At 33.2% G+C, this 57,671-nt stretch carries 52 protein-coding genes (2 of these 52 cut by a window edge); 12 read left to right on the top strand and 40 right to left on the bottom strand.

All coding sequences use genetic code 11. The features are described 5' to 3' along the window. The 7 genes from Z054_RS0117835 to Z054_RS0117805 all read right to left on the bottom strand — a co-directional run. Window positions 1–1,330: the 5' portion of a hypothetical protein gene (locus Z054_RS0117835; protein ID WP_024771403.1), read on the bottom strand. Its footprint begins 914 nt before the window's first position; the window shows 1,330 of its 2,244 coding nt (coding positions 1–1,330); it begins with the start codon at window positions 1,328–1,330; its stop codon lies beyond the left edge, outside the window. After that, window positions 1,327–2,625 carry a BatA domain-containing protein gene (locus Z054_RS0117830; RefSeq protein ID WP_024771402.1) on the bottom strand — a complete coding sequence of 433 codons (1,299 nt, stop codon included), beginning with the start codon at window positions 2,623–2,625 and terminating at the stop codon, window positions 1,327–1,329. Before Z054_RS0117830 ends, Z054_RS0117835 begins: the two co-directional genes overlap by 4 nt. Before the next feature lies 1 nt (window position 2,626). Continuing rightward, window positions 2,627–3,523: a DUF58 domain-containing protein gene (locus Z054_RS0117825; RefSeq protein WP_024771401.1), complete on the bottom strand. Its 897-nt coding sequence runs from the start codon at window positions 3,521–3,523 to the stop codon at window positions 2,627–2,629. A gap of 146 nt (window positions 3,524–3,669) precedes the next feature. Next, a complete protein-coding gene (locus tag Z054_RS0117820) occupies window positions 3,670–4,686 on the bottom strand; it encodes an AAA family ATPase (RefSeq protein WP_024771400.1) in 1,017 nt (338 codons plus the stop codon). 10 nt (window positions 4,687–4,696) lie between these two features. After that, window positions 4,697–5,317 (bottom strand): DUF4159 domain-containing protein, encoded by a 621-nt coding sequence (locus Z054_RS0117815; protein ID WP_024771399.1) that lies wholly within the window; start codon window positions 5,315–5,317, stop codon window positions 4,697–4,699. Between the two features lie 140 nt (window positions 5,318–5,457). Next, window positions 5,458–6,774 carry a TldD/PmbA family protein gene (locus tag Z054_RS0117810; RefSeq protein WP_024771398.1) on the bottom strand — a complete coding sequence of 439 codons (1,317 nt, stop codon included), beginning with the start codon at window positions 6,772–6,774 and terminating at the stop codon, window positions 5,458–5,460. Between the two features lie 32 nt (window positions 6,775–6,806). Then, window positions 6,807–8,447 carry a TldD/PmbA family protein gene (locus Z054_RS0117805; protein ID WP_024771397.1) on the bottom strand — a complete coding sequence of 547 codons (1,641 nt, stop codon included), beginning with the start codon at window positions 8,445–8,447 and terminating at the stop codon, window positions 6,807–6,809. Between the two features lie 699 nt (window positions 8,448–9,146). On the opposite strand from Z054_RS0117805, the gene Z054_RS0117800 reads away from it, so the two are divergent. The 6 genes from Z054_RS0117800 (at window position 9,147) to Z054_RS0117775 (ending at window position 15,331) form a co-directional block, all read left to right on the top strand. Then, window positions 9,147–9,545 (top strand): DUF983 domain-containing protein, encoded by a 399-nt coding sequence (locus Z054_RS0117800; protein ID WP_024771396.1) that lies wholly within the window; start codon window positions 9,147–9,149, stop codon window positions 9,543–9,545. Beyond that, window positions 9,542–10,177: a Crp/Fnr family transcriptional regulator gene (locus Z054_RS0117795; protein ID WP_024771395.1), complete on the top strand. Its 636-nt coding sequence runs from the start codon at window positions 9,542–9,544 to the stop codon at window positions 10,175–10,177. The genes Z054_RS0117800 and Z054_RS0117795 overlap by 4 nt, the downstream gene beginning before the upstream one ends. Window positions 10,178–10,244: 67 nt before the next feature. Next, window positions 10,245–11,984 (top strand): SulP family inorganic anion transporter, encoded by a 1,740-nt coding sequence (locus tag Z054_RS0117790; protein ID WP_024771394.1) that lies wholly within the window; start codon window positions 10,245–10,247, stop codon window positions 11,982–11,984. Between the two features lie 65 nt (window positions 11,985–12,049). Further along, entirely contained in the window at window positions 12,050–13,465 is a 1,416-nt protein-coding gene (locus tag Z054_RS0117785) for an MBL fold metallo-hydrolase (protein ID WP_024771393.1), read from the top strand. A gap of 142 nt (window positions 13,466–13,607) precedes the next feature. Further along, complete coding sequence (locus Z054_RS0117780) at window positions 13,608–13,970, top strand: rhodanese-like domain-containing protein (RefSeq protein ID WP_084050444.1); 363 nt, start codon at window positions 13,608–13,610, stop codon at window positions 13,968–13,970. A gap of 98 nt (window positions 13,971–14,068) precedes the next feature. Next, window positions 14,069–15,331: an NAD(P)/FAD-dependent oxidoreductase gene (locus Z054_RS0117775; RefSeq protein ID WP_024771391.1), complete on the top strand. Its 1,263-nt coding sequence runs from the start codon at window positions 14,069–14,071 to the stop codon at window positions 15,329–15,331. A gap of 6 nt (window positions 15,332–15,337) precedes the next feature. On the opposite strand, the gene Z054_RS0117770 is transcribed toward Z054_RS0117775, so the two are convergent. From Z054_RS0117770 to Z054_RS0117735, 8 genes are all read right to left on the bottom strand, one after another. Next, the gene (locus tag Z054_RS0117770; RefSeq protein ID WP_024771390.1) at window positions 15,338–16,015 is read right to left on the bottom strand and encodes a potassium channel family protein; all 678 of its coding nucleotides are present in this window, start codon (window positions 16,013–16,015) and stop codon (window positions 15,338–15,340) included. Between the two features lie 3 nt (window positions 16,016–16,018). Beyond that, complete coding sequence (locus tag Z054_RS0117765) at window positions 16,019–16,456, bottom strand: phosphate-starvation-inducible PsiE family protein (RefSeq protein ID WP_024771389.1); 438 nt, start codon at window positions 16,454–16,456, stop codon at window positions 16,019–16,021. A 63-nt stretch (window positions 16,457–16,519) separates the two neighbouring features. Beyond that, window positions 16,520–19,630 (bottom strand): efflux RND transporter permease subunit, encoded by a 3,111-nt coding sequence (locus tag Z054_RS0117760; RefSeq protein ID WP_024771388.1) that lies wholly within the window; start codon window positions 19,628–19,630, stop codon window positions 16,520–16,522. Window positions 19,631–19,651: 21 nt separating this feature from the next. After that, complete coding sequence (locus Z054_RS0117755) at window positions 19,652–20,743, bottom strand: efflux RND transporter periplasmic adaptor subunit (protein ID WP_024771387.1); 1,092 nt, start codon at window positions 20,741–20,743, stop codon at window positions 19,652–19,654. A 35-nt stretch (window positions 20,744–20,778) separates the two neighbouring features. Then, a complete protein-coding gene (locus Z054_RS0117750; protein WP_152538596.1) occupies window positions 20,779–23,121 on the bottom strand; it encodes a TolC family protein in 2,343 nt (780 codons plus the stop codon). A gap of 202 nt (window positions 23,122–23,323) precedes the next feature. Then, window positions 23,324–23,722, bottom strand: a complete 399-nt coding sequence (locus Z054_RS0117745; protein WP_024771385.1) for a hypothetical protein — start codon at window positions 23,720–23,722, stop codon at window positions 23,324–23,326. 205 nt (window positions 23,723–23,927) lie between these two features. Next, the gene (locus Z054_RS0117740; protein ID WP_152538595.1) at window positions 23,928–24,662 is read right to left on the bottom strand and encodes a hypothetical protein; all 735 of its coding nucleotides are present in this window, start codon (window positions 24,660–24,662) and stop codon (window positions 23,928–23,930) included. A gap of 28 nt (window positions 24,663–24,690) precedes the next feature. After that, complete coding sequence (locus tag Z054_RS0117735) at window positions 24,691–25,344, bottom strand: DUF6515 family protein (RefSeq protein WP_024771383.1); 654 nt, start codon at window positions 25,342–25,344, stop codon at window positions 24,691–24,693. A gap of 295 nt (window positions 25,345–25,639) precedes the next feature. Here Z054_RS0117735 and Z054_RS0117730 point away from each other — a divergent pair, with 295 nt between their 5' ends. Continuing rightward, on the top strand, window positions 25,640–26,656 hold the full coding sequence (locus Z054_RS0117730; protein WP_024771382.1) for a S1C family serine protease: 1,017 nt from the start codon (window positions 25,640–25,642) through the stop codon (window positions 26,654–26,656). A gap of 74 nt (window positions 26,657–26,730) precedes the next feature. On the opposite strand, the gene Z054_RS0117725 is transcribed toward Z054_RS0117730, so the two are convergent. From Z054_RS0117725 to Z054_RS28810, 15 genes are all read right to left on the bottom strand, one after another. Then, window positions 26,731–27,966, bottom strand: a complete 1,236-nt coding sequence (locus Z054_RS0117725) for a phospholipase effector Tle1 domain-containing protein (RefSeq protein ID WP_024771381.1) — start codon at window positions 27,964–27,966, stop codon at window positions 26,731–26,733. Window positions 27,967–28,014: 48 nt separating this feature from the next. Then, window positions 28,015–28,677, bottom strand: coding sequence for a hypothetical protein (locus Z054_RS0117720; protein WP_024771380.1), 663 nt, complete (start codon window positions 28,675–28,677; stop codon window positions 28,015–28,017). Window positions 28,678–28,792: 115 nt separating this feature from the next. Then, window positions 28,793–29,554 carry a LytR/AlgR family response regulator transcription factor gene (locus Z054_RS0117715; protein WP_024771379.1) on the bottom strand — a complete coding sequence of 254 codons (762 nt, stop codon included), beginning with the start codon at window positions 29,552–29,554 and terminating at the stop codon, window positions 28,793–28,795. A 248-nt stretch (window positions 29,555–29,802) separates the two neighbouring features. Beyond that, the gene (locus Z054_RS0117710; RefSeq protein WP_161635305.1) at window positions 29,803–30,558 is read right to left on the bottom strand and encodes a sensor histidine kinase; all 756 of its coding nucleotides are present in this window, start codon (window positions 30,556–30,558) and stop codon (window positions 29,803–29,805) included. Between the two features lie 346 nt (window positions 30,559–30,904). Continuing rightward, window positions 30,905–31,558, bottom strand: a complete 654-nt coding sequence (locus Z054_RS0117700) for a hypothetical protein (protein ID WP_152538594.1) — start codon at window positions 31,556–31,558, stop codon at window positions 30,905–30,907. Between the two features lie 191 nt (window positions 31,559–31,749). Beyond that, window positions 31,750–31,923: a hypothetical protein gene (locus Z054_RS31785; RefSeq protein ID WP_161635304.1), complete on the bottom strand. Its 174-nt coding sequence runs from the start codon at window positions 31,921–31,923 to the stop codon at window positions 31,750–31,752. A 310-nt stretch (window positions 31,924–32,233) separates the two neighbouring features. Further along, the gene (locus Z054_RS0117685) at window positions 32,234–33,391 is read right to left on the bottom strand and encodes a porin (protein WP_024771375.1); all 1,158 of its coding nucleotides are present in this window, start codon (window positions 33,389–33,391) and stop codon (window positions 32,234–32,236) included. 35 nt (window positions 33,392–33,426) lie between these two features. After that, entirely contained in the window at window positions 33,427–34,170 is a 744-nt protein-coding gene (locus Z054_RS0117680) for a succinate dehydrogenase/fumarate reductase iron-sulfur subunit (RefSeq protein WP_024771374.1), read from the bottom strand. Between the two features lie 97 nt (window positions 34,171–34,267). Then, the gene (locus Z054_RS0117675) at window positions 34,268–36,178 is read right to left on the bottom strand and encodes a fumarate reductase/succinate dehydrogenase flavoprotein subunit (protein WP_024771373.1); all 1,911 of its coding nucleotides are present in this window, start codon (window positions 36,176–36,178) and stop codon (window positions 34,268–34,270) included. A gap of 9 nt (window positions 36,179–36,187) precedes the next feature. Beyond that, window positions 36,188–36,856 carry a succinate dehydrogenase cytochrome b subunit gene (locus Z054_RS0117670; RefSeq protein ID WP_024771372.1) on the bottom strand — a complete coding sequence of 223 codons (669 nt, stop codon included), beginning with the start codon at window positions 36,854–36,856 and terminating at the stop codon, window positions 36,188–36,190. 18 nt (window positions 36,857–36,874) lie between these two features. Further along, complete coding sequence (locus Z054_RS0117665) at window positions 36,875–37,945, bottom strand: type II asparaginase (RefSeq protein ID WP_035092510.1); 1,071 nt, start codon at window positions 37,943–37,945, stop codon at window positions 36,875–36,877. 39 nt (window positions 37,946–37,984) lie between these two features. Continuing rightward, on the bottom strand, window positions 37,985–39,409 hold the full coding sequence (gene aspA, locus Z054_RS0117660; RefSeq protein ID WP_024771370.1) for an aspartate ammonia-lyase: 1,425 nt from the start codon (window positions 39,407–39,409) through the stop codon (window positions 37,985–37,987). Window positions 39,410–39,437: 28 nt separating this feature from the next. Beyond that, window positions 39,438–40,739 (bottom strand): anaerobic C4-dicarboxylate transporter, encoded by a 1,302-nt coding sequence (locus Z054_RS0117655; RefSeq protein WP_024771369.1) that lies wholly within the window; start codon window positions 40,737–40,739, stop codon window positions 39,438–39,440. A gap of 345 nt (window positions 40,740–41,084) precedes the next feature. Then, window positions 41,085–41,849, bottom strand: coding sequence for a LytR/AlgR family response regulator transcription factor (locus Z054_RS0117650; protein WP_024771368.1), 765 nt, complete (start codon window positions 41,847–41,849; stop codon window positions 41,085–41,087). Between the two features lie 98 nt (window positions 41,850–41,947). Next, complete coding sequence (locus Z054_RS28810) at window positions 41,948–42,958, bottom strand: sensor histidine kinase (protein ID WP_084050442.1); 1,011 nt, start codon at window positions 42,956–42,958, stop codon at window positions 41,948–41,950. 617 nt (window positions 42,959–43,575) lie between these two features. Between Z054_RS28810 and Z054_RS0117640 the strand changes: the two genes are divergently transcribed. The 3 genes from Z054_RS0117640 to Z054_RS0117625 all read left to right on the top strand — a co-directional run bounded on the left by Z054_RS0117640 (window position 43,576) and on the right by Z054_RS0117625 (window position 46,560). Next, window positions 43,576–44,844: a serine hydrolase domain-containing protein gene (locus tag Z054_RS0117640; protein ID WP_024771366.1), complete on the top strand. Its 1,269-nt coding sequence runs from the start codon at window positions 43,576–43,578 to the stop codon at window positions 44,842–44,844. Window positions 44,845–45,255: 411 nt separating this feature from the next. Further along, window positions 45,256–46,011 (top strand): DJ-1/PfpI family protein, encoded by a 756-nt coding sequence (locus tag Z054_RS0117630; RefSeq protein ID WP_024771365.1) that lies wholly within the window; start codon window positions 45,256–45,258, stop codon window positions 46,009–46,011. A gap of 24 nt (window positions 46,012–46,035) precedes the next feature. Continuing rightward, a complete protein-coding gene (locus Z054_RS0117625) occupies window positions 46,036–46,560 on the top strand; it encodes a GNAT family N-acetyltransferase (RefSeq protein WP_024771364.1) in 525 nt (174 codons plus the stop codon). A 23-nt stretch (window positions 46,561–46,583) separates the two neighbouring features. On the opposite strand, the gene Z054_RS0117620 is transcribed toward Z054_RS0117625, so the two are convergent. Together Z054_RS0117620 and Z054_RS0117615 are read right to left on the bottom strand one after the other, a co-directional pair. Next, the gene (locus Z054_RS0117620; protein ID WP_035092507.1) at window positions 46,584–46,895 is read right to left on the bottom strand and encodes a monooxygenase; all 312 of its coding nucleotides are present in this window, start codon (window positions 46,893–46,895) and stop codon (window positions 46,584–46,586) included. 30 nt (window positions 46,896–46,925) lie between these two features. Then, window positions 46,926–47,303 (bottom strand): cation-translocating P-type ATPase, encoded by a 378-nt coding sequence (locus Z054_RS0117615; RefSeq protein ID WP_024771362.1) that lies wholly within the window; start codon window positions 47,301–47,303, stop codon window positions 46,926–46,928. A gap of 105 nt (window positions 47,304–47,408) precedes the next feature. Between Z054_RS0117615 and Z054_RS0117610 the strand changes: the two genes are divergently transcribed. Next, the gene (locus tag Z054_RS0117610) at window positions 47,409–47,762 is read left to right on the top strand and encodes a winged helix-turn-helix transcriptional regulator (RefSeq protein WP_024771361.1); all 354 of its coding nucleotides are present in this window, start codon (window positions 47,409–47,411) and stop codon (window positions 47,760–47,762) included. A gap of 32 nt (window positions 47,763–47,794) precedes the next feature. Here Z054_RS0117610 and Z054_RS28805 read toward each other — a convergent pair whose 3' ends face one another. The 5 genes from Z054_RS28805 to Z054_RS0117585 form a co-directional block, all read right to left on the bottom strand. Next, entirely contained in the window at window positions 47,795–49,132 is a 1,338-nt protein-coding gene (locus Z054_RS28805; protein WP_051473796.1) for an HTTM domain-containing protein, read from the bottom strand. Next, window positions 49,113–50,231 (bottom strand): imelysin family protein, encoded by a 1,119-nt coding sequence (locus Z054_RS0117600; protein WP_024771360.1) that lies wholly within the window; start codon window positions 50,229–50,231, stop codon window positions 49,113–49,115. Before Z054_RS0117600 ends, Z054_RS28805 begins: the two co-directional genes overlap by 20 nt. Further along, window positions 50,232–51,641, bottom strand: coding sequence for a di-heme oxidoreductase family protein (locus Z054_RS0117595; protein ID WP_024771359.1), 1,410 nt, complete (start codon window positions 51,639–51,641; stop codon window positions 50,232–50,234). Between the two features lie 79 nt (window positions 51,642–51,720). Continuing rightward, entirely contained in the window at window positions 51,721–52,902 is a 1,182-nt protein-coding gene (locus Z054_RS0117590) for an imelysin family protein (RefSeq protein WP_024771358.1), read from the bottom strand. 232 nt (window positions 52,903–53,134) lie between these two features. After that, on the bottom strand, window positions 53,135–53,545 hold the full coding sequence (locus Z054_RS0117585; protein WP_024771357.1) for a hypothetical protein: 411 nt from the start codon (window positions 53,543–53,545) through the stop codon (window positions 53,135–53,137). Between the two features lie 252 nt (window positions 53,546–53,797). Here Z054_RS0117585 and Z054_RS0117580 point away from each other — a divergent pair, with 252 nt between their 5' ends. Next, window positions 53,798–54,301: a hypothetical protein gene (locus Z054_RS0117580; protein WP_024771356.1), complete on the top strand. Its 504-nt coding sequence runs from the start codon at window positions 53,798–53,800 to the stop codon at window positions 54,299–54,301. Between the two features lie 111 nt (window positions 54,302–54,412). Here the strand turns inward: Z054_RS0117580 and Z054_RS0117575 are convergent, their stop codons facing one another. From Z054_RS0117575 to Z054_RS30420, 3 genes are all read right to left on the bottom strand, one after another. Then, the gene (locus Z054_RS0117575) at window positions 54,413–55,240 is read right to left on the bottom strand and encodes an ATP-binding cassette domain-containing protein (protein WP_024771355.1); all 828 of its coding nucleotides are present in this window, start codon (window positions 55,238–55,240) and stop codon (window positions 54,413–54,415) included. A 5-nt stretch (window positions 55,241–55,245) separates the two neighbouring features. Then, complete coding sequence (locus Z054_RS0117570) at window positions 55,246–56,016, bottom strand: ABC transporter permease (RefSeq protein WP_084050440.1); 771 nt, start codon at window positions 56,014–56,016, stop codon at window positions 55,246–55,248. A 90-nt stretch (window positions 56,017–56,106) separates the two neighbouring features. Then, window positions 56,107–57,671, bottom strand: partial view of an OmpA family protein gene (locus Z054_RS30420; protein ID WP_024771353.1) — the 3' portion only. 250 nt of this gene lie beyond the right edge of the window; the window shows 1,565 of its 1,815 coding nt (coding positions 251–1,815); its start codon lies off the right edge, out of view; the stop codon is at window positions 56,107–56,109.

The following is a 57,671-nucleotide window of genomic DNA, read 5'->3' as shown; positions in this document are numbered from 1 at the left end:
ACTCTTTTTTCGACAGTTTTGACTTGTCTTTAATGAGTTTTTCTGTGTCTATAATCAATTGACGTTGACTTCTAAAATAATCCGGCATTTGATCAACTCCCATAGTTCCTTCTACGGCAAACTCATCAGAAATTGTATCTTTTATTACCGCAAAAAAGGTTTCACTTCTAGAAATATTGGGTTTAGGTCGTTTAAGGTCCAGTGCTTCAATATAAAAATAAAGCTCATCTCCCGGTTCCATATTCATCTGATCCAGATCTATATTTTTTGATAAGTTAAGATTTTTACGACCTCTAAGTACTCTGCTATCAAAGTTTAATTTTTCCTCTCTAAACTTAACAGACTCACCAGATCCTTTACTAACTGTTGCTATGATATATGCTTCTGCAATACCAAAATCATCGGTAACAGAGGTTGTAAATGCTAATTTTTTACTTTCATCATAAGAAAAGGTAGTAAACTGTTTTAAATCAGTAACTTTTATATCAGGGCTCTTATCTTTTACAACTTCAATCGAATATAAATCAGACGCATATGAAGTACCCTGCATGTCTGTAAATTTGAAATTATAAAACCCCGATGCATTTAAATTTGAAGTTCTTACATATCCATTATTAGTCAACTTCATAGGATAGCTATTTCCCATACTTTCCATAGTTGCACTTTTAATTTTGGTATCAAACTTTATTTTCCATGACAATCGTGATCCCTCAACTGCTTTTACTTCCATTTTAGAAGTCTTAAGTGAAGTTTTGTTTGTATAAGCAGGATATTGTATGGTTAATAGCTGACTTTCTAACTTAGGTCGTTGGGTTGTAGTTGTTGAATCTTCGGATTTAAAAATGATCTTCTCTGGTTGTACTTCTGGATGTTGGGACCATTGTATATAATCAACAATATGAAACTGATGTATTAGAAAACCAATACTTATAAATAGCATCATTATAACACTTCCTCTTAGTAAATGACTTGGAGGCTTTATAGTATTTATCTTTTCAACAAGCTGTTTTGTTACCTTGTGCTGTTGCAGTTTTGCCAAACCAGAAAGCTGATTTTCGGGTAATAACAAAAGACCCGTACTATACTCAGCTACATCAAGATGTTGATCGATATAACTGCTTACTTTTTTCAAACCCGGTTTCCATGGTTTAATAAAAACGGTAAGTAGTACTACCCCTAATATCAAAGTAATAATTGAAAATATTAACTTGAAAAACAGGAAATAAATAAAAATAGCGAGTCCTAATGCGTACAACAAAATCTCTATCCATAACATTAATTGCCAACGCTTTTTAAACCGAACTAATATTTTCCCTCCCGACTCTATCATTGCTTTCTATATTTTGCTACGATACGCTCAGTTATCAGTAATAGTATCAATAAAATCCATAACCATCTAGAAATATCTAAAATAGTAGAATTCTCTTTATTTTGCTTAAAATCTGCAGCTATCGGAAGTAATTCTCCTGTATGTAAAACTCGTTTATCATACCGTCTTATTTTTTCTTCCAGATTTTCATTAAGATTTAGCATCGCCAGTAAATGTTCTGCAAAATACTCATTTACAACATGTTCTGCATTAAGAGATTTTGTAAGATAAAAAATTTCTTTTGAAGGTCCTTTTTCTATGATGTTATGGGATAAATCATCTGGTTTATATAGAAGTACTGTTGAAGAAGTTTTCGGAATTACGTCTTTGCTTAGCCATATTACTGTCTTGAAAGAGTCAAGATTTATAGTATCAATATTCTGTACTGTACGTACATCAATAGGTCTGTCAAGGTATTTTGATATTGCGCTATAGGTAGCTTCAATATATGTCTTTTCATTAGACAAGTTATCTTCATAAAATACTAATATTGTAAGAGGTGATTCTGTAATAAGCGGATGTTGTTCTTGTTTTCCGTTTACCGGAAAAATTACACTATCCATCTCCTTATTAAACTCGAGTTGATTACTATTCATAGCAACAAGCTCTTTCACAAAAGATAAATGTTGATCATCACTTGATACAGAAAGCAACTGTATTGTATTCTCTTTTTTAACAGCACTAAGGATATTCTTAATTGGTTTTCCAGGATCCAGAATTACCCATGATATATTTTTATGAACCTGTGGCCTCTTCCCTTTTATACCCGATGCAAATGCATTGGTAAAAACTACAATACTATCGGTTTCTAATGCTTCCATTTCCTTGGCTAATTGCCAATACTTAGGAGTCATGGTAGCGATTTTATGTAATGGATCGTTTTGATACTCTGGAAAACCAGATTGCAAAAGCCGTACTGATTCTTCTGCTTGTATGGTATCTAAAATCGAATTTATCTCTTTATATTGTAGTAGAGAAGGTTCTACAATATATGTAATAGGTGCTTTAGTAATTTTTCTTCTTATCTGTGGCTCTGCAATAAGAACTACGAGTAGACTAATCAATACTATTCGTAGTAATAAAAGCCAAAGTTCATTGATTTGAATACTACTTGTTTGTTTAGAATCTGATTCATCAAGTAGTTGAATACTTCCTATTTTAATTGTTTTTCCTTCTTTTTTACTCCACAGATGTATGACTATCGGTACAATAAGTCCCAATAAAGCCCATAGATATGTCGGGTTAAGAAAAAACATATCAAATTAGTTTATTTCGTTTCTTCAGAAATACCTGTAAAGCCTCTCCTATATTCTCATTCAACTTAAATAAATGATAACCTATATCATTAGCTAACAGAGTGTTTTTTGTGTTTTTCATCATTTCTTCTAATGCAATAAGGTATTGTTTTTTTGCTGTCTTGGCATCTACTTTACGCCTTGCTCCTGTCTCCAGATCTTCAAATGTGACCGTACCTTTATAGTCAAACTCCAATTCATTTTTACCCATTACGTGTAATACTGCCACTTCATTTTTAGGTGTTTTTAAGCGTTTGATAAAAGAGGTTAATTCTTCACTATGTTCATATAAATCAGTAATAAAAAAGATCAACTCTTTGTGACTTCGATCATGAAGTTTTTTTGATGTATTGGGATCTTCTGGCCATTTTCCTTCGTTCTCAATGTTAATCAACTCTAGCATTAAGCGATTAAAATGTTGTTTTTGAACCTTAGGGTAAAGACTGTATAAACGATGATCATTAAGTGCAAAAAGCCCTACAGCGTCTCCCTGGTTTTGAGACAGATATGCTAATGAAGCTACTAAAACTTTGGCATACTCCATTTTAGTTAGTCCTTCTTCCTTATGAAGCATAGATGTACTGGCGTCTAAAATAAATTTTACGGCAATATTACTTTTTATCTCTGATTGTCTAATATAGTATCTTCCTGATCTGGCTAACATTTTCCAATCCAGCAATCGCAAATCATCACCTGGTTCATAATTACGAAATTGACTAAACTCCATTCCCGGACCTACACTTCTACTATGATTATGTCCAGACAGATATCCATCAACTATTACACGAGCAATGAGTGCCAGCCCAGATACACTTTTTATAAGTTCTGGTTTTAATAATTGATGATAATCCTGTTTCATACCAATTTAACTTTAAAATATCGCATATCGGCTCCTTTTTTTAGCTCTAAATTTCTTGTTCATATATCTCGTAGAAGGCTATGTAATGTATTCACAGTGTCTTTATAAGAAAAAACAACTATACCTTTGATACGATTAAATTGGTATCACTTATTTTTTCCATTTGTAGCTACCGGAATAGCTTTTAATAGTTGATGAGTAACCTCATCTGATGTTATCCCTTCAGATTCTGCTCTAAAATTTACAATAACTCTATGGCGTAATACTGGTATGGCTACATGCTCTATATCCTCTAGCGTAACCGATAAGCGTCTCTTTATCAAAGCTCTAGCTTTGGCTGTTAATATCATTGCCTGACCTGCTCTCGGCCCTGCTCCCCAATTTACCCACTCTTTTACATATGCATTTGTAGTGGTTTCTGGTCTTGTTGCCCGTATTAGCTTACTTACAAATGTGATTAGATCATCACTAATGGGTACTTCTCTTACCAGGTCTTGTAATCTTAATATATCCTCTCCTGTAATTACTTTATTAAGTGTTTCCTTTTTGGTGCCTGTAGTATTTTTTAAAATAGTAGTTTCTTCTAACTCACTGGGGTATCCAATTTTTATATATAACAGAAAACGATCTTGTTGTGCTTCTGGAAGCATAAATGTCCCTGATTGTTCTATAGGATTTTGAGTAGCGAGAATAAAAAATGGCTTGTCCAGAGCATAGGTTTTACCAGAGTAGGTAACCTCAAATTCCTGCATCGCTTCTAATAGAGCTGCCTGGGTTTTTGGTGGTGTTCGGTTAATTTCATCCGCCAATATAATATTGGCAAAGATGGGCCCCTTATTAAATTTAAAAAATTTCTTTCCTGTACTATAGTCTTCTTCGAGTATTTCTGTACCTATGATATCAGATGGCATTAAATCCGGAGTGAATTGTATTCTTTTAAATTTTAAATCAATAGCCTGCGCCAATGTTCTAATCATCAAGGTTTTTGCCAATCCAGGAACTCCTTCTAATAGTGCGTGTCCTCCTGCCAGAAAAGTAATAAGTAATTGTTCTACGGTTTCCTCCTGCCCAGTGATCACCTTACCAATTTCTTTTTTTAAATTAGTAAGTTTTTCTGTAAGTACATTCACCTCTTGTTCAATACTTGCTAAATTTTTATCCATACATCTTCTTTTATGATGTTAATGCATACATCACTATATTTACTCCAAAACGGGTATTATCAATTTTATACCACCGTTTATTTCTAAAATCATAATCCCATTCGCAACCATAATCTTTATTGCTGAACAGGACCCCTATCCTACCATTAATTTCAATGGCTTTTAAATAATCATGTACAATATCATCTCCCCATCCGTTAAGTTCCTGTGAAGTAGTCGGCGGACCATCTTCAAATTCGAAGAATACGTTATATATTTCATGATCATTAGGGATTTTTTTTAATTGCTGAGGGCCAAAAATATCTTCCATTTGACGTTCAAATGATTTAGAAAATAAACCATCGATATCGTGATTACAATCATCTGCAAATACGAATCCCCCATTATTCACATACTTCTTAAAGTTCTCTCTTTCTTTCTTAGTAAACTGTACAAGTTTATGCCCTGATATATAGCAAAATGGGCTCTTGAATATCTCATCACTGCTTAAAGTGATTATTCTCTCTTGTGTATCTACTTTCAGGGTAGTATACTCCACCAGGGAGTTTAAAAGGTTAGAAGGCATTCTTTGATCTACATCCCAATCTCCTGACTCATATTGTAATCTTGTAAAGAAAAACTTGTTACTCAATGCAGTTTATTGTTTTAACTTTCAGAAATATGTTAATCCTTTGTGATACAAATTACAATTAAAGATTAAGATCGTTAAGAAAGAAAAAACTGGTCAAAATGAAGCTAATCAAAATGACCAGTTTATGTTATGAATTAAATTTATACTGCATCAGACAAGCTGGTAAATGTGAAATCTCTTATCTTCATATAAGGTACTAAATTACCATCTATTCTAACTTGCTTACCGAGTGTCTCAAGATTATTAAGCATAATGATCGGACTCTCATTAAATCTAAAATTCTTTATCGGATGCTTTATTTTTCCATTCTCGATATAGAACGTTCCGTCTCGTGTAAGACCAGTATATAAAAGAGTTTGAGGATCTACATTTCTAATATACCACAATCTGGTAACCAAAATTCCTTTTTTGGTATTCTTGATAAGATCTTCTAGAGAAGCATCACCTCCCTGCATAATGAAATTAGAAGGAAAAGGCACAGGTTTTACTTTTTTTTGTTCTGCCCAATATCGACTATATGCAAGGTTTTTTACTGCTCCTTTTTCTATCCAGCTAGTTTTTTTCAATGGCTGCCCTTGCCCATTCCAGGTACTGGTAGGAACTTCAGGATCTAAAGGATTTGACCATATATTTACTCGTTCGTCTACTATTTTTTCTCCTAATTTAGTTCCTCCACCTTCTTTAGACATAAAACTTCGTCCTTCATCTGCTCTACGGGCATTTAAAGATCTTCCCATATTACCCAATAGGCCAATTGATGCTGCTGGCTCAAGTATTACAGTGTATTTACCTGGTTCTATTGCTTTAGCTTCTCTAGACATCAACGCTTTATCTATCGCTATTTTTGAAGCTTCACCAGCGTTAAATTTACTGATATCATTGTAATCTCTGGATACCCAACCCGATCCGGTACCATCATTACTTCTCATAGTAACGGTAAAATTAGAATCTGTAGATTTATTATAAGCAAACAATCCTTTAGAGTTTAGCATTGCACTAAATCTTGAGGAGTCATCAAAAAATCCGGCAGCTGTAACATCCTTAGCTGCAGCAGGTTCAATACTACTGTTTGCTACATTAGCACGATACTCTGGTGTAATGTTTGCGGTTGCTTCACTAAAAGTAATAGACTCATCATAGGTTTGCGGGCCTAGAGGTTCCATAAACTCTGGATTTTCTGGAGAAAGTTTCGCCAGTTCTTCAGCTCTTTTTACTACTTTTTTTAAAGATTCATCATCAAATTCGTCAATCGTAGCTGTGCCCGATTTTTTACCAAAATTTGATTGTACTACCAAGGTTTGATTAGATCTGTGACCAGCGGTAGATACAGTATTTCGCGCATAGCGGATATTACCACTTTCGCTTCCGTTTAAATTAATTTCGCAAGCATCTGCTGTAGAAAAGCTTAATGCCTTTTCCATAATTTGCTTTGCTTCTTCTTTTGTATATATTGCCATGATGTTTTTTGTATTTATTGTAAAACAATGTTTTAAATAGTTCTACCCGTATTGATCACATTTACATTATTAAACCTGGTAGTAGAGCTACCATGTGATACAGCACTTATCTGAGAAGGCTGGCCCTTACCATCAAAAAATGAACCGAACATGCGATAATCACTCTTATCACATATTTTAGCACAAGAATTCCAAAACTCCTGCGTATTAGATTGATAGGCAACGTCATCTAACATCCCTACAATCTCTCCATTCTTAATTTCGTAAAATGCAGTTCCTCCAAATTGAAAGTTATATCGTTGCTGATCAATAGAGTATGATCCTCTACCAGCAATATAAATACCTTTTTCTACATCTTTAATCATATCAGAAACACCATATTTCTCTTTGCCTGCTTCTAATGAGACATTAGGCATACGCTGAAATTGTACATCATTCCAGCTCTGAGAATAACAGCAACCATGCGATTCGTTCTGATCAATCATATGTACTTGATCACGAATAGCTTGATAATTGGTTAATATACCGTTACGTACAAGATCCCACTGCTTAGTTTTCACTCCTTCATCATCATATCCAACAGCTCCAAGAGATCCTACTTGTGTTTTATCTGCTACCAGATTTACAATATCACTTCCATATTTAAAGTTCTTTGATTTCCATTTATCCAGTGTAGCAAAACTTGTACCTGCATAATTGGCTTCGTATCCAAGAACACGATCCAATTCTAATGGGTGACCTACAGACTCATGAATTGTTAACCCTAAATGATTAGGTTCTAAAACAAGATCATATTTACCAGCTTCAACAGATTTGGCAGTAAGTCTTTCTTTTGCTTGCTTGGCTGCCAGAGTAGCATCCTCTATCATATCATAGCTACCTCTATACAGTCTTAGTCCAGCAGGGCCTTCTAATTTTTCAGAATCCAAACCATCCATATATTCATACCCCATTCCCATAGGTGCACTCATTGCCTGACGTGATTTAAATTTATTAGATGCTCGATCTATAGCTGTTACTGTAAAAGTTGGCCATATACGGTGTACGTCCTGATCGATATAAGATCCTTCTGTAGAAGCAAAATACTTCTGTTCATTTACCATAAAAAGACCCGAATTAACAAAGTTTGCTCCATTTTTCAACGCTGCTGCATTAGCACTAAGTAAGAGATCTACTTTTTCTGAAACTGGTACATTTTTAAAGTCTTTTTTAATTGGAGTTTTCCAGGATACTTCTCCATATGACTGTACCGGTGCTAATTTTACAGGAACTTTCTGAATCTTTGAATTAGCTTTAGCAATAGCAATAGCTTGTTCGGTTGCTTTTTTAATACCTGCATCCGAAACATTATTCGTAGAAGCAAAACCCCATGTACCATTTGCTACCACTCGAATTCCTATACCAAAAGATTCTGTATTTACCACATTCTGTACTTTATCTTCTCTGGTAAACACATATTGATTTAAATACCTTCCTATTCTGGCATCGGCATATGATGCTCCCATAGATTTTGCGGTGTTTAACGCTACATCCGCTAATTTCTTTTTGATTGCTACGTCCATACCTGGATTTAGCAATGCTTCTACCGGAATATTATTCCCCATCATCAGGGAAGGCATCATTAAAGCGCCTGATCCTATTCCTGCATATTTAACAAAGTCTCTTCGTTTCATATATAAACCTCCTTTTTTGATTGAATGAATATTTAATTAATTATTAGTTGTGATTTTTTCTTTTTTAATTAATTCAATAGGTACTAATCTAAATTTATAGACATAAATCATTAAAGCAATGTCTATCATTATGAGGAAATACACTTTTTATTTTTTTTAGAAATAGTCAAAAACTAATACTAGTTTCTTTACTCTTGAATATTACCCCCCATATTAAAAACCATATCATACTAAAAAGAAGTCAATAAGGTCAGTTTTTTATTTTTAGCACAGCATTAAAAGTAGAAAAATTATGTCAAATAACAATAGTACCCTAAAATGTTAAAAAAGGAGTAAGAATTTTCGTATCCTAAAACCGCCTTATTCACCAAAAACACTTAATCATCTGATTATCAATATAATAAATCAAATAAAATCATTTAATACATTATCAAAAAATCCCAAACAAAATACCCGAATCACTGAATCTGAGTATATTTAAAATTTTGTTAAACTTTTACATTTTTAACTTAATAGTTATCAAAATCTTAAATCGTATCCATGATGATTACCTAATTTATAACACTAAGTATCATTTACATGAATGAACTGAAAGCATTGTAACACCCTTACCTAAAATTAAAAACATCTTTTTTATATGTAACCTTTGTTACTGATATTATTTTTGTGAAGCTTTACTTTTATCCAAAATTCATCAACATGTTTGGTAAAGGTTCAAAGTTATATAGCATATTGTCTTTAAAATGCCCACGATGCCATAATGGGGCATTTCTAGAAGCTAACCCATATCATTTGGGACGTTTTAATAAGGTAAAAAAAAGATGTCCTTCCTGTCAGTTAAAATATAGTATAGAGCCAAGTTTTTATTATGGTTCTATGTATGTTTCTTATGCCGTTGGTATAGCCATTAGCGTTGCTGTTTTCATACTTATACAACTGTTTGGATTAGATCTGACTCCAATCCATATTTTTATCACCATTGTTGTAGCCCTTATACTTTTAATGCCATACATCGGAGCGGTTTCAAAATTAATTTGGGCTAATTTTTTCTTTACCTATGATGCCTCTATAGCCAAAGCCAAACAAGATTCAAAATGATTCAAGAATTAAAAAACAGCTACGGACGCCAGTTTGAAAATGCTTTGATAAATGACATACTACAAGTCGGGACTTTTAGAGAAGTTCCTGAAGGATATAAATTGATCGAGATTGGGGATTACATTAAAGGAATGCCATTACTTGTGTCTGGTGTAGTAAAAGTACTTAGAGAAGACAAAGAAGGAGATGAGTTGTTATTATATTACCTGGAACAAGGTGATACCTGTTCGATGACAATGACTTGTTGCATTGGCCAAACCCAAAGTGAAATAAGGGCAATAGCAGAAGTAGACACCAAACTAATTATGATTCCTATTAGAAAAATGGAAGAATGGACAGCCAAATACAAATCCTGGAGGAATTTTGTTTTTGAAAGTTATCATAATCGATTAAACGAACTCCTTATCACTTTGGATAGTATTGCATTTGATAGAATGGATGAACGTCTGGTTAATTATCTTAAGGAAAAATCACGAGTTAATAAAGAGTATATTATTCGTAATACACATCAGGAAATTGCACAGGAGCTACATAGTTCGAGGGTGGTAATATCTCGTTTATTAAAAAAACTAGAACAAATAGATAAAATAGAACTACATAGAAATTATATCAAAATTCTTGATTTATCATAGCTATGTAACCAATGTTACTGATCATATATTAATGTTCAATTACTTTTAGTTATAAATCTGCACATACATGTTAAAACGATATCTTCCTGTTTTTCAATGGCTTCCTGATTATAAAAAAAAGTTTTTATCAGGAGATATTGCGGCAGGTGTAACTGTTGGTATAATGCTTATCCCACAAGGAATGGCTTATGCCATGATTGCAGGTCTACCTCCTGTATTTGGATTATACGCTGCACTAATTCCGCAAGTGGTTTATGCTATAATGGGTACCTCTCGACAATTGGCAGTAGGGCCCGTAGCAATGGATTCCCTTCTTGTAGCGTCTGGATTGGGTGCACTCTCACTTTCGGGTATTGAAGAATACATCACTATGGCTATTTTTCTCTCTCTTTTTATGGGTAGTATTCAGTTTATCCTGGGAGTATTAAAAATGGGTTTTTTGGTAAACTTTTTATCCAAACCAGTCATAAGTGGTTTTACCTCTGCTGCTGCAATTATTATTGGACTTAGCCAATTAAAACATATACTAGGAACAGAAATTGAGCGTAGCAACCAAGTGCATATTTTATTACATAATGCATTCAAAACATTAGATCAAACTAATTTTTTGACCTTGGGCATTGGTATTCTTGCAATTGTACTCATCAAAATTATAAAAAAAATAAACCAAAAAATCCCTGCAGCATTAATTGTAGTTATTTTTGGAATCGTTAGTGTCTATACCTCGGGTATAGATGATCTGGGTGTAAAAATCGTTGGTACAATACCAAAAGGGTTACCAGAATTTGGAATACCTTCTGTTGATTATTCCAGAATTTCGGAACTTGTACCCATAGCTTTTACTTTGGCTCTTATTGCTTTTATGGAAGCTATTTCTGTAGCCAAAGCCGTAGAAGAAAAACATACAGAATATGAAATCGATCCAAATCAGGAGCTAATTGCTCTGGGAACGTCTAATATTATCGGCTCCTTATTTCAATCTTATCCAACAACAGGTGGTTTTTCCAGAACAGCAGTTAATGATCAAGCTGGCGCAAAAACAGGTATAGCACCAATTATAAGTGCTGTTGTAGTTGGATTAACTTTATTATTCCTAACTCCTCTTTTTTATTTTTTACCCAACGCGATTCTCGCAGCTATAATTATGGTAGCAGTATTTGGGTTAATCGATCTAAAATATCCTATTGTACTTTTTAAAAACAGAAAAGATGAATTTGGTCTTCTCCTTCTTACCTTTTTAATTACTCTTATCATTGGCATTAAAGAAGGAATACTATCTGGTGTACTATTCTCTTTGTTGATATTAGTCTACCGAACTTCAAAACCTCACATCGCAGTTTTGGGGAAAATAAAAGGAACCAATTACTTCAAAAACATTAATCGTTTTAGTAATGATATTGAAACGCAACAGTATATTCTGATTATTCGTTTTGATGCTCAGTTGTATTTCGGAAATAAAGACTATTTCAAAAAAGAACTCTATAAACAGGTTGATTTAAAAGGAAAAGAGCTTAACACCATTATTCTTAATGCAGAAGCTATAAATTATATCGACAGCAGCGCTGTACATGTACTCAAACAGATTGTCAAAGATCTCAAAAGTAAAGGTATTCAGTTTATCATTGCTGGAGCAATAGGACCAACAAGGGATATTATATTTAGCAGTGGTCTTATTGATACTATTGGTAAAAACAATCTTTTTGTAAAAGTTTATGAAGCATATGATTACTGCAATAATGCAAGTAAAAAGACTGCCATGCAAGAAAAAATTTCTCTCCAAACAAAAAAAGCTCCTTCTGTAACATAAGTAACTGTATAAGAATAGTATCCATACTACCTTTATACTATTAAACCTTTTAAAAGTAAATACTCATGAAAATAGAACAGATTTATACGGGCTGCTTAGCCCACGCTGCTTACTATATAGAGAATAATGGAGAAGCTGCAGTTTTTGATCCCCTTAGAGAAGTACAACCTTATATTGATCGCGCAAAAGAAGATAATGCAAAAATAAAATATGTATTCGAAACTCATTTTCATGCAGATTTTGTGAGTGGGCATCTTGATTTAAGAAAAAAAGCAGGGGCAGAAATTGTTTTTGGCCCCAGTGCTAAACCTGGATATAATGCTACAATTGCAGAAGATGGTCAGGTTTTTAAAATTGGAGAGTATAAGATAAAAGTAATTCATACTCCAGGTCATACCATGGAGAGTACCACATACTTACTCATAGATGATAAAGGAAAAGAACATGGAATTATTACCGGAGACACATTATTTATAGGTGATGTAGGACGCCCAGATCTCGCTCAACATGTCGTATCTGAGTTAACTGAAGAAAAACTGGCAGGTCATTTATACGACTCTCTTCGCAATAAAATAATGCCTCTAAGTGACGATCTGATAGTATATCCTAATCATGGGGCTGGTTCTGCTTGTGGTAAAATGATGAGCAAAGAAACTACTGATACTCTTGGACATCAGAAAAAAGTAAATTATGCTTTACGCGAAGACATGACAAAAGAAGAATTTGTCGATGCACTACTTACTGGATTAACTGCTCCTCCAGGATATTTCCCTCAAAATGTCTTAATGAATATCAAAGGATACGATAGTCTTGATGAAGTAATGGATCGAGCAATAAAACCATTACTTCCAGACGCTTTTGAAGTGGTAGCCGCTGAAACGGATGCATTAATGCTTGATACCCGAAATGCTGAAGATTTTACTAAAGGATTCATTCCTAACAGTATTAATATTGGTCTGGAAGGAAGTTTTGCTCAATGGGTGGGGGAAATGATTCCCGATGTGAAGCAAAAAATATTACTTATCACCTACCCTGGAAAGGAAAAAGAAGCAATTACCAGGTTATCAAGAGTAGGATATGATTATACTATAGGATATCTTAACAATGGTTTTGATTCGTGGAAAGAAGCCAAAAAAGAATTCGAAATTTCTGAAAGAATCACCGCAGAAGAATTTAAAAACTCCTATATCAAAGAAAAACCTTTAGTTTTTGATATCCGTAAAAAAAGTGAGTACGATTCAGAACACATCATTGATGCTATAAATACTCCATTAAATGAGATTAATAAACATTTAGCAAAGTTTCCTAAAGACAAACCCTTTGTATTATACTGTGCAGGGGGATACAGAAGCATGATAGCTTCTTCTATTTTAAAACAAAGAGGGTGGAATCAGTTTGTTGATGTAATTGGTGGATTTGTAGAAATTGCAAAGACTAATATTCCGAAATCAGAATATATCTGTCCGACTACACTATTATAATGTATAGAAATTAGAAGTAAAACACCTGAATTTAAAATGAACAGATTCGGGTGTTTATTTTTAAATGTATTGTCCGAATTTAATTTACTACTCTTATAAAACAAAAGGTATTGCAAAATAACCACTATAATACAATCCAGTCATGATCTCAATTTTTAAGACTCTTTTTAGAATACAAAATCGACAAACCGATGCCATTACCAAAATTGATGTTCCTGCATTCAAAGAAGCCATTTCAGGGAAAAAAGATCTACAATTAGTAGATGTAAGAACACCATATGAATATAATACCGGTCATATTGATAATGCTTTAAATATCGATTTTTTTAAACAAACAGCATTTAAGTCTTCGTTCAATGAATTTGATAAAAATGAGCCTTTGTATGTATACTGTAGAAGTGGAAATCGAAGTAAGAAAGCAGCAGTAGTATTAGCAGAAATAGGATTTAAAAATATTATAGATCTAAAAGGCGGATATATTGCTTGGAAAAAGTATAAAGACTAACACTCCAGAACATTGATTTTTTATTTTGTGTAACCAAAGTTACCGTAATAATAAATTATTGAAAGTACTTTTAATACTCTAACACAAAGAAGGCATAAATGAAATCACATTATCAAATTCTCATTATAGGAGGCGGTACTGCAGGAATTATGACAGCTGCTCGTTTACTTAAAAAAGATAGTCGTTTAGATATTGCAATTATAGAACCCGCAGACACACATTACTATCAACCAGCCTGGACTTTGGTAGGTGCCGGAGCGTACAAGTATAAAAAAACTGCAAAGTCTATGGCATCTGTAATGCCTAAAAAAGTAAACTGGATTAAGGATTTCGCTTCTTCTTTTGATCCAGAAAACAATTCTGTATCTACAAAATCCAACGGAAATATAACATATGACTATTTGGTAGTTGCTCCTGGATTAGTAATGGAGCCATCGATGATAGAAGGGCTTCAGGAAGCATTAGACAAAGGTGTTGTTTGTAGTAATTATACAAACCCTAAACATACATGGGAGGTTCTTAAAAATTTTAAAGGAGGTAACGCCATTTTTACACAACCAACTACTCCTATTAAGTGTGGAGGGGCTCCTCAAAAAATTGCTTACCTGGCCGCAGATTATTTCAAGAAAAAAGGTATTGAAACTACATCTAACGTTATTTTTGCAACTCCTGGTTCTGTTATTTTTGGAGTTAAGCCTATTCGAGAGACCTTGATGAAGGTCATTGGTAGATATGGTATTCATTTTAAACCTTTCTATGCTCCTCATAAAATAGATGCTGAAAATAAGCTTATATATTTTAGACATGTAGCTCCCGAAGAAAACAAATGTGTTATTAATGAAGATGCTACAATCGGTGAGGTTTCTACAGAAGATAATATTATTAAACTTCCGTTTGATATGTTACACATTGCTCCACCACAGGCTGCACCTAAATTTATAAGAACCTCTTCTTTGGTTAATGATGCTGGTTGGCTTAATGTAAATCACCATTCACTACAACATAATAAATACCCCAACATATTTGGATTAGGAGATGTTGCTGCACTTCCTACAGCAAAAACTGGTGCTGCAATACGAAAACAAGCACCAGTTGTAGCTGATAATATTTTAAAATTAATTAAAAATCAAGAAGCTAGCAATAAAGAGTATAACGGATATTCCTCTTGTCCTCTGGTTACCGGATATGGAAAAATGACACTAGCAGAATTTGATTACAAAGGAAATTTCACTCCAGACCCAAAACTAAAACGAATGTTAGTCTTTACTAGTGCTAAAGAACATTGGAGGTTATACATGTTTAAAAAATTCATGTTACCTTATCTATATTGGAATAAAATGCTAAAAGGAAAAGATGTATAATCTGTATCAACTATTTTTTTCATTGTGTAACTGATTGATATATTTTCCAACAACAATAGCGGTAACAATCACCAAGTAAAACTGCCCAATTAACCCAATAAGTATAGCGGCTTTTTTAGATAAAACCGTTACCGGAACTATATCTCCGTAACCAATAGTTAACATTGTGATATAACTGTAATACATTAGTTCTTCTGTTATCATCTCGGGGTTAGAGCTACTAACAATCAAACCTTTAAACGAACCATGATCTGCCATTTCTATACTTATGCAAATAAAAAAACCTATAAGCCCCAATGAGACATAACCGCTTATCAGGCCTAAGATTACATTTTTATTGACAAATTCGGCTTTCCAAACTTGTTTTATAATTTCAAAAGTAACCACCACATAAAACAAAAAATAGGTAATCATTCTTATAAAATTAAAAAACCTCTCATTTCTATTTTCTAACAAGCTTGAACCAAAAACAACACCAGAAACAAGGAGTAATACAATAAAAAACCACATTAGGTTTTTCTTTTTCGACAGTAGTAAAATCCCTGCCAAAAGATTAATTTGAAATAAAATAGGTGATACAATATTCTCGAATATAACCGATGGAACGATTAATGATCCAAAAAGAATTGTGACTTGACTAAAAAAGAAAATCTCGAAACGATATGGATATAGTTTTTCTATCATACTTTAATTACTCTTGATTCCCATTCCTTTTTTTATTAAATAATATCCAACAGACAAAACTAAAATAAGGGTGCTTATTCCTATTATAGTTAAAGGTTCTAAATGTTTAAAATCTAGATCAATCACATGTCTTGAAATTCCTATTAATGCAACTAATAAAACAATTTCTACATGCACCACATCTTCTTTTAGATACATTTTTACAGTATGTACTAGCTCTATCCCAATAAGAACCAGCATAAAACCTCCAAATATTTTATGTAGATGAATGAGAATATTATTCTCAGAAAATGAATTCTGAATATCAGACAATATCCCATTAAACAATAATCCCAAAAATACTATTGTAGAGTACAATACCACCAATAATAGAGAAAACAGCAATACTAAAATAATAACTCGTTCTATTTTCTCTACTATATTTAAAACTTTAGAATTCATAGTGCATTTTGTTTTTAGGCTATTTAAAAATGAAATAGTCTTTTGAAAATTTTATGCTGAAATTTATTTTAGTAATTCTTCGTTAAACGTATATTCCTTATAATCGATTTTATACAAAACACTATAAAACGCAGGAATAAATAACAGTGTAATTATTGTCCCAAATAACAATCCTATCATAATAGTAACTACCATGGGCTCCCACATCTCTCCTCCCCCCAGGTATAATGGTATTAGTCCTAACACTGTTGTAAATGTTGCCAGTAAAATAGGCCTAAAACGCTGTAAACATGCTGCTATGATAGCATCTTGTGGTTTCCGTCGAAGTTCACTTTCCTCAATCTCTATTCTATCAATCAATACAATTGCATTATTAATTACAATCCCAGCCAATGATATTACACCCAGGAATGCCATAAATCCAAAAGGAACTCCGAATATCAATAACCCTATTACCATACCAATCACCCCTAAAGGAATTGTTGTAACAACCATTGTCATTTTTCTAAAGGAATTGAATTGTATAATTAACAGCATTACAATAATGAATGCAGATAGTGGTAAATAATTGGCAACAGCCCCCATATTCTCGGCACTATTCTCGGCATCACCACCAAGTTTATAGGTATACTCCTCTCCCCACTTTGATTTTTGGGTGGTAAGCCAGGGCTTAATTACTTTAGTAATTTCAGAAGCATTTCCATCTTCTGTTAATTCACTAGATACATTAATAGTACGGGTGAGATCTAATCTCTTGATTTTAGAATATTGCCACTGCGGAATAATATTAGCTACCTGTAATAACGGAACACTTTTTCCCGAGTTTTGACCATATATATTTAACGTTTCTAAAGAAGCCAGTGATTGCTGTTTTCCTTGATTGCTGGTCATTACTATTGGAATCGATTTGTCTTTCTCTCTAAACTCTCCTGCCCTAAAACCATCTAAAACAGTTTGTAAAGATACTGCGACATCCTGGTTTGTAATCCCTGCCGATTGTGCCTTATTTTGATCGATATCAATTACAAATTTCTTTCCTTTTGGGCCCCAATCGTCTTTGATGTTTTTGGTTCCTGTGACACTAAACAGTTTAGCTTTTATTTCTTCTGCTATACTTGCCAGTTTATCCGGGTTATCACCAGATACTTTTATTTCAATTGGAGTACCTCCTCCTCCTGATCCTAGAAATCCTACTTTAATATCGGCATTAGGAAAGGTATCGAAACAAAATGCATCTATTTGTTTTACCATATCAGAATTTACTAAAAAAGATGAGGTGTTAACCAGAATATGAGCATAATTAGAATTAGGTTCGTCTGCATTATATCCAAGATCATAGGATGATGGTCCTTCGCCAATATAAGATGACCAATCAACGATTCCGTTTGGCCTTTCAGAAGTTACTTTTAATGCTTTGGTTATATAATTCTCGATTGCCAATACTGTTGCTGTTGTACTTTCGATTTTAGTTCCTTGAGGTAAATTGATATCAATAGTGATCATATTACGATCACTATCAGGAAAAAATACAAATGCTAGTTTTGTAAACCCATAGATCGATAAAAAGAATAAGGCTACTATACCTATTAAAACAGATCTTTTCCAGGATAACGCTAATAAAATAAGATCTTTATATTTAGATTTCAAACTATTGATCATTCTATCCAAAAACCCAACTTTTCCATCTTCTCTCTTTTTGATTTTAAGAAAGAACACACAAAATAAAGTAATGATGCTTAAGGAAATTATCCACGAGGACAATAGTGCGATGGTAATGACTACAAAAATAGGCCCCATAATATCTCCCATTACAGATTCTGCCATAAAGAAAGCAAGGAATGCAGCTGATGTTGTTAATGTAGAAATTAATAGTGGCATAAATAACTCTGAACAAGAATCAATAGCCGCCTTTTTTACATCAATACCATCTTCCATTTTTACCATAATAGATTCTGCAACTACAATTGCATTATCGACCATCATCCCTAATGCCATAATCAAGGCAGCCAGAGTGATTTGATTTAACCCTACATCTATAAGCCCCATAACCATTAAAGTGGTAATGGTCACAATAGGAATCAAACTGGCAATCACCATCCCAGTACGGAAACCTAAAAAGATTAACATTACTGCAAGTACAATAGCAATAGATTGTAGCAAATTACCCAGAAAATCACTGATCTTAAGATCAATGTACTGGTCTATAGATGCTAATCTGGCTACTTCTAATCCTACAGGAAGTTTTTCTTGCCATTTGATCAATAGCGTATCTATTTCCTCTCCCAGTTTGATGATATTTCTTCCTTCTTTTAAAGATATATGAAGAGAAACTGCATCTTTACCATTAATACGCACCTTTTGTTTTGGTGGATTGATATATCCTTTTTCTATAGTAGTAATATCTCCTAGAGCAACAACCTGGCCATTTTGCCCAATTGGGATCAACATATTTTTGATATCAGCAATATCATTAAAATTACCTGTGGGTTCTAATATGATGCGTTCTTCTTCAATATTAACTTCTCCTCCAGAATTCAAAATATTAGTACTTCCAATAATTCCTTGTAAACTACTTGAAGTTAGCCCATATGCTTTTAGTTTTGCATTATCAAATTTCACAAAAACACGTTCTTCCTGGGCTCCATTAATTTCTACTTTTGCAGCATCTTCGAGTTTGATCAAATCATCCCGCAAATCATCAGCTTTTTCTTTCATTGCTGCATATGAATACCCATCACTGGTAATCCCAACTGCAATCCCAAATACTTCTCCTATTCCATCATCATTGAGTTGTGGAGTTACATTATTAGGTAATCCCTCGATGGAGTTTAATTTTCGCCGCAGTCTATCCCAAACGGGTTGTAGCTCTTCTGGAGTAACTTCCATTTTTAATTCTACATTCACTACAGATAATCCTGTACGAGAAGTACTTGTCACCTTTTTTAGTTCTGGTAATTCCTGAGCTATTTTTTCAACTTTATCAGTGACCAGCTCTTCTACTCGCTCGGGACTCGCTCCTGGAAATGAGGAAACAATAGAGGCTACTCGTATGGTATAGGGAGGCATACTATCTCTAGAAAGAGAAGCATAAAATACCATTCCCATAATCATCACTACCGCAAGAATACTTAGCGCAACCCGGTTTTTCTCTATAGAAAATTTAGCAAAATTCATAGTTGATTCTTTTGATATCGATTATTGTAATTTTACTTTTTGACCATCCAACAAGGTTTGTAGTCCTGCTGTAGCAATTTTTTGGCCTTCGGTAAGTCCGCTCTTGATTTTAAAGCCACCAGTTATAAGCTCTCCTATTTCTATACGATGTTTCTTTACAATTCCTGTGGTTCCATCTTCAGATTCGATAAGAAATACAAAATTACCATCACCATCTTCACCTACAGATTTTACAGGAATAACAAGTGCTGTATCATTTTTAGTTTGAGTATCTACAAAATTAAAAGTCACATTTGCTGTCATCCCGGGTTTAATATCTTCTGTTACATCAGCAATATCTATTTTCACAGGATATGTTGCAGAACCCTCATTTACAATAGGTGAAATTTCGATAATATTTCCTTTAAATTTTTTTCCTGTTAAAGCAGAGAAAGAAATTTCTGGATTCATTCCCAATTGCACCTTATTAATTACATTTTCGGGTAACCCAACTTCTATATTGGTTTGATCTCCCGCATTTAATATCGCAATTACCTGTCCTGCACTTACATTTTCATTAAGTTGGCTATTCTTTGCTGCAATAATACCTGCTTTAGGAGCTTTGATATATCCGTAACTGATCTGTGATTGCTGTATACTTTTATTACGTTTTGCAGACTCATATTGATCCAATGCGTTTTGATATGAATTTTTTGCTGCTTCATAATCACTCAAGGAATTACTTCCTTTTTCATATAGAGATTTAATACGATCCAAACTAGATTTTGCCGTATTCATAGCAGACTTAGCACTGTTTAGTGCAGAAACTGATTGCTCATATGCCAGATTAGCCTGTACATTGTCTAGTTTAGCAATAAGGTCTCCTTTATTTACCTTCTGTCCAACTTTGATATTTAGCGCGGTAATTATCCCGTTACTTCTAAAACTTAATTCAATCTCATCACCGGCTTTGGCAATGCCACTAAAAGTTCTAATTTTTTGAGCATCAGAGCTTCCTACGACTTGAAATTGTACAGGACGTAGTATCTCTTTTTTTATTACTTCTTTCTCTTTACAAGCATTTAGCACCAAAGATGTAAGTACCGTTAGTATTATGTATTTAGTGAGTTTCATTCTTATTGGTGTATTAGTCAGTTATCGTTTTATAATTAATCCTTACTTAATATAAATTCATTTACTCTTCGAATAAAATCCTGATTACTCGCCTCTGTATTCATTAAAAAGAAATAACCAATGGCTCTTTCTAACTGCATAGAAGTTAATAAATAATTATAATTGGCTGTTGCGCTAGCCAATTGTGTTTGTAAGTAATTAGTTTGTGCATCAATCAATTGAATAAGTGGTACGGCACCTTCTGCATATGCATTTTGTGTGAGATCTAAACTCTCTCTTGCAGTTTCTTCTGACACTTTAGATATTTCGATATTGGCAATTTGATTGATCATATCTAATAAAATATCATTTACATTTTTTTCAATAATCAACTCTACATTTCCTTTTTGTATCATTAATTGATCTTCCTGGATTCTTGCAGTTTGCCTATTAATATTTCGTTGGTTTTGCTTAAAAATAGGCAACGATACATTTACCCCTACATTGTATGTTCCATCTGGTACAGTAGGGATTCCTGCAGGCACTGTAGAACCTTTACCTGATTCTGAAATAGCAAGGCTATATTTACCTTGCAATGCCACTGTAGGAATAAATCGTCCTGTATTGTTAAGTCTATAGTTTCTTTGTGTGGCTTCAACATTATAGTTGATGTTTTTTAATTCGGGAGCGTTCTTCTTTGCTTCTTCAACCAAAAAATCAATCAACGCAGGCCTTAATTTTGGATCATCAAGAATCTCTAAAAAGTCCTCATACTTGTAATTCTTAAATAATCCTTGTGAAATTTCTGCGTCATCAATATCAATTTCTGTTGAAATGGAATTATTCATTAATTGGTTGATCGTATTAAACCCTTGTTGCATTTGATTACCTGCATCAATTAAACTCTGAGTGTTTTGTGCCAACTGACTTCTAAAACGTAATACATCAGATTTTCCGGATTCTCCGGCAGTAAAATTTTGATCTGCCAGCTCCAGGTTCTTTTTGGTGACTTGTAAGTTTTGATTCTGAATCTGTAAATTAGTTTTCAGAATTAAGGCATTAAAATATGCTACCGAAGCATTCAATATCGCATCTAATTCGGCTGCATTATATGTTTCTTGTTGTGCTTTTTGTAAATTTTCCTGAATAGTAATATTCGCTCCTGCACTTTCAGAATAAATCACTTGCTCCAGAGCTATATTTCCAGAGGTTGAAAATTCTGGGTTCGAACCATTAGAAATTTCTGCTACTTTAGGATCGAGATATACACCAGTAGCATTGGCTGTTACATTTGGTAAATAGCTACTTTTTGCCGTTTTTACATCCTGCGTACTCAACTCTATATTTTTTCGTTCTGCATCAAGTGAAAGGTTTTTCTCTACCACCCCATTCATGATATCAAGAATAGAATAGGAAATATCTGATGTTATTCCGTTTTCTTCTCCAATAAAATCTGCTTTTGCTATAAGGCTATAACGCAATGGAAATCCAATCTGTTTTGCGGTATTTGTATTTATAGAAAGTTTATTTTTGTACTCTACATACATTGGTAGTTTAGACGGGTTTGTACCATTAATTATTGCTTCTACATTAAGGGCAATACGTCTAAAAAATTGATCTATATTCGTTTCTGGTTGGTTAGAGGCTAGAATTCCTTTCTCTACATCTTCTTTACTATAAGCAGAAAATGATGGTATTTTTTTTGAATTAATAGTAGTAACCAGCCTCGAAAACTCATCATCACTTAAATAAAACCCTGCTGCTATATACACAGCATCTACACCATTTAAATCTGTTTCTATATTCCCTTTATCTTTAAGCGGAATCAATGTATAAGATGATTCTTTTTTAGAAAAATAATCATCAAATAATGCTTTAACCGGCAATACATTAGTGATAACATCATCGATTACAATACCCACTTTTTTATACTCATAAAGGGATTGAAAGGTCTCTAAATCTTTAGTATAAGAAAAAGGAGTAATGAGATAGGTAATATTATCGATCTCAGAAGTTTGCTGCCCTTCGGGTAAGTCATAAAAATCACCATTTACAGATCCGAAAACAATGGTAGGTTTTGGATAGTTTTTTTCTTGATATAGCACAATAGTATTAACAACTCCAAAAGCCAGAATAATATCGGTATCAGTGTCCAGGAGTGTTTGATAATTTGTTTTTGCAGTAGCAACATTAAATCCATTTTCTAACACCTCTTTAAAAATAACAGTTGCATCACGCCCCACTACTGATTTAATTTCACTCTGTAGTTTTGCTAATAAAGGTTGGGTTTCTTCTGATGATTTATCGGCAAGAATACCAATAGTTACTGTTTTCGAAGTTTGTGAATACCCCAATATGTTTATGAAAACAAGTAGAAATACTAGCTTTAGTTTTTTCACACGTTTAAATTTTAGTAATTATTTAATAATAAATTAATTATAAAACTGAGAACGTGTGTAACCACTACGTTCTCTCATTAAAAATTTTAAATATATCCCTTTATGAAAATATTTTTAATTTTTTTTAATGTTCGTTTCATATAAATAAGATGATGTGTAATTATAATTGATGTGAGCTCATATTCACAAGCTCGGTTTATTCTTATTTCCAGCCTTTTCTGTTATATACACTAGTTACGATTTTACCGAAGCTTTCTTTATGTATTTGGTATTGCTCTTTGGTCAGAATTTCTTTAGCCTCATCATTTAGCTGGATTACCATAGCATCGAGTTTTGTTTTTTTCTCTGCTTCGGTATATCCTTTATCTTTATTTCCTATACGCCCCATTTTATTGGTGTAATACAAGATAATACCGTAATAGTCATCTCTTAGATCTTCAGAAAGCTTCATTTTATCTACCTGTTCTTTAAAAAAGAATTGTAGATTATCTTTTTCTCCCGAAGTAAATATTTTCACCTTTTCTTTTACTTTTTCTTCTTGTGCCTGTGCAGATACAGATATAAACATTAATAAAAGTATTGCGGTGATAGTAATTCTCATGATTTGTGCTTTAGTGGTTAGTGTGTTATATTCTAAATAAAGGTTTCTGATTCATAAATTTAGGTTTTTTTAAGAACTATTCTAGTGCATATCACTATGTATTAATTATAATAGGCTATAATATATGTTTTATTTCTGATAGCGATTGCTTTAACCTTATAGTAATGCTACTTTAAATAAAATATTAATATTACTAATAATCACGCTACTTCAATCGTCTTTTCTTACCAAAATCATATTCGTTACGTTCGTTTCTATCATCATAACGTTCTCTTCTATCTTCACGTCTTTCTCGATTATCTTCTACCAGTTCTCTTTTTGTAGACATAATATCCTCATTAAGAGATTGTACAAATTCCTGAATCAACTTTTTATTAGCAATTGATTTCTCTATCATGTCAGGGTCAAATGAAAAGTTAAATGATTTTAGTTCTTTCAGTAATGATGCCTGGTATTCTGCCCGTGTTATTTGCGCTCTAAAATCACGAATATCGTCCCTCCTATCTCTTTTATCATCTCGTTTATTGGCTTGATCCCTAACCAAATCTTTTTGATCATCACGTCGATCATATCTACCTCTATTGCTATCATCTCTATCTTTTCTAATCTCTCTTCTGTCTGATCTAATTTCTGCAGAGCTTTGAGCAATCTCCATTCTTGCTTGTTTTGCTTTGGCCTCACTCTGCTTTACTTCTCTTATCATATCGGTAATAATATCTTGTTTCAGCATATTAGTTTTTGATGGATCATGAATATCAAAAGCCTTTTTAAACGCTACTATTTTTAATTGTAAAGCTTTCAATTCTTTAATATCTCTTTCCAGGTTTCTTTTTCCCTCAACAATTTGTCTTGTATTTTGGATAGCTTCTTTTGCGTTCTGTGCGTTCACACCACTACTTATAAGTAATAGAGCTAGTATTAGATTGTTAATCATTTTCATAGATTGTATAAGGTTTAAAAAGTTATATTTATTTATTTTCTTTATGTACATGAACTACCTCATAAGCAGTATTACCATCAAAAGTGGATACTTTTTTGTATAGGACATTATTGTAGTCATAGAATATTTTACCATCAATTACTACTTCTTCTGCATCGTCATGAATAGTTTTCAAAAGTGTTCCTACCGGAGGATGGGTTACTTCATATTTTTGTTCATCAGAATAAGGTTCACTAGTATTTGCATAATATACTCCAGAGTGATAGTAATATATCGATGGTCCTACTACCAATCTTGTATACCCCGCAGGTAAAACAGTTATTCTAAACCCAACCGGAGGTAATACTGTTACATATGCATTATTATACACTGTATAGTAGATACCTGCATAATAGAAATATGGCAAACCACCATATACAACACGAACATGATGCCTAGGTAATGTTCTGATTACTCTATGGCGTCTTGGATACCTGTAATGTGGATTCCTGTGAATGGGTTGTGTTCTGTATCGATCTCCTCTGTAATGATTTGTTCCTACAGATTGTTTGGTATTATAATTACGATGTGTATTAGTTCCTCTGCTTCTTTTGTCTTCACTTCTTTGTGCCTGAATCGTATTGGTGCCTAAAAATGAAACGAGAATTAAAATAATTCCTGTAATTCTATATATCGTTTTCATATGATTTGTTTTTATAGCAAATAATTTAAATTTCCTGAATTTCTTTGTACAAATGTATATGCAATTCATACGATTTTATACCAATTATATACTGAAACGGATAAATATGAAGGTGAAGTGAACTAATCCTGAAGTGAACTTTATAGACATCAAAAATAATACTTAATGTTTGCAGATCTAAAATAACCTACATCTATTGTCCCAAATTTAGGTTACATAAAATACAACAGGTTTTATAGCTTTGATTGCTATCTCAGGCCCTTCGTTTTTGTTATATTTACTTATAAAAAATATTATGAAGCCTATTATAACCATCATTACACTCTTCTTTACAATCATAAGTACTGCACAAGATCTTTCTAAGCTCTATGAAAAAGTAAACCCCGCTGTAGTAGTAATTTTTACTCAAGAAGCAAAATTAGAGTCAACCGGCAGTATTACTAAAACTGTTACTTCAGAAGGATTAGGTTCTGGTTTTATGATTTCTGATACCGATATCATTACTGCAGCACATGTAGTAGCTGCTGCAGAACAATTAAGAGTTAGATTTTTGGATGGTGAAATTAGATCTGCAAAAGTGATTTCTACTTTTAAATCAGCAGATGTGGCTTTAATTAAATTGGATATCCCCAAAAAAAATGCTGTTACTGTTACTTTTGGAGATTCTGATCTAATAAAAATAGGAGAACAAGTATTCATCGTAGGAGCTCCATTTGGATACAGTCACTCTCTCTCTTCGGGATATATTAGTGGGATTATTAAAAATAAGTTAGGAACCAACCCTTTTACGAATACAGAATTTATTCAAACTGATGCCGCTATTAACACTGGTAATTCTGGTGGTCCTATGTTTAATATGAAAGGTGAAGTCATTGGTGTTGTAAGTCAGATTCTCACCAAATCTGGCGGTTTCGAGGGAATTGGATTTGCATCCACCGCCAACATCACCAAAAACCTGATGATGAATAACAGGGCTCCCTGGTTAGGGTTAGGGTTAGACGCATACCCACTAACAGGAAAGACAAAGAGATTATTAAATGTTCCTCAAAATAGTGGATTACTTGTACAACGGGTTGTCTTTGGATCTATCTTATACAAAATGGGATTACAGGGTGGTGACACTGAAGTTATTGTAGATGGTCAAAAATTAATTATTGGTGGAGATATTATTTTAGCATTCGATGCTATTGAATTTGACCTTACCGATCAAGCCTTGGTTAAGCTTGGAGAGTTTGCCAAAAATCTAAAGCCTGATAGCTCTTTTACACTAAAAATACTACGAAAAGGAAAGATTATAGAATTAAAAAGGTAATCATCCATCTATCGAAAAAACAAGTTTATTAGAGAAATAGAAAGGTCTTTTTGACACAAAAGATTTAGATTATATTACTCTACAACTGTAAAACAATCTATGCCTTCTATATAATCATATCCTCCCGTGGTATTTTTCTTAAAACATTCACCAAAAAACTTGATCAGATTAATTTCATAGGCTTGTATAGATACTTTTAGTCGATCCAAAACAGATTGATGAATCTTTAACCTATCTGTTTTATATCCATCTCTCGAAACTAAAAAAGATAGTTTACGACTATTTTTAGGGTAAAACAGTCTTATAAAACCTTTTGAAGGGTTATTTGTTTTATCAAAACGATTCTCATATACTCTTGTATGTTTAGGTAATAACTTATAATCTGCAAGCTGATCAATCATCCAATTTAAGGAGACTCCACTAATATTAGTGTTTCTATATCCTCCTCCTACATCAGAATGTGCTCCAAAAAACCAAACTTCATTGGCAACATCTTCTGGTACTATATTGATACAGTTAGATACTAAACGCTGTTGGGTAAGTAACACAGGTGTAAAAATCGAGCTTCGGTTATCATTTAAGGATAACGCATGAGCAGCTTTTTTCACATTACATAATTGATCTAAATAATTGTTTTTGGGTGCGTAGTATTCTTCATTATATTTAGGAATTCCCAAAGCTTCTACAGTATCCCAAAGCCCCATGAATTCTATCTTATATATATCGGGATCAATCTGCTGTTGTGTCACTTTATATACATCTTCTCTACGCTCCTGCAATGATTTTTTACTCTTATGGGCTTCATAAATTTTTTTGATGAATTGCAGTCGTTTATTTTTCGGAATATGGTTTACATCTACAATCCCCGCGACATAAATTAACCCTGCCAAAATTCTTGAAGCATACGCTCCCCGACTAAAACCAAAAAGATAAATTTCGTCTCCCCTCTGGTGGTTATAATGCTCTGCCAAATATAAATATCCATTACAAACTTCTCTTTTAATACCAGATCCGGTAACCATACCAAGAAGATCCCCTCCGTTTCCTACACCTCTTAGATATACTGCACTTATGCTCGGGTTATTTTGTAATATGGTAAGATTATATAATTTAGAAACATTGGTATAACTACTTTCATTATTGGTAGTTCCATCCAAAAAAACAGCTAGTTTTCTAGGTGCATTCTTCAACTGTAAAGGACTATGAATGATTGGGCCTTTAATGCCACATTCTGAAAATAGAAATAAAAAAAACAAAGCAAATACGTTTATATACTTCTTAAAAATAAATGTACAATTACCAAAAATCATATACAGTAAGGTTTAACGCTAAATAGAGCTAATACATTTTTAAAACTACTATTTTTTAAACTGATCAGAAACAATTTTAGAAAACTTACTAAGAATTTGAGAGCCTGAATCCGGGTCAGTTACATCAATCAGGCATACATTTACGAGCTGTTTTTCTTTTGCCAAAGAAAGATCATAGGTTACTGTTTCTAGCACATACGTTGTAGATTTTATAGCTACCTCTGGGGGGTCATCAAAATCTATGGAGTCCAGATTTGGTAATGCGCTAATATCATCGACTTTACTATATGAAAAGAAGTATTTATCGCGATATTCTCTAGGAATATTTGCACCTTTAGGCGTTTCGAAATTATTTGTTTCTATAGTATTCTTTAAGGATGCAACCATTACTCCTGTGATCCCTTCGTTGGTAAACAATTGTATAATCTCTGTTTCTTCTTCTTTTGTGAGTGTTTCTTTTTCTTCAAAATCAGGAAATTTCTTATGAATTTCTATGGCATCAATTCCCTGGTTTCTTAACTTATTTGCAATAGCAATTTCATACGTCTTTCTAATTTTCAGATCCGGGTTTTTTGCCGCAACCAAAATTTTCTTCTTTTTTATTGCCTGAAAATCTTTTGAACTCCAGGAATCCATTAATTTAATGGTAGAGCAACTTGAAATTAATATGGTAAGTATAAAAAACCTAATAAGCTGCCACATTCTTGCCATAAACCCTTTTTAATTATAATAATGATTCATTTTGCACTAAAATAAGCATTGTGCTTATTTTAAAAAACTTTTTAGATGAAATATAAATATGCCAACAATAACAGCTACTTCATTGTTATAAATCTATCCATTTTTTAAAACTTGTAGCTTTTGCTTTACTTACAACTATGCGTTCTTTTGATACCGGGTTTATATTCACAATCAATTTTCCATTAAAATATTGCTTAATATTTTCAATTGCATTTTTATGAATTATGAATTGTCGGTTAACTCTATTAAAAATTTCAGGGTTTAATTCCTCTTCAATATCCTCTAATTTCTTATCCACGATGTAAGTTTTGTTTTCGGTAGTGACAGCTTTAACCACTCCTGTATCAATGTAAAAATAAGCAATACCCTCTGTTTTAACAGGTATTAATTCATCTCTATGATGTATCAAGTAGGTCGTCTTGTATGATTTGGTTTTGGACTGAAGCAATTGTAACATTCCATGAATTTGATTGTTTAAAGCACCTTCTTCATTAGGCTTGTTTTTAAATTTTTGAACTGCTCCAAACAATTCATCTTCGTCAATTGGTTTTAATAAATAATCTATACTGTTTACCTTAAATGCCTTAATAGCATATTGGTCATAGGCTGTTGTAAAAATAATAGGAGTTTCTATCTGCACCCGCTCAAAGATTTCAAAAGAAATTCCATCTGCCAGATGGATATCCATAAAAATAAGTTCTGCTTCTTGAGAGGTAGAAAAATATTCAATAGCCGATTTTACAGAATCTAAAACTCTTAAAATTTTAATATCAGGATTGATAGAATTCAATAAAAACGTAAGATGTTCACTTGCAGCAATTTCATCTTCTACTAATACTACTTTCATATGGTTTAATTTAAAGGTAGTTTTACTCTAAATATATTATTAATATTACTAATATTAATATGTTGTTTTTTTAGCAAAAAATATCGCTTATCCAAATTCATTAGTCCATTACCTGTACTATCCACAAAAGAGGTTCTCGGTCTTATTTTATTTTCGACACAAATAGATCCTTCTTCATTAAAAACACTAATTTTTAATGGATTATCTTCTGAAATCTCATTATGTTTTACCGCATTTTCAACTAATAATTACAGTGCTAATGGAGGCACCTCTCGTTGTAAACACATATCATCTATGGCAATATCAATCATAAATCGATCCCTATATCTGGCTTTTATCAAATGAATATAGCTATCCAAAAATTTAAGTTCTTCTTGTAAAGAAACCAAATCTCTTTCTCCACTTTGTAAAATATATCGATACATAAAGGATAGCTCCTTAATGAATGTAGTTGCCTCTTTATTATCTCGGACCAGAGAATTTAAAGAGTTTAAAGAATTAAACAGAAAATGGGGATTGATTTGGTTTTTTAGTGCTGTTAATTCTTTTTGAAGGTTTTGCTGCTTTAGTCTTTCATTTTCTATAAGATCTTCTTGATGTACAGTTTGGTATCTAAGAATTCGGGCAATAAAAACATTAATTATCAGGATTATAAAATAGACAAAATACATAAATCCAATTTCGGATTCTGATAACAGCTGACCAGTAGCTATAGGATACATCAAAACAAACAACTTTACTATACCTAAAAACCATATTGCATTAAGTGCAATAGTAATACATGTTCTCCAGAAAATGGTGTACTGAGAGTATATGTTTTTCCAATTGGTATTAAGCTCCAGTGTTACTAATGACATCATGAAAAGAAATAAAAAGCGTATTATAATATCTCGAATAGAAACTTCAGAAAATGAATCCACTAACTTCGTATTGATATCAAAAAAGGTTAATGTTCTTGGTAGATTGATAAGCACTGCTATAAGTAATGCTATCTTTAAAATCACAGTCTGTTTTATTTTTCTAGAACTCAATGTAAATAGTATCTGCTTTGATTCGTACTCGTTAAAATTACGGAAAATTGTATGGATTATATGATTTTTACTAGTGTTCATATTTTTATAATTCGTTCTTCTATAAAACGAAGCCTCCGTTTGGGAATTGGAGGCTTCAGTACAGAGGTGAAGGTATGGGGAGACTCTTCACCTCTTTTGAATTTCAAACACAATACTCTTGTTATATTTTCAAGTATGGTTTTCATTAATTTTCTATGTATAACTTTAAAAAAGGCAGCCGAAAAAAACATCTACGAAATCCCCGGCTGCCAACAATCAATCTAACCAATCATGAAAATTATTTATCTAATTCTTTTACTATCTTTTTAGAGAAATCTGTAGATATAGTACCGAGTACTTTTGGATCATCTATCTCTGTAGTAATTACAGATAACACTTGTTTTTCTTCCGATTGTGTAAGATCAAATATTACAGTTTCGAGAGTATATTTTTTTGCATTCGTTGTTATCATTGTAACAGGGTTTGATTCAAGATAAATGGTTCTGTAGTATCCATAAAAACCTCTGTAATACCCAAGTCCATAATAAGAAGGATATGCCTCATAGTAGGAATTATTTATTGTTGTTGTTTTTGTATATTCTTCACAATCTTTTAGGGTGGTCATTATTACAACCTTGATACCTCTATTTTTTAGAATTGATTTGATTTCAGTCATTTCCTGTTCACTCAATTCTTTTGTAGATGATGATTTTGGGAACATGATATAACTTTCAACAGATTGATATCCTTTCTTGTTTAAATGCTGTACCAAATCCTTTTCAAATCTTATTCTGGCAGTTTTATCATCGGTTTTACTAACTATCATCATTTTCTTATCCTTTAAATCAGATACTTCTAGATTTTTCCACGAATCTATCATCTTCACAGACGAACAACTGGATAAGAGTATCAATATCACCGTACTTCCAAATATTTTTTTAATAGTCTTCATGATTTATGATGTTTTTAGATAAACAAAAAAGTTTCGTAGTCTTCTTTATATTGGGATAAAAATTCTTCTTGATCTTTATATCCCTCTTTTTGTATTATGCTTTTCGATATATTTTTTGAAAGATTCATTAGAACCGACTGTATCGTTTTCATCTTTTTATATTTTTTATTTATTACTAATTCTTCGATCGTTTAGTTTCTAATTGCTGCACCTGCTCCTATACCCAACTGCTCTAATTTTAGATACCAATTTCGTATCTGCATCTCTAATCTCTTTATAAGCAGAAGGTTTTTATTTTGATTTATTATATTCATTTCCTTCTGGTTTTTGTGATTATACACTATCTTCAAATTTGCTGTTTCCATGATTCCCAATAGTATTATTTAATTAAGTTTTTATCTTGATTTCTTATACAAATGTACTTTGAGATTAGGGGATAATTATTCTGTTTTTGGGTGAAACGTCTTAAAATGAAAGTGAAACTTCCCTATCATAAACTGAAGTATTTATTTATGAAAATTAAGTGGAAAGAAATCTTAATTTGGGTGAGTATGAAGCATAAAAAAACCTCTCTGTTTTTGTAGTATTGAGAGGTTTATTAAGTTTGAAGCGCTCTATTTTGATTACAACATTTAGTTATAAAACGATATTCTAAATTATCAGTGAAATTATAATTTAAAACCCGAATCGAATTCCAATACCAAAGACACTTTGATTACGTCTGTTTCCTATACTATTTTCACTTAGTTCTATCTTTGTTGCAGCAAAAATGTGACTAGATTTTTTAAAGTTGTATCCTACCTCAGCAATTCCAAATTTGGTGTCAAAATCACCTAAATTTTGATCATCATCTGGTTTTAAGTAATTGAAACCGGTAGCAAAATGCCATCTTTTATTAGTAGAAAATTTATATCGAGCATAGAACTCAACACCTTTAGCGTCATAAAAAACATCTCCCAATCGCTGATGTTGTTTTAAAATAGAATAGGATACTGCTACAGTAAATCGACCTTTTTCAAAAGAAGCGGAAGTAACAAAAGCTTCATCCCCATCCTTGGCCTGATTAGGTAAAGGATCCTCGACACCATCATTTACTTTATTATAACCGACTCCTATACCAAACCCTCCTATCTTATAATTTGCTCCAAATCCATAAGTATCAATACTCTCACTATTCTCAGAGATATTTCTTGCTTCTGCTTGCACTCCAAGGCTTAATCCATTCTTTTGATATTTTAGAATAAATACCTGATTAGCACGACCTGTACCGGATACTCCACCATCTGAAATATTCCATACTCCAATAGCCGCCCCTCCAAGTGCAAGAAAGCGATCTATTTCTGTAGCTCCCATGGTATAATAAACAGAGTTTTGTTTCCCGAAAGTGAATTCAAAATCTCGATATGATACCCCTGCGAATCCCAATCTGGTAAACACGGCATCACCAACTTGTGCAATTCCTGCTCCGGGATCTACCGCAAACTCTACTGTATCGTCTCTAGACACCAGATTTAAACCAAACTCAATACCACCAATGATATTAAAATTTTCTGCTTCGTCATTAGATAATGCGTGTTTAAATTTTAACCCTACACGTGGTGCATTATTCGAAATTCCTATTTCACCTTCTTCGGTAAAACCAGCTCCAATTCGTATACTGCCGTAAGGTGTCACTCTAGAAGTGATTTCATCTATCCAATTAGATTCTTTTTTTTGAGTTTCTGAAGTTTTGGTTTCTTCAGCAGCAGTAGTTTGTGTATAAACTCTATTCATTTGCAATAGAGCCAAAACAAGAACCATTGCTTTTATCAAAGGAAATTTAGCATTTTTCATACGTTTACATATTTTTAATCTTGTAAAAGATTGATTTAACCAAATAATTTCGATTTCATAAATCGGGCATTCATTTCTGCAATATTTACTATTGAAATTCCCTCGGGACACTCTACCTCGCAAGCACCAGTAAAAGTGCAACTACCAAATCCTTCAATTTCCATTTGGTATGTCATTTCTTGTACACGTTTATGTTCTTCTGCTTTTCCTTGTGGTAGCTTATTTAAATGATTAATTTTTGCCGAAGTAAATAAAGCTGCAGACGAATTCTTACACGTCGCCACGCAAGCACCACACCCTATACAAGCTGCAGCATCCATCGCCAGACCCGAAACCTCTTTTGGAATAGGAATAGCATTTGCTTCTGGTGCAGTTCCGGTTTTTGCAGAGATGTAGGCTCCATGCTCTATAATTCTGTCTAAAGAAGAACGGTCCACAATTAAATCTTTAATTATCGAAAAAGAAGCTGCTCTCCAGGGTTCTACAACAATAGTATCTCCGTCCTTAAAACTACGCATATGCAATTGGCAAGTAGTAATATTATCATGTGGACCATGTGCCCGACCATTTATAAAAACACCACATTGCCCACAAATTCCTTCACGACAATCATACTCATAGGCAATAACCTTTTCGTTTTTAAGAACTAGTAATTCGTTAAGGTGATCCAGTGCTTCCAGAAAAGACATATCCTCTGTTAACCCATCCACCTTGTAGTCTCTAATCGCTCCTTTATCGTTAGGACCTTCCTGTCTCCAAATTTTGAATGTTACTTTCATCTATTCCTATTTATTGTTTTTCAACAGTTAGATAGAATTCACCAATAATTATTTCGATTGGTATCAACCTAATTGTTATGGTTCATTTCATATTGTATCACTTATAACTTCTTACCGAAGGTTTCACAAATTCAAACTCTAGTATTTCTTTGTGCAACTTAAAATCACCATCATTATATTCCCAGGCAGACACATAAGAGTACTTATCATCTACACGCACCGCCTCGCCATCTTCGGTCTGGAATTCTTCTCTAAAATGTGCTCCACAGGATTCATCCCGCTCTAATGCATCTGTACACATCAAAATACCCAGTTCTATAAAGTCGGCTAATCGTAAAGCTTTTTCCAATTCTGTATTGAGTTCATTACTACTTCCGGTAACCTTCACATCACTCCAGAATTTATATCGTATCATTTTTATTTGTTCTATTGCTTTTTCTAACCCTTTCTTATTTCTACTCATAGCACATTCTTGCCACATCACTTTCCCTAATTCTCTGTGGAAATGATCTACTGTTTTTGTACCGTTTATCTTTAAAACTTTATCTATGTTAGCTTTCACCTCCTTCTCGGCCTTTTCAAACTCAGGATGATTTGTGGCTGTATGCTCTTCTTTTATAGCACCTGCTAGGTAATCATTAATTGTATTTGGTAATATAAAATAGCCATCAATACTAGCTTGAAGTAGTGAATTTGCCCCAAGTCTATTCGCCCCATGATCCGAGAAATTGCATTCTCCTATAGCATACAATCCGGGTATGGTCGTCATTAATTCATAATCTACCCATAATCCCCCCATAGAAAAATGTGCTGCAGGTGAAATCTGCATGGGTTCTTTATATGCATCAATCCCAGTAATCTTTTTATACATCTTGAAGAGATTCCCATAACGATCTTGGATAGTCTGGATTCCGAATTTGTTAATTGCTTGTCTAAAATCAAGATAAACCGCATTCTTTAATTTTCCGACACCATACCCCGAATCTATTCGCTCTTTTGCTGCTCGAGATGCAATGTCTCTTGGTGCTAAATTTCCGAAACTTGGATATCTTCGTTCGAGATAATAATCTCGGTCTTCTTCTGGAATATCATTTGCTTTTCTGGTGTCTCCTTCTTCTTTAGGAACCCAAATACGTCCATCATTACGCAAAGATTCCGACATTAACGTAAGTTTAGACTGGGCTTCACTGGATTGAGGAAGTGCTGTAGGATGAATCTGAGTAAAGCTAGGTGCTCCAAAAAAGGCCCCTTTTTTATGAGCCTTCCATAAAGCACTACCATTACAACCAATTGCCAGTGTTGATAATCTAAAAACACGAGAATACCCTCCTGTTGCCAATACTACTGCATCTGCAGCATAACGTTTTAGCTCACCTGTTACCAAATCACGAACGATGATTCCTTTTGCTTTTCCGTCAATGACTACCAAATCCAGCATTTCACTACGTGGAAACATTTTCACTTTTTTAGCACGTACCATTTTGTACAACTGAGAATATGCCGCCATTAATAACTGTTGCCCCGTTTGTCCTCTGGCATAAAAAGTACGCTGCACTTGTACACCTCCAAAGCTTCGATTGACCAATACTCCTCCATATTCTCTGGCAAAGGGAACTCCTTGTTGTACAAAATGATCAATAAGCGGTGCAGAAAGTTCGGCCAGTCTATATGTATTGGCTTCTCGGGATCTGAAATCCCCTCCTTTCAATGTGTCATAAAACATCCTCCAAACACTGTCTCCATCATGCTGATAATTCTTAGCTGCATTAATACCTCCTTGTGCTGCTACAGAATGTGCTCTTCGAGCTGAATCCTGATAACAAAAACATTGCACATCATATCCTAGTTCTGCCAAAGTTGATGCTGCTCCTGCTCCCGAAAGTCCTGATCCTACAACAATAATATTTAACTTCTTTTTATTTGCAGGATTGATCAATTGTGATGTAACCTGATAGTTACGCCATTTATCTTCTAGCTTTCCTTCCGGAATTTTTGAATCTAATTGCATAAGAGTGTTTTATTTGAAATAAACAATGAATGGTATAATCCCAAAACCTACGCCCATAATAATGGCATAAATCAGAGCTGTTTTTGCTACAATTCTAAGTCCTCTTCTATGATAGAAGCCTAGAGTCTTAAATGCACTTTTGAATCCGTGATACAAGTGTAGCGCTAATGGAATAGCTAATACTGTATAAAAAATCACATAATAAAGATTATGAAAGAGGTTACTAGTAACTTCATACACATCTACATTGCCTGCAACATCCAAACCTACGGAATCTCCCATACCTAATTTGATTCGTGCCCAAAAATTAGCTAGATGTACTACAATAAATAACAAAATCATAGTTCCGATAAGTCCCATATTTTGTGATGTCCAACTGCTGTTTTCATTAGCATGATTCACAATATATTTTTGTGGTTTTGCTTTCCTATTACGCAATGTGATAAGCAATGCATAGATAATATGTAACAGTATAGATGCATATAATGCATACGCTACCAATTTAATAAGCGGATTTTCTCGTAGTGTTGTAGAATACGAATTATACAATCCTCGAGCTGTTTCCTCTGGTAATAATAAAATACAATTTGCAGAAAGATGTACAATCAGGAAAATACATAAGAAAAGCCCAGTTCCTGCGACAATTGTTTTTCTGAAAAACAATTTATTAAGCGCCATATCATTTTCTTTTAAGAATTAATACGTGTAAAACAATTCTTGCATTTCTGGTAATTTTTTTCCATCTGCAAGTGAAAGCATTAATAGAATCCTTGCCTTAGCAGGATTAAGATCGTGTGAAGCAATGGTATAAAAATCATCATCTTTAAATTCATTATCTCTAAGCACCCATCCTGTAGCTGCCCGAGTACTTCGAACTACGATAACACCATGTTTTTCATAAGCTTCTTTAGCAGCTTTTAATGTCTCGTCTGTCATATTTCCGTTACCAACTCCGGCAATAACAATACCTTTAGCTCCAGCTTTTACATGCATATCGATAAGGTCCGGTGACATATCTGCATAGGCATATATAATATCTACTCGTGGTAACGAAGTTTTTCCTTCGACAGAAAATTCACTAGACTTTCCGAATCTGGTTGTTGGCTCTCTAAAAAATCCCAGACGTCCATAAAACACACCACCCATGATTCCTTTTATTGGAGAAACAAAACTACCTACATTCGTAGTATTCATCTTACTCACATCTCTAGCACTGTGTATCTGATCATTTAGCGATACCATTACTCCTTTTCCTTGTGCTTCTTTACTAGCAGCTATTGCTACCGAATTATAAAGGTTTAAAGGTCCCTCTGCACTGATTGATGTTGATGAACGCATTGACCCCGTTGTGACAACTGGTTTATCACTTTTCACAACCAAGCTTAAAAAATAAGCGGTTTCTTCTTGTGTATCGGTGCCGTGTGTAACTACTATACCGTCTACATCATCTGTGGCTAAAAGCTCATTAATTCTATTCGCTAGTTTAATCCAAATAACTATAGATATATCCTGCGAACCTACATTAGAGATTTGTTCTCCAGATACGTTTGCCAATTCTTTAATACCTGGTACAGCATTAATCATCGTTTGAATCCCAACCTGGCCAGCTGCATAGCTCGACGAAGTGGCAGAAGATGCCGAACCGGCTATAGTTCCTCCTGTTGCCAGAATTTTGACATTTGGGAGTCCTGTCTCTTGAGTAAACCCTACAGCAGTTAGAGTAACTGCCATTAGGAAAACCATCATTTTCATATTTAGTAATTTCATAATAAAAGAGTTTGTACTTCTTTATTGCTTTTTGAATAATCAATTCTGTTTATGTAATGCAGCTGTGTATTTTGGATGCATCAAATTATCTACACTAAGAATTTTATCTAATTCTTCTTCAGAAAGAAGTTCTTTCTCGAGTACCAACTCACGAATTGATTTTCCTGTTGCCACAGCTTCTCTCCCTATTACATCACCCATATGGTGACCAATATATGGATTTAAGAAGGTGATAATCCCAACCGAATTAAAGACCATTTGTTTGGTGTGTTCTTCGTTGGCCGTGATACCATCGATACATTTTTTTGCTAGTGTAACACAAGCATTTGATAGTAACTCTACAGATTCAAACATACATTGCGCAATAACAGGTTCCATTACATTGAGCTGTAATTGTCCTGCCTCGGCTGCAAATGAAACTGCTACATCATTACCTATAATCTTAAAACACACTTGATTGACTACTTCGGGAATTACCGGATTTACCTTTGCTGGCATAATTGAAGAACCAGCTTGCATTTCTGGAAGATTAATCTCATTTAACCCACATCTGGGTCCAGAAGAGAGCAATCTTAAATCATTACAAATTTTAGACAACTTCACCGCTGTTCTTTTCAAGGCTCCAGAAATCATAACATAAGCTCCACAGTCAGAAGTAGCTTCTATCAAATTTGCAGCAGGTACAAAACTAGCCTTTGTGAATTGCTGCAAATATCCTATGGATAGTTCTGTGAACCCATCAGGAGCATTTACCCTTGTTCCAATTGCTGTAGCACCTAGATTAACCTCCAAAATGAGATCCCTGCAATTTTTTAAATTTTTAGTTTCTTCCTTTAGATTTGCTGACCAAGCTCCAAATTCATCTCCTAAAGACATGGGTACAGCATCTTGTAATTGAGTTCTACCCATTTTAATGACTTTTTTAAATTCGGCAGCCTTTTTATCGAAACTAGTGGTTAGCACATTGATTTTTTCCAGTAAATGATTCATATAATAATATACAGCTACTCTAAACCCTGTAGGATAAGCATCATTTGTCGACTGTGATTTATTTACGTGGTCATTAGGATGTAACACATCATAATTTCCTTTCTCATGACCATTCAAAACAAGTCCTACATTAGCGATTACCTCATTAGCATTCATGTTTACAGAAGTCCCTGCTCCTCCTTGAAATACATCGGTAGGAAAAAACTGTACATACTTTGTCAAATTATTCAATATCTCATCACACGCTTGAATAATCATATCTGCTTTTTCTGCCGGAATGGTACCTATTTCTTTATTTGCGCACGCACAAGCTTTTTTAGTAAGTACCAGACCTTTTATAAAAAAAGGATAATCTCCAATTTTAGAATTTGATATATCAAAATTGTTAACAGCTCTTAGTGTATGTACTCCATAATAGAGTTCATCAAATATTTCTAATTTACCTAGTAAATCTTCTTCTATTCTAGTTTTCATCTGTTATCTTTTTTGTGTTTATACTATTTTATAATATCATACTACCGAAAAGGAATCCAAACGCCACACTTGAAGCTATAGTAACAACTCCCGGTATAATAAAAGAATGGTTAAATACGTATTTACCAATTTTCGTAGTCCCTGTATCATCCATCTCTACTGCCGCTAATAGTGTAGGATACGTAGGTAATACAAACAATGCACTTACTGCTGCAAAAGAAGCAATAGCCGCCAGTGGACTAACCCCAAGAGCAAGTGCAGCGGGCATTAAGGCTGTTGTAGTTGCCGCTTGGGAATACAAGAGCATACTAGCAAAAAACAACACTACAGCAAGTAACCACGAATATTGATTTAGCAAACCGCCTGCAGCTTCCTTAATTTCCTCGATATGATTACTCACAAAAGTATCCCCCAACCATGCAACTCCCAATACACAAATACATGCGCTCATCCCTGATTTGAAAGTAGACATTCCGGGTATGTCATTAAGTTTAATTTTACAAACTAATGCAATCACCATTGCTGCTAGTAACATAATTGCCATGATGGCATGATTACGACCAATTGTTGGATCTGCTATAAGACCCACTTTTTTGGAGATAAGACTTGCATAAGTCACTATAATCAAAATGGCAGCACCAAATATCGCAACAGAAAATTTTGCACTTTTAGGGTCTTCATGATGTTTATTACTTTTTTGTTTAACTAATCCTGCTTTTACTCTTTCTTGATAAATAGGATCTTCTGAAAGAGGTTTCCCTAATCTATTAGCTACTATAGCTCCTACCATACAGGCTAGAATTGTAGAAGGAATCGCAATTCCCAATAGCTGTAAATAGGAGACTCCTAATGGCTCTAGAAAACTTGCAAAAATCACTACAGCCGCTGATATCGGTGAAGCAGTAATTGCAATTTGAGACGCCACTACCGAAATACTTAAAGGTTTAGAAGGACGTACATTACCTTCTTTGGACACTTCTGTAATTACAGGTAATGCTGCATAAGCTGTATGTCCTGTACCTGCAAGTAATGTCATCCAATACGTAACGGTTGGTGCTATAAATGTGACTCGTTTAGGATTCTTACGTAGAATCCTTTCTGACAAGTGCACCAAATAATCCAATCCTCCTGCTTTTTGCATTGCGGCAATAGCTGAGATTACAGCCATAATAATCAGAATGACATCTACAGGAACCGAGCCTGCTTCCAGTCCAAAAATAAGAGTTAGTACCACTACACCGGCACCACCGGCATAACCTATACCAATACCTCCCATTTTTGAACCTAAAAAAATAAAAAAGAGAACAACGAGCAATTCTATCCAGATCATAATTTTAATTTTTAAGAATTATTTTTAGAATTATACCACATGAAGCAACCATTAAAAATACTAATTATTAACTTCATTCTACAATCGTTTTAGATCAATTATTATCTTAATCTACAGATCTAAAAAGTGCTATACATTTTAAAATCTTATGTAAAGTTAATTCGAACTTAGAAGTGAATTATCATTTTTTTAGGTGAAATATCCCAAAATGAAAGTGAAACGTCTAAGCTTAAAGTTGAAACTTATATTGTTAAATGTATACAACATGAAACACGGAAAGAAAAATACTTAAGTGAAGTGACTAAATCCTATTTTGAAATGACCAAACTGACATTTTAAGCTAATTCAATGTGTCGTAAGCCAGCTTTTAAAAATTTTAGATTTAGCCTTACTTATTATAATAGGCTCTTTAAACTCTGGTTGAGTAGAGATTTTAAGTTTACCATAAAGATAATGATAGACCCTGCCGATAGCATTACGATTAACCAATAGTTGTCTGTTTGCTCTATAGAACAATTGAGGATTTAATTCTTCTTCTAATTCACTTATTGTTTTATCCAGTATATACGATTTATTAGAAAAAGTTACTCCTCTAACAATATTCATTTCAATATGAAAAAAAGAAAAATTTTCTACTTTTAGAGGTACCAATCCACTTTTACTTGGAATCAAAAAAGTTGATGTATAATTTTCTGATACATTTTTAGCTCGTTTAAAAAGTAATTCCATTTGCTGAAAGATTGCCTGGGTATCTACTTTACTGTTTTTGTATTTTAATAAAGCATTATTTAGTTCTTCCTTTTTGAGGGGTTTTAGTATATAGTATATACTATTTACCTTAAAGGCTTCTATAGCATACTGGTCATAGGCAGTAGTAAAAATAATAGGTTGAGTGATCTTTACTTCCTTAAAAATTTCAAAACAAATTCCATCTCCCAACTGAACATCCATCATAATAAGTTCGAAGTCGTCATGCGTTTTTAAGTATACTATAGAAGATTTAACACTATCCAGCACCTTTACCACTTCAATCTCCGGGTTTATTTCGTTTAATAACTGTACAAGGAGTTTACTGGCAGATACCTCGTCTTCTATAATTAAAACTTTCATTGTCGATTGGTTTGTTCAATAAATTTAATAAAATATTAAATTCATCACTTAATATTCGTAAATAATTCATCCGTAAGAAATCCAGTTTCCACCAATGCTTAATGTATTGGTAAAGCAACTACAAAATCGGTGCTTTCATGGATTGTGATTTCTGTATTTCTAAGCAGTTTATAACGTCGGTTTAAATTTTTTAATCCTTCTTTTGAAGTTTTGGTTAATTGACTTCTGAATTGGATCTTATTTTCTACAATAATTGCATCCTTAGTATTATAGATCTTTACGATCAATGGACACTCTTTCGATACTTTATTGTGTTTTATAGCATTTTCTACCAGTAGTTGCATCGAAAGTACGGGAATCATTGTAGTATCTTTATGTAAAGAAAGTTCAATCTCTACCTTAAAATTATCTCCAAATCGCACCTTGGCCATATATATATATTCGTTCAAAATTTCTAACTCTTTTTGAAGAGAAACCAAGCCTATATCCTTACTCTGTAGGATATATCGATATAATGAAGCCAAGTTATCCAGAAAAACTATTGAAGCCTCGGGATTGTCTTGAATCACATATTTTAATGTATTTAATGAATTGAATAAAAAATGAGGATTAATTTGGTTGTTTAATGCCATTAATTCATTTTGTGTATTTTCTTTAATAAGTTGTTCTCTTTCAATTTCATTCAATTTTTGTTTTGATTGAAATTTTAATAACCAACCTATTAACAATGAAGTAGCCCCCATAACTACCCAAACATAGGATATTCCTTTTCTTTCTGAGTGAGATATTTCGTATAATAGAAAACCATGACTTACTATAAAAACATGGTATATGATTTTGGAACTTAAAAGTATTGTTAAAATAAGAATTCCTCTTCTTATTATAGTATTACGAAATTTAGATAAAAACGTATTTGTACTATAATTGGTAAGATACATAACCAACCAACAATAGGAAGTAAAAGAAAACATTCTAAAGAAGAATACAAATATTGAATCGCCTTGGATATCTTTAAAATAAGTGAATTGCGGATATGCAATAGATAAGAATCTATTAAAGTTGATCAATAAAGCAATCAAGAACGAAATCAGTAATCGAGTTTTTATCATTATGTCCTTTTTTCCAAATCCCTCCTAATGTAATCTAAAGAAGAAATAATAGTAGATTCCGAAAATTATGAAAAATTAATATAATAAGGTTTTTTTATTATTCATGATGTATAAAATAAAATGTTAAGACCACATTTTTATAAAACGAAGCAACGGTGCTCTACAGAGGTGGTATCGAGTAAAAACACAGGACAGGGTACTTATCAATCAACTGGTAACCTATATTCCTTTAGCTATGTAAAGTCCCTCGACTTTGACCTTATGTATTCTTCTCTACGATCTCTCTAATCTCGATATCTGTAAAAATAAAAACACTTACAATCCTATAATCAAACTGTAAATACTCTAAAAACCAGATTCCAAAAAATGAAACCAATACAGCAATATAACTCAAAGCGTTATATGATCTGCTTGGACCACCTCGGGAGCCCCCATATTTAGAAAATGAGTATTAAAACATCAAACAACTGAAGAGTTGTTTGGGATGTTATAAAACCTCCTTATTAAGTTAATTCGCTAAAAAATCTTGTCATCCAACACTTTATCATTTTTTAAATGTCAAACAAAACTACTTTTGGATTACTCACAAAAGGATGTTAATTGAAATGAAAAACAAAATGAAAAAAGTAAAACAGATCTCTCTTATAATTTTAGCTATTATAATTTGGACAGCTTTTATCGGCTATGGATTTATCGATGGTTTTTTATTAAGACCTATTACTTCCAAAAATACTTCGGAAGCGTTTATTGAAGCTACTAAAAACAAAATAGATAATGAGTTTGTGGGGAATTTTGCAATGACATTAATCGAAGATGGAAAAGTATCAGAAAACTTCTTTTATGCTATTGATCAACCTGTAAATGAACGCACTATTTTCCCAGTTGCTTCAGTTAGTAAATGGGTTACCTCATTTGGAGTTTTAAAATTGGTAGAGCAAGGTAAATTGGATTTGGATAAACCCATTGACGACTACCTTACAAGGTGGCATCTTCCTAAAAGTGAATTTGATAATAAAAAAGTAACCGTTAGAAAATTACTTTCTCATTCATCAGGTTTAGTTGACGACCTTGGGTATAACGGTTTTACATCTAATGAAACTGTACAAACCATTGAAGAATCATTAACCAAAGCATCTGATGCGCCTTATTCTGAAGGAGTTGCAAAAGTAGGTTATGAACCTGGCAGTAAGTATATGTACTCGGGAGCAGGTTATACCATATTACAGTTATTAATTGAAGAAATTACAGATCAATCTTTTCAGGATTATATGACACAAGAGGTTTTTGAACCTCTGAAAATGGAAAATTCTACTTTTGTTCTATCTGAAAAACCAAATCTACAATTAACTCAAATATATAAAGAAGACGGTACAAAAAGAGAATTTAACAAATTTACGGCACTTGCAGCAGCAGCATTAGTCACTTGTACGGAAGATTTATCGAAGTTTTTGTTAGCAAATATTTCTAGTAATAATGTTCTTTCTAAAGAAACCATCACAAAAATGAGCACAGCCGAAACGTTTATAAATGATATTGGCGTTTATGGATTAGGCCCCCATCTTTATAGTCAAAATGATCAGAACTCTAAAATAGTAGGACATGATGGAAGTGGAAATAATGCTATTAATACAGCAGCAAGAATTGATCTCAAATCAAAAAATGGAATCATAATTTTAGAAACGGGTAATTACAATTTAGCTTCATCAATAGCAGATGAATGGATTTTTTGGAAATCAGGAATTGCTGACTATGTAGTAATGCAACGTAATAAGTCTTATGTATTAACTTTATTAGCAATAGGTTATATAATTATCATTGTTTTATCAATATTCATAATCCGAAAAAACAATAAACAAAGGAAAATAACTGAAGGGAACAATGCGTAAAAAACATAGCTATTAAAATGAAAAAAATTGACTCTGTTTTAATCCTAAAAACTAGTACTTTTTTACATACTACGTTTTAGATATAAAGCCATTGTCAACAATAAAAAATCACTCAGTATAAGAGAATCCAAATTTGGTAAATACATTAAACGTTATACAAAAGTTTCAGGAATTGAAACTAATCTATTTCAATCTTATTTATACTCTCAAAAATTAAAGCAAAACGAAAATAATTCAATTTCTTAATCAAGATTAAGAAATATCTACTAGTGTCCTCATACCTTTGCTTTAAATTAGTTTTAAGTGGAATAATAATAACATCTTCCATTGGCCTAATAAGTATTAGCTATACGAAACAAAGAAGAAGTAATAGATAATAATCTGCCAACATTACAAGAAAAACTGAGATCAATGAAAAAAATTGGAATTATAACAACAATAATTCTTGTGACTATACTGATGAGTTGCAATACGGATAAATCAAAACCTAAGGCCGAAAATCAAGAAACGAATTACACCGAAAAAAAACCAGATACCCAGGCCAAATACCTAAAACCTTTTAAATCGGATCTGCCAACCATTGGACTTTTAATGTATAACGGAGTACTTCAAGGTGAGGTCATTGCAACATCTGATGTTTTTGCAAAACCGACCGTAGATGGAGAACAAATTTTCAATGTCATTACCATAGCCGAAACTGAAAATCCAATAATAACAGAAGAAGGAATTAGAATTGTACCAGATTACTCTTTCCAGAATTGTCCGAAACTAACAGCCCTATTTATACCAAGTGCCTATGACATGTACGCACAGGTTCATAATGACAAAATTGTGGATTTCATAAAAGAGAAAAATAACGAAACTAAATATATCGTGAGTAATTGCGCTGGAGCTCAACTAATCGGTAAGTCTGGAATTGCAGACGGGCACAAAATTGTGACATGGATTGGTGGTGGCATACAACTACAAAAGGATTATCCGAATTTAAAAGTACAGAATGATAGTTTAGTAACTTTTGTCGAGGACGGAAAATTCAGCTCCTCAAACGGTAATTTGGCTAGTTATGTTTCCGCATTGAACTTATTAGAAAAAATGACCAGTCTCGAGCATAGAAAGTTTGTCATAAGTTATTTATATCTTGAGCGGCTTCAAAATTGGAACAACTAAGCACAGCTAGCAACAAGACACGCAATGAACCAAATAAGGCTTAAAAATATTTCAGATAATTATTTCCACCAGGCCTGGGAACTCTATGAGAATGCATTTCCTGTAGAAGAGCGAAGAATATTGGATGCTCAGACTCATGTGATGAAGAAATCAAATTATCATTTTGATATCGTGGTTGATGAAAATAAATTGATAGGGTTTCTCTTATGGTGGGATTTTGAAACACTTAGATACATCGATCATTTTGCAACATCTACTGAACAAAGAAATAAGGGATTCGGAAAATTAATCCTTGAAAATTTTATGAATAATAATGACAAACCAATTCTGTTAGAGGTTGAATTACCGAATACTACTATCAACCAACGTAGAATAAAATTTTACCAAAGAATCGGGTTTAAACTTAATCAACATTATTATGAAGTACCACCTTCGACAGAAGGTCAAAAACCTTTACAATTACTATTAATGTCGTACCCAACACTCCTTACTGCAAAAGATGTTGAACAATTTACAGACATATGTCACCCCTCTATTTTTAAAGATTAAAAAAAAAAGTAATTCATCATTTTTTACTCTAAAGGTGCATTGTTAATTTTACTTAAATCCTCTAACACATCAAAAGTATAGTCTGTTATTTCGGTTATACCTATTCCATTAAGTCTTTTAATATGCATTTCTCTATATTTCTTTAGATACTCTTCATTTTTGAATAAATAAGTCGACCCAAAATGGTTTGTTCCTTCTTCATGAGTCCATATTTTCCAAATAACACCTTCTTCTTCAGCAATACTTTTTGCCAGATTTTTATTACCTTCCATAAACTCCTGTGTTACTGGACCATCATATTTTAAATGGAGGTCCCAAATTTTTAGTATACTCATTGTTCTTAAATTTTAATTACTATTTTATTTTTATTGATTATGTTTCAATTTTATATAACTTACTATAGATAGTAAAGTAAAAAATATTGGATCAGACCAACCAAAACCATAGAAAATACCAGTGTAAATTGCATACAGTGTTATAATTACTCCCAATATATTTGTCCATAACAAACCCGTCAAGATCTTTTTCGCATACACACTTTTTTCTTTTACATCTCTAAACAACAGACTAATAACAGCAATTCCTCCTAAAAAAATAGTAGTGTGCTGTGACAAAAAAACTGAATATTTGTCGTTCAATTCAAGTCCGTAGTTTGGCCATAATAGATTCGGAATAAAAAATAAACCCAGCCCAAAGACTATATAAATTACTCCGTGAATTGTTAAAAATGTTTTGGTACTCATATCGTAACTTTTTTGTTTTACACTACAAAATTAGAATATATAGTTTACTTTTGATACTTATTTACAAAAAGATACTAATTTCCTTTAGGAAACTATTAAACTAAAATGCAGCAAGAAGAACCCTTATCAAAAGAATGCGTACAGCAATTAAGAGCTATTAAAGACACTATGGAATTGCTATCTGGTAAATGGAAAATACAAATAATGGGTACTTTGCTTCGAGGTGGGACCATGCGATTTATGGAATTAAAGCGAGCTTTAGATGGAATAGCTCCAAAAAAATTATCAAATGATTTACAAGAACTCGAATTAAATAAACTGATCACCCGAACAGTAAAAGATACTAAACCTATTACTGTTGAATACTCCTTAACAGAACACGGGAAAACGTTAGATAATTTAATAGTCGAAATTATAGATTGGGGGCTTAATCACAGAAAAGAGATTATTAAAAAATAAAATGCAACTAATCATGAGTAAGTCATTAAAAATTATCTCATAACATGTCTATAAATATCATCGACATCTTTAATTGCTAGCAGATCAGTTTTTGGGTCGATAAATAATTGTGATGGCCTGCCATTAAGAGAAACTTTTGAGTTTACATATATCGACATATTTTCAATTCCTCTTTTGTTATATTCTTTTTTTAAATAGTGTGCGAATTGCCAGATCATATCGGGTTGAAAACTCATTTGTTTTTCTTGTATAACCGTTAAATGTTGCGAAGGATACACCGTAAATTTTTTCTGATTTTCGTGATCAACTATTGTAAATTCTATAAATCCATTTTTTTCCATAATCATTACATGCCATGAAAACCGAAGACCATTCTCTGTCCACAAAAGATGATCTGTAAGTATTGTGTGTCGTAATGGAAATGTAAATTGAAAAACAAAATAAATCAACAATAAGGGTATTGCAATTTTACTAGTCTTATATTCCTTTGTAGTAATCGCGGGTAATCCCTTTATGGAGATTCTTATTTTTTTACCAATAGCTTTCCATTCATCTGCAGTAATAAATATTAAACTTCCTGCCATCATTAGCCACGGGAACATACCGATATTAAAAAGAATATAGGTTAACATATGAAAAATGATAACCAATATATAGGCCCATGGTCTACAACGCTTATTCCATAATAAAAAAGGAATACTTAAGTCATATACCATACCTATCCAGCTAAATGCATATGCAGTACTATCATATTGAAACAACTCTCCTATTAATGGAATATCTGTTCTAGCCCCAAGCCATATTTTGAGGGGTTGTGCTTCAAAAAGCCAATCTGATTTTAATTTTGCAATTCCGCCAAAGATATACACCACTGCTATTTGCAATTTTAGAGCAATAATAGTCCATGATGGCACTTTGGATAATCGTATGTTTTTATGTATTAAAGCATCTATACTATAATTGCGATGTGCGGGGAGCCATATCAACAAAAAAGCTACCAATGAAGCAAAGTAGTAGTGATTTAAATACCACGATTTCTCTATGAGTTCTAAATAAGTAAACGATATAAAAAATAAAACAACAGATACTCTATACAACATTCCTAATCCGACAAATAAGGCAAATACAGCAGATGCACCAACTATTATGTACATAATTGTAGTATCTAATGGCTGTATCCAATCAAAATATTGATAGGTGAAATGAAATTTTGGTGAGGTATAACAATCTTCAATCCAACCTTTATACATAAATCGCAATTGCGAAAAACACATTAAAAAACCAAAGGCGATTCTATAAATCGCCAAGGGTAGTATTGAAGTGGATTTGCTGAATATTTCGTATATTCTTTTAATCACCGTCGTTATCATTAAATGTTATTGTAGATCCAAGTACATTAGCCATATCTACCTTAACCAATACTAATAAATCTCTAAACGAATCCTTAAGTGCAGTCACTGCTTCTGGATTAGAGGTTATCTCTTCTTTTAATGTTCCTTTGATGTCATCTAGTCTGGACTGACAAACGGAAAACTGAGTTATAATTTTATTAGAAAAATTCTCACTTCCGATAAGGGTTAAGAAATCATCAAACCCTACACGAAAAGGTGTTTGCGCAAAGTCACCGGTATAACATCGTTTTAATGCTACAAGGTGTTGTTGTAGTATTTCTTTAGAAAACCCACTATAATAGGCTTCTAAACGTTCAGACTCGATGGTACCTCCATTAGAATCTCCTAGTGGGCTACCCAGTTTTGAGATTATAATTTCTTCAATCAAAGTGACCATAGCATTAATAATCTGATTTTGGCTACCGCTGATTCCATTTTCTAATGCACTGGTAAAACTTTCTTCATTTGTTTCCCAAAGGTTCTTTAACTCAACAGATTTTGTCTTTAAATTTTCGCTTAAAGCTACCAGATACTCAAGTCTGCGTACAGCGTTTTCATCTGTTGTAAATCTATTGAGTGTAGCTGTCTTTCCTTCCGAAGAAAAAATAAGGTATTCTATACCAGAAATTCCTTTTGATGAAGATCCAATTGATGCTATAAAATTTGTGTTAAGTACTTCTGTTCCTATTATATTTTCATCAATTCTTTGTGTATCAGTAGGCCAGCGATTGATTTCGAAGCTAATAAAACTATTGGCAACATTTCCTAAATCATAAAGTTCTAATTGTTTCCAAACCAATTGTACAGCTTTCCATTGTTCCTGAACCAATTGTAAATTAGCTAGTGTTATTTCATTCTGAAAACGTTTAATAGATTGTTCTAATAGTTCTGATTGCTCGACAAAATTTACATTAAGTGGTGCAATTTCATTAGTGTATATATTGGTAAGCTGATTTTTTTTATAGAATTGCACTTCTGAAGTATATTCTGAATCATCTTCACAACTAATGAATGAAGAACTAATAATTACCCCTAATAATACAACGGTTGTATATATTTTTTTTATTGAAAAATTCATCTATAATGATTTGATAAAGTTGATTAGTTTAGTTCTGTCTGCTTCTGCCAGATTCATAAATTCTTTCTTAGAAGCTGTTGCTTCTCCATCATGCCACAAAATGGCTTCTTCGATAGTACGAGCGCGACCATCGTGAAGTAAATTAGTATGATTGTTTACCGTTTCTATAAGTCCAATACCCCATAATGGTGGTGTACGCCATTCTTTTCCGGTAGCTTTAAAGTCAGGTGTATTATCAGCCAAACCATCCCCCATATCATGAAGTAATAAATCGGTATATGGTCGAATCGTTTGGTTTTCTAATGCTTTTATAGTGTGTGTTCCGGTATTCATTACTGGAATATGACAAGCTACACAGTTGGATTTTTCGAATAATTGTTTTCCTTCTAATATCTCTTGTTTATCATGATCCCTTCGACCAGGAACGGCAAGTGTACTCGAATAAAGAGCAACTTTATCAAGGTTTTCATCTGTAATCTCTGGTGTTCCTCCATTAGCTATGGTGTTACAATCTACTCCAGGAGGGCAATTTTCATCTGGAAATAAGGAAGAACTAATTCCCATATCTCCAGAAAAAGCTCCTGCCACTTGTTGTTTTAAATTGGGTTGGTTACTTTTCCAGCCAAAACGTCCAATTTTAACTGATTGGGTTTCTATATCATACACATAGTTAGGTTTTCCCGAGATACCATCTTTATTACTATCTGTTTCATCAGCAAAACTTAATAATGTACTCTCAGGAACCGCATCCAGTAAACCAAGGCCGATCATTTGATTTGCAACTCTGGGCGAAATCTGAACATTCGCAGCAAGCGGACCGTAATTTAAATTTATAAAACTATAATTAGGTTTTTGTAAAGCAACACTAGTTCCATCTGGATAGGTCACTTCTATAGGTTCGTATGTGATTTTTATATCTCCTTCTACCAAAATCCCTGGTATAACACCATCCTGAAATTGCCCTCCATAATTAGGATCAGGAAGGTTCCCTCCTACTGTATTGGTCCCCGGAATACTAAGTCTGAATAATAACCCTGTGGATTTTTCTCCATCAAATTTTGGCGCACGTCCTCGCCCATCTTTAAAATGGCATCCAGAGCATGAACGAGAATTAAAAAGTGGTCCTAATCCATCTCTGGCTGTTGTTGATGCAGGAGCTGTTACCCAATTTTGGTTAAATAAAGAGTTTCCTGTAAAAAAAAACAATCCATTTTCTTCATCCAGATTTGGTGCCTGAAAACCAAAAGCATTTTGAGATACATCAAAAACCGTAGTTTCTCCGCCAGAAAAAGCTTCATTCTTTTCTGGTGTCAAAATCACATAATCAGAATCATCATCGTTATTGCAACTTGCAAGTAGTAAAAGAATACTAAAGAGTAGTATATATTTAAGTAAAAATTTATGTAACATCTATTCTATTTTTCAACGACAAAATCAGAACCCTATAATAAGGTTCTGATTTCATTAATTTTTTGGTAAAAAGGTTACCTTACTCAGGTAAATCTGAAGATACAGTAATCCCTAGTACATTACCTCCTTCAACAAATTTATCTCCCAAAGCTCTAAGTGCATTTACTGCCGCTATTACCTTTGGTCTTTCAGCAGCATCAGAAATTGCAAAATCAAAAGGTGTAGCTGTTGCATTTACTGCTGATTCAGCAGCTGCCAATTGTGCTGTGATCTCTGCACCTAAGGTTGCATTTTTTTTCGTTATCAAATCTTCTAAAGAACTACCATTTATAGTCGTATAACTTCCTCTAAATACATTAGCAACTCCAGCTAGATTTAATCGCAAATCTCTATGCGTATTATCACTAAAACAAGAGTGTTCATCTTCTTGATTCTGGTTATCATACGCTACAAAAACTCGTTCTCCAGCTAATTCGGATTTGGCAAGTGTAGAGATTCCCGTAAGCATATTTTTTAAAGCAACATCTGCTTCTAAAGCTAAAAATGTTGAACGGTATGTACCATTAACTTTCCATTCATCTAATAGCAACTGGAGATGATCAAGAAGTAAATCTGCACAAACTGCTAAATAATCTCTTCTTCTACTTTGATTGGATGCAGTACCTCCATCAACAAAATCAGTAAATGGTCGTTGACCTGCTTCTTTTGCTGAAGGGAGAGAGTTATCTTGTCCCCATAAAAGAAATTCGATAGCATGATATCCTACACTAATATTTTTTTCGCCCCCATCCTCGTTTAATACTTCTAATGCTGCTTTATTAATAGTAGGATGTGTAGTTGGATCATTAATAATTCCTGAATTAGCATTACCACTTACATAATCAACATAGTTTTCATCTAATGGCCAAGCATTCAATACTCCTTCTGGACCGTCATTATCATCAATTGGACCACTTGCAAACCTAAAGGCTTCTGTTTGTCCATATGTTTCTCGAGCTGTTTTCCATGCTGCTTTTGCGGCATCAAAATTTACTTGAGTAGGTGTTGCTACAAATGTATTGATAGCGGTTTGCATTGCTTTAGCTCCATCATATGCATCCTGATAATTTTTGAATACAAGATTTGCGTAGTTTTCTATTACTGCAGACTTCTCAGCAACCGATTGATCAGTCGGGTTCGAGTTATCATCATCACTAGAGCACGAAACTGCTCCTAATACCATCACACTTAAAAAATAATATCCAATTAGTGTCTTTTTCATCTTATACTTATTTAGACCGTTTTAAAATAAGGAGCAAATATATTTTTTAGATGCTACAAAAACAACTTTATTTAGATTAAATTTAAATAAATATTACTACTTCACTATCAGAAGTTTATCCTGTTTACAGGCTCATATTTCATTATATAATACAACGGCAGGCCTCATTCTAATATAGAATAAGGCCTGCCAAACTCAACCCACTAACTAAACTAATAGATAACTAAACTTGTTATTGCATCATTTTTTTGGACAGTTCTTGTAACTGTGCAGATTTTTTCTGCATATAATCACTTAGTTTTTTCACATCATCTGCAGAAAGATTCCCCATTACTTCCTGAGCTTGTGTTCCTAATTTTTGTCCTTGTTCTCCAAGAGAAGCGAAAGCTGTCATATCCTTACTTTCTACTGCTTTTTTATACTCTTCGATATAAGCTTCATAAGAGTTCACATACTCCTGAACTTTTCCGTCGCTAAAATTAGGCACTCCGTTAGCAGATTGTGAAGAAGTATTCTCTTCTGTTTTTTCTTCAACTTTTTCTACTTCATCTTTAGAAACTGATGTATCTGATTTAGTTTCACTCTTACATGATACTGCTAGTATCGCTATTACTAATGAAAGATTTAAGATTACTTTTTTCATGATTTATTTATGTGTTAATTATTTATGATTTTTTATTCATATTGATACCACAAATTTGATGTATTTGGTAAGGTTGCCAAACACCCTTTTCAGTGAAAAAAGAACACCCTGAAAACAGGGTATTCAAATAGTAATCATAAATCGGTCCTGTGATAAGAAGAAACAGAACTTTTAATCTCTTCTTTTATATTAACTGTATATATTATACATTTATAATCTTACAACATAACACCTCTCTATAAATTAAGATCTATGACAATACAAGACATTATCAATTGGTTTGCAAATAATCCAAATCTTATACTTGGTTATTTTGCTGTTATTATTGCTATATCTTTACTAGGGTTAATGTTTGTAAATCAAAGAAATTTTAGATCTCCTGTAAATTATTTTTATGGAGTCTTAGTATATGCAGTAACTATTCCTGGATTATTGGCTCTAATAATTGTTTTGTATAGTTTTTTCTTTTTAAAGACTAATCTGCTACATGTGAATGTATTGGCTTATTTTGTTCCTATTGTTTCTATGTTTGTCACCTTATTTATTATTAATAAAACGGTGCCCATGTCTAGAATTCCGGGGTTTGAAAAACTTTCTGGATTATTTATCATCGTTGCTATAACTTTTATCATTACGTATATATTGCAACGTATGTTTTTTGGGGTTTTCTTTGTTGGAAGATTTCAATATTTGCTATTATTCTTCCTTGCATTACTTCTTATTCTAAGAATCGCCTGGAAAAAAATCATAAAATAAACAATCCCAGAGATAAGCCACAAGTAAGCTTCTAGCTATTTGATATAAGATTCTGTTAGATAGTAAAACAAGTTCAACACAGGGTTGGTTAGATTTTGATTATCAAAATTACTATGAGTTAAGCATAGTTGCCTTTATTTGTTTAACAATTTCGATATGATCCAGTCCAAAATCTTTCCAGGCAAGGTTTAACTCTTTCATATCAAAATGCTTAACAATAGTTCCATAATCGGCACGTTTTCCATCGATGGTAGGGTAACCAATTACATAAATACTATCTGCCAGTTCTACAGCCAGTTCTATATCATGTGTAGAATAAATAATCGTATTAAATTCGTGTGAAGATGTAATCAGGTTAAATGCATTTTTAACATCTTCAATGTTTCCAACATCAAGACCCGAAAAAGGTTCGTCTAAAACCATATAATGACCAGAACATAGTATCTGTTCGATTATTGCTGTACGCTGTCTCTGTCCTCCGGATAACTCACAAGGATATTGGTCTTTTACTTTTTCTAAGCCCCAATCAGACAGGTAACTCATTATTTTAGTATGCTTTTCTTCTTTAGAAATATCTTTTTTACGAAGTGCAAACAGTAAAGCCTGATACACCGTTTTATTTCTAAACAAGGTATATTTTTGATCTACAAAACCAATATCTCCTTCATGTACTTCTTTGGCATCGTTTTCTGAATCTGTTTCGGTATCGGCAATCAGTATTTTTCCTGTAGTTGGTTTGATCAAGCCTGTCATCGCTCTAAATAATGTAGATTTACCTCGACCAGAACGTCCTACAAAAGCGATAACCTGACCAGTAATATTGTTTTCCCGAACAACATCTTTTTCTACAAAATTAATATCCTTTATTACAGTTTTATCACCATAAGCGACACTTAATTTTTCTACATATAATAATGTATTATGCGTACTATAGTTCATTCTACTTATATTTTGGAGTATCTAAAAAAGGCTTTTCTCAAGTAATCTAAGACAAAATCTATAGATAAGCCTACTAATAATATTACTATTTGTAATGCTATGATTCTACCGTGATTCATGAATTTATCAGAATTTTTGATTAAAAATCCTAATCCACCAGCCGCTACAAGGATAGATTCTACAGTTACAAGCATCATCCATACGATAGCCAGGTTTTGTCTGATTACTTCTATAACATGGTCAATTCTTCCTTTTACAACAACTTCCCATAGTACTTCCCAGCGATTACATTGTAAAGAACGTGCATGATCAAATTCTTCTTGTGGTATCGAGCTAATCATGCTCAACAATGATGTGGTAAGGTATGTAGTCATAAATACCACCAACACCCATACTTGCATGGTTCTGGCGTCACTAATAAGGATAGCCAGATAAAAAGATATACCTGTAAGCGGAAGGTAACGAAGTTTACTTAACGTTTTTGCTATTGGTGTTATTACAGGAATTGTAGATAGATAGGTGACAATTAAAGAAATGACGACCGCTATAAGTATTGCTTTTATACATAGTAGTAAAGAACTGCCAATATGTACCACCAGCCCTTCATTATAAAGTTCTGTAAATCCTGTTAGTACTTGTTGTGGAGAAGGAAACAAATGCCTCTCTCCCATACTGGAAACGAACCAAAAAATCAACACTATTGCTACCCATACACCTATAATGAGTAACCTGCTATTTTTGCTAACCTTTTCGAACGGTTTGAATAAATACTTCATAATAAACTAGCTATTAAAAAAGAAAGCCGTCTACTATGTAAAATCAATGTTTTACAAACATAAGACGGCTCTTATTAATTGGATGTCATGTTATTTCAATAATGTAATAACTACTCGTCTGTTCTTGGCTCTACCACTACCAGTAGTATTAGTTTCGATTGGTTCATCTTCACCTTTTCCGATTACAGATTGAAAACGTGATTGAGGAATTCCTTTACTCCTTAAAAAGTTAACTACAGATTGTGCACGTCTCTGTGATAAATCATAATTAGCTTCTGCAGAACCTGTATCATCTGTATGTCCTTCTAATCTAAGCTTTGTATCCTCGGCCTGAATAAGAAGGTTATATATCGTTTCTAAAGTACTTGCAGATGATCCTGAAATATTTGCACTTCCGGTATCAAAATTAATATTCCATTCTCCTGAAGCCAAGACTTCTTCTGCTTCTTTGGTATAATCTGGTTTGTAAGCCGAACCTGCATCAATATCATTAATGTTTTTAATAAAATAAAGATTAACTGCTTCATCATAAGGTACAATCCTTTTTACAGATTCATTAAAACCAAATGGATTAAGTTCACTTAGGTAAGAAGATACCTGATTGTATACTGCCTTATATCGATTGGTACCATCTGTAATACCATAATATTGCATTACATCTGCATAGTTGAATACTCTTGATCCACCCATGTTGTAATCGATACCATTTTTATTTCCTTTTTGGCCTTTAAACATATCATACCAATATTTTGGAGTTTCTAAATCATATGTTTTAGCTATCGCCTCAGAAGCTCTTACTCTCCACTCATCATATTGCTTCATTTGATTAGAAGCTGTTAATGCTGATTTTAAAATATTACTAACGATTTCAGGATGTTTTACCGACCATTCTTTAACAGCAATAACTGTAGTTGCCATTTGGTTATTAAATTCTCGTGTAGATATAATATCAGTGAAACCATTTAACTCATCAAAAACCATTTTATCTCCTGGTGTCCAGGTAGCACATCCATCAACTTTTTTATTAATTGTTTTACCTGTTAGTTTTCCGTTTCTCACTTCTTTAAGAGGAACTGTCCACCCTGCTTTTTGAGATTTAATAAGTTCTTCTGCAGACTTAATATAGTCATCATCTTGTGAAGGATAAAAATTCACTGCATCAGGATCATAAGTGGTAACATCGGGATTTACTTTTAAACCATTAGCAAAGGCATAGTTTAAAGCTGTTACCCAATCTCCATCACCTAACACGGCAGAGATCAAAGCACCTTTCATGCTTTTTGGATCAACTTTCCAGCTTGGTGGGCCAATAAGTTTATCTTCACCATAACTAAGTCCTACTGCACCAACTACCTGTACGTGGTACTTATCTTTACCAAACTTATCATCTAAAGCTTGTTGCATAGTACTAATATAGAAAGGGGCACCATCACCCATCATCATGATTGCAAATGCACTTTTATCTGCATCGGGAAATTCTTCTCCTCTATCAAATTCTTCAATGAATTTCATTTGCATATTCCTCAATTCAGAAAGCCAATCCTGACGGATTATCTCTAAATTCACTCCGTTTTGCTCCATCAAAGAACCTTTGGTTGTTTTTGGTCCTCCATTAGAAACAATAATACCAGATTGAGCATTCCAGGCATAAGCTG

Origin of the sequence: Aquimarina macrocephali JAMB N27 (genome assembly GCF_000520995.1) — a bacterium.
Lineage (GTDB): Bacteria > Bacteroidota > Bacteroidia > Flavobacteriales > Flavobacteriaceae > Aquimarina > Aquimarina macrocephali.
The sequence above is the reverse complement of the archived record's forward strand: the minus strand, read 5'-3'. Positions and strand labels throughout refer to the sequence as shown.

Excerpts from the sequence above, each read along its gene's own strand:
- Z054_RS0117795 (WP_024771395.1), top strand. The coding sequence starts at position 9,542 with ATGATTCAAGAATTAAAAAACAGCTACGGACGCCAGTTTGAAAATGCT.
- Z054_RS0117760 (WP_024771388.1), bottom strand. The coding sequence starts at position 19,630 with ATGAATTTTGCTAAATTTTCTATAGAGAAAAACCGGGTTGCGCTAAGT.
- Z054_RS0117680 (WP_024771374.1), bottom strand. The coding sequence starts at position 34,170 with ATGAAAGTAACATTCAAAATTTGGAGACAGGAAGGTCCTAACGATAAA.
- Z054_RS0117780 (WP_084050444.1), top strand. The coding sequence starts at position 13,608 with ATGATCTCAATTTTTAAGACTCTTTTTAGAATACAAAATCGACAAACC.
- Z054_RS28805 (WP_051473796.1), bottom strand. The coding sequence starts at position 49,132 with ATGATAACGACGGTGATTAAAAGAATATACGAAATATTCAGCAAATCC.
- Z054_RS0117630 (WP_024771365.1), top strand. The coding sequence starts at position 45,256 with ATGAAAAAAATTGGAATTATAACAACAATAATTCTTGTGACTATACTG.
- Z054_RS0117775 (WP_024771391.1), top strand. The coding sequence starts at position 14,069 with ATGAAATCACATTATCAAATTCTCATTATAGGAGGCGGTACTGCAGGA.
- Z054_RS0117595 (WP_024771359.1), bottom strand. The coding sequence starts at position 51,641 with ATGTTACATAAATTTTTACTTAAATATATACTACTCTTTAGTATTCTT.
- Z054_RS0117590 (WP_024771358.1), bottom strand. The coding sequence starts at position 52,902 with ATGAAAAAGACACTAATTGGATATTATTTTTTAAGTGTGATGGTATTA.
- Z054_RS0117740 (WP_152538595.1), bottom strand. The coding sequence starts at position 24,662 with ATGAAAATGATTAACAATCTAATACTAGCTCTATTACTTATAAGTAGT.
- Z054_RS0117625 (WP_024771364.1), top strand. The coding sequence starts at position 46,036 with ATGAACCAAATAAGGCTTAAAAATATTTCAGATAATTATTTCCACCAG.
- Z054_RS0117715 (WP_024771379.1), bottom strand. The coding sequence starts at position 29,554 with ATGAAAGTAGTATTAGTAGAAGATGAAATTGCTGCAAGTGAACATCTT.
- Z054_RS0117570 (WP_084050440.1), bottom strand. The coding sequence starts at position 56,016 with ATGAAGTATTTATTCAAACCGTTCGAAAAGGTTAGCAAAAATAGCAGG.
- Z054_RS0117725 (WP_024771381.1), bottom strand. The coding sequence starts at position 27,966 with ATGATTTTTGGTAATTGTACATTTATTTTTAAGAAGTATATAAACGTA.
- Z054_RS0117675 (WP_024771373.1), bottom strand. The coding sequence starts at position 36,178 with ATGCAATTAGATTCAAAAATTCCGGAAGGAAAGCTAGAAGATAAATGG.
- Z054_RS0117615 (WP_024771362.1), bottom strand. The coding sequence starts at position 47,303 with ATGAGTACCAAAACATTTTTAACAATTCACGGAGTAATTTATATAGTC.
- Z054_RS31785 (WP_161635304.1), bottom strand. The coding sequence starts at position 31,923 with ATGGAAACAGCAAATTTGAAGATAGTGTATAATCACAAAAACCAGAAG.
- Z054_RS0117720 (WP_024771380.1), bottom strand. The coding sequence starts at position 28,677 with ATGGCAAGAATGTGGCAGCTTATTAGGTTTTTTATACTTACCATATTA.
- aspA (WP_024771370.1), bottom strand. The coding sequence starts at position 39,409 with ATGAAAACTAGAATAGAAGAAGATTTACTAGGTAAATTAGAAATATTT.
- Z054_RS0117755 (WP_024771387.1), bottom strand. The coding sequence starts at position 20,743 with ATGAAACTCACTAAATACATAATACTAACGGTACTTACATCTTTGGTG.
- Z054_RS0117745 (WP_024771385.1), bottom strand. The coding sequence starts at position 23,722 with ATGAGAATTACTATCACCGCAATACTTTTATTAATGTTTATATCTGTA.
- Z054_RS0117730 (WP_024771382.1), top strand. The coding sequence starts at position 25,640 with ATGAAGCCTATTATAACCATCATTACACTCTTCTTTACAATCATAAGT.
- Z054_RS0117810 (WP_024771398.1), bottom strand. The coding sequence starts at position 6,774 with ATGGCAATATATACAAAAGAAGAAGCAAAGCAAATTATGGAAAAGGCA.
- Z054_RS0117600 (WP_024771360.1), bottom strand. The coding sequence starts at position 50,231 with ATGAATTTTTCAATAAAAAAAATATATACAACCGTTGTATTATTAGGG.
- Z054_RS0117620 (WP_035092507.1), bottom strand. The coding sequence starts at position 46,895 with ATGAGTATACTAAAAATTTGGGACCTCCATTTAAAATATGATGGTCCA.
- Z054_RS0117610 (WP_024771361.1), top strand. The coding sequence starts at position 47,409 with ATGCAGCAAGAAGAACCCTTATCAAAAGAATGCGTACAGCAATTAAGA.
- Z054_RS0117685 (WP_024771375.1), bottom strand. The coding sequence starts at position 33,391 with ATGAAAAATGCTAAATTTCCTTTGATAAAAGCAATGGTTCTTGTTTTG.
- Z054_RS0117655 (WP_024771369.1), bottom strand. The coding sequence starts at position 40,739 with ATGATCTGGATAGAATTGCTCGTTGTTCTCTTTTTTATTTTTTTAGGT.
- Z054_RS0117800 (WP_024771396.1), top strand. The coding sequence starts at position 9,147 with ATGTTTGGTAAAGGTTCAAAGTTATATAGCATATTGTCTTTAAAATGC.
- Z054_RS0117785 (WP_024771393.1), top strand. The coding sequence starts at position 12,050 with ATGAAAATAGAACAGATTTATACGGGCTGCTTAGCCCACGCTGCTTAC.
- Z054_RS0117700 (WP_152538594.1), bottom strand. The coding sequence starts at position 31,558 with ATGAAGACTATTAAAAAAATATTTGGAAGTACGGTGATATTGATACTC.
- Z054_RS0117735 (WP_024771383.1), bottom strand. The coding sequence starts at position 25,344 with ATGAAAACGATATATAGAATTACAGGAATTATTTTAATTCTCGTTTCA.
- Z054_RS0117830 (WP_024771402.1), bottom strand. The coding sequence starts at position 2,625 with ATGTTTTTTCTTAACCCGACATATCTATGGGCTTTATTGGGACTTATT.
- Z054_RS0117575 (WP_024771355.1), bottom strand. The coding sequence starts at position 55,240 with ATGAACTATAGTACGCATAATACATTATTATATGTAGAAAAATTAAGT.
- Z054_RS0117805 (WP_024771397.1), bottom strand. The coding sequence starts at position 8,447 with ATGAAACGAAGAGACTTTGTTAAATATGCAGGAATAGGATCAGGCGCT.
- Z054_RS0117665 (WP_035092510.1), bottom strand. The coding sequence starts at position 37,945 with ATGAAATTACTAAATATGAAAATGATGGTTTTCCTAATGGCAGTTACT.
- Z054_RS0117650 (WP_024771368.1), bottom strand. The coding sequence starts at position 41,849 with ATGAAAGTTTTAATTATAGAAGACGAGGTATCTGCCAGTAAACTCCTT.
- Z054_RS28810 (WP_084050442.1), bottom strand. The coding sequence starts at position 42,958 with ATGATAAAAACTCGATTACTGATTTCGTTCTTGATTGCTTTATTGATC.
- Z054_RS0117790 (WP_024771394.1), top strand. The coding sequence starts at position 10,245 with ATGTTAAAACGATATCTTCCTGTTTTTCAATGGCTTCCTGATTATAAA.
- Z054_RS0117770 (WP_024771390.1), bottom strand. The coding sequence starts at position 16,015 with ATGATAGAAAAACTATATCCATATCGTTTCGAGATTTTCTTTTTTAGT.
- Z054_RS0117765 (WP_024771389.1), bottom strand. The coding sequence starts at position 16,456 with ATGAATTCTAAAGTTTTAAATATAGTAGAGAAAATAGAACGAGTTATT.
- Z054_RS0117585 (WP_024771357.1), bottom strand. The coding sequence starts at position 53,545 with ATGAAAAAAGTAATCTTAAATCTTTCATTAGTAATAGCGATACTAGCA.
- Z054_RS0117640 (WP_024771366.1), top strand. The coding sequence starts at position 43,576 with ATGAAAAAAGTAAAACAGATCTCTCTTATAATTTTAGCTATTATAATT.
- Z054_RS0117670 (WP_024771372.1), bottom strand. The coding sequence starts at position 36,856 with ATGGCGCTTAATAAATTGTTTTTCAGAAAAACAATTGTCGCAGGAACT.
- Z054_RS0117825 (WP_024771401.1), bottom strand. The coding sequence starts at position 3,523 with ATGAAACAGGATTATCATCAATTATTAAAACCAGAACTTATAAAAAGT.
- Z054_RS0117580 (WP_024771356.1), top strand. The coding sequence starts at position 53,798 with ATGACAATACAAGACATTATCAATTGGTTTGCAAATAATCCAAATCTT.
- Z054_RS0117820 (WP_024771400.1), bottom strand. The coding sequence starts at position 4,686 with ATGGATAAAAATTTAGCAAGTATTGAACAAGAGGTGAATGTACTTACA.